The following is a 57,671-nucleotide window of genomic DNA, read 5'->3' as shown; positions in this document are numbered from 1 at the left end:
GTAGGCGCGTCGTCACTGAGTAACGAAATTGCCAGCGGCGCGATTTTCTTCGCCGTCGGCGGTATCGGCTGGCTGCTGGCCGTGACCAACAAGCTCTCCTGCGCGCTGCGTAGCCTGTGGCTGGTGGTGACGATGGTGCTGGGCGTGGTCTTCGTGTGGATGATGGTGCGGGTGTATAACACCATCGATACCGTACCGACCTGGTACAGCATCTGGACGCCGCTGAGCTTCTTCCTGACGCTGTTTATCGGCGGGCCGCTGCTGGGTTACCTGCTGCTGTGTTGGGCAGGAGTGGAAGGCTGGGCGTTGCGGTTACTGCCGGCCGTGAGCCTTGCGGCGCTGGCGATTAGCGTGGTGGTTTCCCTAATGCAAGGGGTTGAACTGGCCACGATTCACAGCTCGATTCAGCAAGCTTCTGCGCTGGTGCCGGACTACGGTTCGCTGATGGCATGGCGTGTCGCCGCGATTGTGTTGGCGCTGGTGTGCTGGATAGTTCCGCAGTTGAAGGGCTATCAGCCTGCGCTGCCGCTTCTCAGCCTGGCATTTGTGCTGGTGCTGGTGGGAGAGCTGATTGGTCGCGGCGTGTTCTACGGTCTGCATATGACCGTGGGCATGGCGGTGGCCAGCTAAGTGAATAAGCTGCCGGGGCGGTCTCGCCCTGGCACTTTTTGTTCATGAATTTTTTCGACTGAACCTCTTCTGCATATTTCTCCTGTTTACTAATAAAAACAATTAAATACATTTCGCTTATCCATTTGTACCGTCCTGCTGAATAAGAAACATCAATCGTCACCTCAGAAAGCGCGTTCTGGTGCAAATCCGGTGGATTGACAATGTTTTTGGCGGTGGCATGATGCGCTCGAAATCTGTCTATCCTCACGGTTTGTAGCCCATGTCCACCTATACCCGCCCAGTGCTGTTATTGCTCTGCGGCCTCTTGTTATTGACGCTGGCGATCGCGGTATTAAACACGCTCGTCCCGCTCTGGCTCGCCCATGAAAACCTGCCGACCTGGCAGGTGGGGATGGTCGGCTCGTCCTATTTTACCGGCAACCTGGTCGGTACGATGCTGACCGGACGCCTCATTAAGCGCCTTGGCTTCAACTTCAGCTACTACATTGCGTCGCTGATTTTCGCCGCAGGCTGCGTGGGGCTGGGCTTTATGGTGGGCTTCTGGAGCTGGATGTTCTGGCGCTTTATCGCGGGCGTCGGCTGCGCGATGATCTGGGTGGTTGTCGAGAGCGCGCTGATGTGCAGCGGCACCTCGCGCAACCGCGGACGGCTGCTGGCGGCTTACATGATGATGTATTACATCGGCACCGTGCTGGGTCAGCTTATCGTTAGTCGACTGCCGACGGATATGGCGACCATTCTGCCGCTGATGACGGGTGTGGTGCTGGCCGGTATTCTGCCGCTGCTGTTTACCCGTATTCTGAATCAGAAGGATGAACAGCAGGACGACAGCGCGCGCGTCTGGCCGATGTTTAAGCTTCGTCAGGCACGCCTTGGCGTCAACGGCTGCATTATCTCCGGTATCGTGCTGGGCTCGCTGTATGGGCTGATGCCGTTGTACCTTAACCATCGCGGCGTCAGCGACTCCGGCATCGGTTTCTGGATGGCGGTGATGGTCAGCGCCGGGATTCTGGGGCAGTGGCCGATTGGACGGCTGGCGGACCGCTATGGTCGTTTGCTGGTGCTGCGCGTTCAGGTGTTTGTGGTCATCATCGGCTGCATGGGCATGCTGAGCCAGGCGATGATGGCGCCCGCGCTGTTTATTCTGGGTGCGGCCGGCTTTACGCTCTATCCGGTGGCGATGGCCTGGGCCTGCGAGAAAGTAGAACACCATCAACTGGTATCAATGAATCAGGCGTTGCTGCTGAGCTATACCATCGGCAGCCTGGTCGGCCCAACGCTGACCGCGATGCTGATGCAAAACTATTCCGATAACCTGCTGTTTATTATGATTGCCGGGGTATCGTTCGTGTATCTCATGATGCTGCTGCGCAAAGCCGGACACCATCCGACGCCGGTGGCTCACGCCTGATTTTCTGGCGCGTTATCGGCCTGATAACGCGCCCTCACGCCTTCGGCACTATACTGAACTCACGTCGCGCTAGCGTAGTGAGGCGGTTCGGGCGAGCCTATAACCTGCTGACTTTAATACCTTTAACCCTATAAAATGTGCGGGGTGTTGGGGTTTTACACTGTTACGTTATCCTTTTCCGCTTAGTGCTCGCATAATCATCCGTCGAAAAATAACGCATTTGCGAATAATAACATTCAAGGAACGGATTTTATGGCAAGCGAGCAAGAGAAACAGCTGCGATGGTACAACATCGCGCTGATGTCTTTTATTACGGTGTGGGGTTTTGGCAACGTCGTCAATAACTACGCCAACCAGGGGCTGGTGGTTGTTTTCTCCTGGCTGTTTATCTTCGCCCTTTATTTCACGCCGTATGCGCTGATTGTAGGTCAGCTCGGTTCTACCTTTAAAGACGGCAAGGGTGGGGTCAGTACCTGGATTAAAAATACCATGGGGCCGGGGCTGGCATATCTGGCGGCCTGGACCTACTGGGTGGTGCATATTCCCTATCTGGCGCAGAAGCCGCAGGCGATTCTGATAGCCCTTGGCTGGGCCATTAAGGGCAACGGCTCGCTGATCACTGAGTACGGCGTTGTCGCGCTCCAGGGCTGCACGCTGGCGCTGTTTGTCTTCTTCATGTGGGTGGCCTCGCGTGGGATGAAATCGCTGAAGCTGGTCGGGTCTATCGCCGGTATCGCGATGTTCGTCATGTCGCTGCTGTACGTGGTGATGGCGGTGACCGCACCGGCCATCACCGAAGTGACCATCGCCACCACCAATATTACCTGGCGCACTTTCATTCCGCATTTTGACTTCACCTATATCACCACCATTTCGATGCTGGTCTTTGCCGTCGGCGGCGCGGAAAAAATCTCGCCATACGTTAACAATACCCGTAATCCCGGAAAAGAGTTTCCGCGTGGGATGATCTTCCTCGCGGTGATGGTGGCGGTGTGCGCCATTCTCGGCTCGCTGGCGATGGGGATGATGTTTGACTCTAACAATATTCCCGATGACCTGATGGCCAACGGTCAGTATTACGCCTTCCAGCGTCTCGGCGAGTACTATCATATGGGCAATAGCCTGATGGTCATTTACGCCATTGCCAACACGTTGGGGCAGGTTGCCGCGCTGGTGTTTTCTATCGATGCGCCGTTGAAAGTACTCTTGAGCGATGCCGATAGTCGCTATATCCCGCAGAAATTGTGCCGCACCAATGCGTCAGGCACGCCGGTTAATGGTTACCTGTTGACGCTGGTGCTGGTGGCGCTGCTGATTATGCTGCCGACGCTGGGCATTGGTGATATGAACAACCTCTACAAATGGCTGCTGAACCTCAACTCGGTGGTGATGCCATTGCGCTATCTGTGGGTGTTTGTGGCGTTTATTGCGGTGATTCGACTGGGGGAAAAATATCACGCCGAGTACGTGTTTATTCGCAATCGCTCGCTGGCGATGACCGTTGGCGTATGGTGCTTCCTGTTTACCGCCTTTGCCTGCCTGACCGGCATTTTCCCGAAAATGACCGCTTTCACGCCGGAGTGGGCTTTCCAACTGTCGCTAAATGTCGCGACGCCGTTTGTACTGGTGGGGCTGGGGCTGATTTTCCCGCTGCTGGCGCGTAAGAATCGCTAAAGCGAACAAAGGGGGGAAAGCCCCCCCTTTACGGTTATAAGCTCGCGGTCAGCGATGCAAACTGTTGCTGGCTAGTGATGGCGGTGAGATTCGCTAAACGATCGTCCTCATCCAGCCAGCAGACCAGACGCTGAATGGTCTGAATATGTTGCTCGCCGTTTGCCGCAGCCAGCACGATAATCAGTCGCACATCCGGATGGCCGGGAAAAGCGACCGATTCGGCGCAACAGAGCAGCGACAGGCGGCTTTTCTGGCTTAATACGCCTTCTTCCGGGCGTGCGTGAGGTAGCGCAAACTCGGGGCTAAGGATATACCAGGGGCCGTTCTGCTCGGTGGCACGAATAATGGCTTGTGCGTAGTGAACACTGATATCTCCTTGCGCTTCAAGCGGTTGACAGGCGAGCTTAACGGCGCTACGCCAATCGATTTTTTGCGAGGTGAATTGACGGGCGGTAAAAAGCGCATTCTCCATGTCGAACTCCTGCTGATAGGGTCGCCCGATACGCTGGGCGACCGATTCCCTGGTTAACTAAGCGCACGATATAGCGCATCGCCAGATATGCCGTATTTGGCTTTTAGCTGCCGGCTGTTACCGGATTCGGTAAATGTATCCTGCGTGCCAAGACGGGTAAGACGAGCGGGGTGTGCCACCTGAGCCAGCGTTTCAGCTATCTGCCCGCCCAGCCCGCCGTTAACCGTGTGATTCTCGAGCGAAGCAATGATCGGGCAGCCTTCAATCAGCGTAAAGAATGCCTGCTGGTTAAACGGCTTCAGCGTCGCGACGTGGATCAGTTTGCCTTTTTTACCGCTGGCGAGGAGCTTTTCATAGCCGTCAGTCGCTTGTTCAAGCACGGTCCCTTCAAAAACGATCGCAAAGTCATTGCCGCTGTTGGCGATGGCGGCAATATCGCTGACGCGCGGAACGACAGATTTATCGCGCACAGGCATCGGTTCGCGCGCTACGCGGATGTAGACCGGCCCGTTGATGTTCACCGCTTGCTCAAATGCCTCCGCCACCTCTTCAGCATCACCTGGCGTCAGGATAGTCAGGCCAGGCAGAACCCGGGTGAGCGCCAGGTCTTCCAGGGCATGATGCGAAGCGCCATCAGGTCCATCATCCATACCGGGGTGGCTGCCAACGAGCTTAATATTGGCTTTGGCGTAGCAGGCTTGCCGTAGCTGAGTCCATGCCGTGCCGGTGATGAACATGGCGAAGTTAACATAAAAGGGAATGTTGCCTTCCAGCGCCTGACCGATGGCGAAGCTCATTGCCGAACCTTCCGCAATCCCCATTTCGAAAAACGCATCCGGATAGACGGCGGCAAACTGGTCGGTCCGTGTCGAGCTGGCTAAATCGCTATCAATGGCGACGATCGGGTAGCCTTTTTGTTTCAGGGCGATCAGCGCCTGACCGATTTCATCGCGTGGTGCTTTCATCATTGCAACTCCTCCATAGCCTGCTGGTACTGTTCAGTGGTGGGGGTTTTAGAATGCCAGTCGCCGTTATTTTCCATGTAGCTTACGCCGCAGCCTTTCGTGGTATGGGCGATGATCGCGACAGGTTTGCCTTTAAGATGGCGTGACAGCAGCAGCGTGTCGGCGACCTGGTGCATGTCATTACCGTTGTGTAGCTCAAGGACGTGCCAGCCAAAATGACGGATCTTATCGGCTAGTGGTTCGAGGTTAATCACCTGGTTAACCGGGTCGTGAGAAGAAAACCCGTTGTAGTCGATAATGGCTACCAGGTTATCCATTTTCATATGTCCCGCCTGCTGCAGCGTTTCCCAGATTTGCCCTTCATGCATTTCACCGTCACCGATGATGGCGAAGACGCGCTGGTTCTCACCGTGCTGTTTTTTGGCCGCCGCCATCCCGAAGGCGATGGATAATCCCTGACCCAACAACCCGGTGGTGGCATCCACCTCGGGAATCGATTTGATGCTGGGGTGGCCCTGTAGGCGTGAGTTAATCTGGCGGAACGAGCTAAATTCACTTCGATTGATAATTCCTTTCTGGTACAGCATGGCATACTGCGCTGCAACGGCATGGCCCTTGCTCATCACCACGCGGGCCCGCGGCGAGACAGAAAAATCCACCTCTTCATCATAGATCCACGTCAGGATATCGATGATGGAGAGGGCGCCTCCCGGATGGCCAATCCCTGATTCATAAATCATGCTTACAATGTCACGGCGAGCGCTCAGCGCATGCGACTTCAGTTGTTCAATAGTCATCGTATTCCCCTCTTATGGCAGCATTTTGCCGATGTAGTACACAACCAGCCCCAGGGCGACAAAATCGGTTTCCGGGAAGCTGGTGCCCGACAGCCCGACGGATTCCATGATGGGATAGATCAGCGCAGGGCCTATGCCGATAAGAATTCCGGTGATAAAACTTCCGGCAATAGCGCCTTTCCAGCCCCCCGAGGCGTTCCCAAATACCGCCGCCGTGGCGCCGATAAAGAAGTACGGAATAGCGACGGGAATAATGACCGTTTGGCCCAGCAGGGCAAGAAACCCCATGACCACAAGTCCGCCGACAAAAGATGAAATGAACCCCAGTACGGTGGCGGTAGGCGCGTAAGGAAAGACGACAGGGCAGTCCAGCGCCGGTTTAGCGTTAGGGATGAATTTCTCTGAGATACCGAGAAAAGCGGGAACAATTTCAGACAACAGCAGCCGGACGCCGGTGATAATAATGTATAGCGATGCCGTGAAGGTGAGCGATTGATACAGCGGGTAAACCAGCCAGTGCATACCGCCTGCGGCTGCGGTGACCGCGGCTTTACCCGCAGCCAGCGCGGCAATGTAGTAAAAAATGCTGACCGAGATCGACACTGAAACAATGTAATCCTTGAAGATCCCGAGCCATCCCGGAAGGTTAAGTTTTTCCGTTGATTGTTTGGGATCGCCGACCTTTGAGCCTATCCACCCCGATGCGGCGTAAGCCAGAGTGACATAGTGCCCCATGGCGATCTCATCATTGCCTGTGATTTTGCGCATCCACGGCTGGGCAATAGCCGGATACAGACAGGCTGCCAGCCCCAGCAGAATCGAACCGACGATAATTGTCGTCATGTCGCTATAGCCTAGCGCTTTCAACGTGACGGTAAGCAGGGCGGAGAGATACAGATTGTGTTGCCCGGTGAGAAAGATGTACTTAAACGGCGTTATACGGGCAAAAAACAGGTTCCAGCCAAAACCCACCACCATAATGAGTGAAACGCACATCGCGAATTTGGTTTGCGCCAGCCCGGTTAGCGCCTCCGCCAGCGGCATGACGCCTTTCAGACCGAACCCATCGCTGAACAAGGTCTGAAAATTACCCAGAGAGGTGACGGCGAGGCCAGCACCGCCGGCAAAAACCAGAAAACCGACGATAGTTTTAAAGGTTCCGGAGAGGACTTTTTCGATAGGCTTGCGTTGGATAAGCAGCCCTATGAGTGCAATAAAACCAACTAAAAGTGGGGTTACGCCCAGAATGTCGAATACAATGAACTTTAGGAGATCCATATTTCCCCCGAGAGGTTAGTTGTTCTGAATGACGCTGATGAGCGCGGATTCCATCTCTTCGCTGTTCATCAAATCGGTGATGCCGATAGCTCGGAACCCGGCCGCTTCAATTTCATCGGTGAGATCGCGCATTGTGATAACAAAATCAATGCCTTGCCATGTAGCAAGGCCGGACAGTACATCGTGTTCAAGATCGATGTCCCAACCGTTTTTATCGATGATTTTTTGGGCTTTTATTTTGAGCATCAACGAGCTGCCCATACCGGTACGACAGACGATAAGACCTTTCATGAGACGTTCTCCTGTTTATAAAAATAATTATTTTTATTTTACGTTTCGTGATAAAAATAATTATTGAAAAACGAACCGAAGAATGTGACTGAATTTGCATTTCATGCAAAAAAGGCGAAAAATGAGCCAGATAGATAACAACTTGTTGATAAACATAAGAAATGAGGCTTCAGGGTTAAGTCCCATTCTGGAAAAAGTAGGGCGTTTTATCACGGAAAATCCTGATTTCGTGATGAGACACACGATTTCTGAGCTTGCTGATTCGATTGATACCAGCGAAGGCAGCATTACGCGCTTTTGTCGGGCCTTTGGCTTTAAAGGGTTTTCAGACTTCAGAACGGCGTTGGCGCTGGAGCGCGGCGCGGCGCGTTCAGAAGGTGAGCCAAATGATGAAACTTCCGCAGTGATGGCCAGTATTCGTGACAGTAATGCTATCGTTGATAGTATTGAGCTGCAGTCGGTTGCGGTGTGGCTCAATCAGCTCACTTATATCGCTATCTATGCGGTGGGGAGCGCCGTACCGGTCGCGCAGTTTTTGCAGATGAAACTGGTGCAAATGGGGAAAAGCGCCAACTTTATCGATCGCTCATATCCTTCGGCTATTTCGCCGCTGGCCGACTGTGAAAAGACGGGGATTATCGTTATCCATACCGAGCAAACATCTACTGATATGATGCAGGCGCTGACGCTGGCAAAGGAACAAGGGATTAAAATCGTCTCGTTGACTCGGGGATCGTTCGCGCCGTTAAATCGACTGTCGGACTGGAATCTGCAGGCGGCTGTCGCCCTGCAAGGCGAGGGGGAATCTGGCTTTGCTGAAATTGCGGGCGCTATGATGGTCGCCGATCGTATTTTAAGTGCGCTGGAGGGACAGGATGAACGCTATAGCCAGTGCCGGAAAGCGCATCAGAAGCGTATTTTCTCGATTGAGAGCGTGACCAACAAGCTGTCGGAATATTTTATGTCGTAGGGAAGCGATCCCGGCGAGCGTTAGCGCCGCCGGGGAAACTATTGGCATTTAGTACATCACTTTGTGACCATATTGCTCAAGAATGCCCTTCACGCGCTCCATGGTTTCTTTCTTCGGCGGCTTCACGCCGTCGAGCTTATACTCTTCGCCCATCGCTACCCATTTGTGTTTGCCCAGTTCGTGGTAAGGCAGCAACTCGATTTTTTCAACGTTGCCCATATCGCGGGTAAATTCGCCCAGGCGGTGCGCTGAGTCGTCATCATCGGACCAACCCGGCACAACCACGTAGCGGATCCAGACATTGATGTCTTTCTTCGACAGGTACTGTGCGAACTCGAGCGTACGGTGGTTAGATACGCCAACCAGGTTCTGGTGAATGTCGTCGTTCATCTGTTTAAGGTCGAGCATCACCAGATCGGTCACTTCCAGCAGTTCATCAATGACCGGATCGTAGCGGCGCACAAAACCGTTAGTGTCGAGACAGGTGTGAATACCTTCTTGCTTACAGGCGCGGAACCAGTCGCGCACAAACTCGGCTTGCAGAATGGCCTCGCCGCCGGACGCGGTGACGCCGCCGCCGGAAGCGTTCATAAAGTGGCGATAGGTGACCACTTCTTTCATCAATTCTTCAACGGTGATCTCTTTGCCACCGTGCGTATCCCATGTGTCACGGTTATGGCAGTAAAGGCAGCGCATCAGGCAGCCCTGGAAGAAGGTAATAAAGCGGATGCCCGGGCCATCAACGGTGCCACAGGATTCAAAGGAGTGAATGCGACCAGTTACAGACATTGCAGTGTTATCTCCAGTTCTTCCCTGCGTCCGGCAGGGTGACGATCATGATTTCAGGCCGTCTTGAGTTTATTTTGCTTGTTAACCTGATTATAGAAGTTAGCAGGCAAAATAGGCTCGGAGAGCGTAGAGCACTTATAAGAAAGGCCCCACTGACGTGGAGCCTTTATTGTACGCTTTTTAAATCGCGATTTCAGTCAAATCCATTACATGGACTGAGTGAAGGTACGAGTGATAACGTCCTGCTGCTGTTCTTTAGTCAGGGAGTTAAAACGTACTGCGTAGCCAGATACGCGGATGGTCAGCTGCGGATATTTTTCCGGGTTTTCCATCGCGTCGAGCAGCATTTCGCGGTTCATAACGTTAACGTTCAGGTGCTGACCGCCTTCGATAGACGCTTCGTGGTGGAAGTAACCATCCATCAGGCCTGCCAGGTTGGTTTTACGAACGTCGTCGTCTTTACCCAGTGCGTTCGGAACGATAGAGAAGGTGTAAGAGATACCATCTTTAGCGTAAGCAAACGGCAGTTTAGCAACGGAGGTCAGAGAGGCAACAGCACCTTTCTGGTCACGGCCGTGCATCGGGTTAGCACCTGGACCGAACGGCGCGCCAGCGCGACGACCGTCTGGGGTGTTACCGGTTTTCTTACCATAAACCACGTTAGAGGTGATGGTCAGAACAGACTGAGTCGGGATAGCGTTACGGTAAGTAGTCAGTTTCTGAATTTTCTTCATGAAACGTTCTACCAGGTCAACCGCCATGTCATCAACGCGCGGGTCGTTGTTACCAAACTGCGGGTATTCGCCTTCGATTTCGAAGTCGATAGCCAGACCGTCTTCGTCACGAATCGGTTTAACTTTCGCATATTTGATTGCAGACAGGGAGTCAGCGGCAACGGACAGACCAGCGATACCACACGCCATGGTGCGGATAACGTCACGGTCGTGCAGCGCCATCAGAGAAGCTTCGTAGCTGTACTTGTCGTGCATGTAGTGGATGACGTTCAGTGCGGTGACGTACTGTTTAGCCAGCCAATCCATGAAGTGATCCATACGGTCGATAACTTCGTCGTAGTTCAGGTATTCGCCTTTCATCGGTTCAGATTTCGGGCCAACCTGCATTTTCAGTTTTTCATCAACGCCGCCGTTGATTGCGTACAGCATGGTTTTCGCCAGGTTTGCACGCGCACCGAAGAACTGCATTTGTTTACCAACGATCATCGGGCTTACGCAGCAAGCGATAGCGTAGTCATCGTTGTTGAAGTCCGGACGCATCAGGTCATCGTTCTCGTACTGCAGAGAAGAGGTATCGATGGACACTTTCGCGGCGAATTTTTTGAACGCCAGCGGCAGTTTTTCGGACCACAGGATGGTGATGTTCGGTTCCGGAGACGGACCCATGGTGTACAGGGTGTTCAGGAAACGGAAGCTGTTTTTGGTGACCAGGGTACGGCCGTCAACGCCCATACCACCGACGGATTCAGTTGCCCAAATCGGGTCGCCGGAGAACAGTTCATCATACTCAGGGGTACGCAGGAAGCGAACCATACGCAGTTTCATGACCAGGTGGTCAATCATTTCCTGAGCTTCAAGTTCTGTGATTTTGCCTGCTTTCAGGTCACGTTCGATGTAGATATCCAGGAAGCTGGAGGTACGACCGAAGGACATTGCAGCGCCGTTCTGGGATTTAACAGCGGCCAGGTAGCCGAAGTAAGTCCACTGGATAGCTTCCTGAGCGTTGGTAGCCGGACCAGAGATGTCGTAGCCGTATTTAGCAGCCATCTCTTTGATCTGACCCAGCGCACGGTGCTGTTCAGAGATTTCTTCACGCAGACGGATAGTCGCTTCCAGGTTCACACCGTTTTCCAGATCGGACTGGAGAGAGGAGAACTGAGCGAATTTGTCTTTCATCAGGTAGTCGATACCGTAAACGGCGATACGACGATAGTCACCGATGATACGACCACGGCCGTATGCGTCTGGCAGACCGGTCAGAACACCGGATTTACGGCAGCGCAGGATGTCCGGAGTATAAACGTCGAACACGCCCTGGTTGTGAGTTTTACGGTATTCGGTGAAGATTTTTTTGATAGTCGGATCCAGCTCGCGGTTGTACGCTTTGCAGGAACCTTCGATCATTTTGATGCCGCCGAACGGGATAAGCGCACGCTTCAGCGGAGCTTCAGTCTGCAGACCAACAATTTTTTCCAGCGCTTTGTTGATGTAACCAGCGTCGTGGGAAGTGATGGTGGAAGCTACGGCGGTGTCAAAGTCAACTGGCGCGTGAGTGCGGTTTTCCAGTTTAACGCCTTCCATAACGTTGTCCCACAGTGCTGTGGTCGCGTCAGTTGCGCCAGCCAGGAAGGACTCGTCACCCTCATACGGAGTGTAGTTTTTCTGGATGAAGTCACGTACGTTTACTTCATTCTGCCAGTCACCTTTCGCAAAACCTTCCCAGGCTGTGGCTAACTTTTCATTAAGTTCGGACATGTAACACCTACCTATCTTAAGTGGACTTTTTATTTACTGCCTGGAGCAACAGTCAATTAATGACGGTCGCCGCCACGCAGGTAAATGACCCAGTATGTCAACCCAACCAGCAAGCCGCCGCCGATGATGTTCCCGATGGTTACCGGAATCAGGTTATCGGTGATGAAGTGCATCACGGTCAGGTGAGAGAAACTGTCCGGAGTCGAACCGATAGCGGTCCAGAATTCCGGGCTAGCAAAGTTGCGTATTACGATACCCATCGGGATCATAAACATGTTTGCGATACTGTGCTCAAAACCGCTGGCGACGAACATGGCAACCGGTAAAACCATAATCATGGCTTTATCCATCAGGCTGCGGCCAGAGTAGCTCATCCAGACTGCCAGGCAGACCATCAGGTTTGCGAGGATGCCGAGAGCGACGGCTTCGATAAATGTATGGTGCATTTTGTGGTCAGCGGTTTGCAGGACGTTTAGCCCCCAGCCGCCGTTGGCCGTCATATATTCGCCGGACAGCCACATGAGCAGGACGAAGAGCAGGCACCCAACCAGGTTACCAACATAGACGTTCAGCCAGTTTTTCGCCAGCTGACCCCAGGTAATTCGGCCGCTGGCTTTCGCCACAACGATCAGGACGGTCGACGTAAAAAGGTCAGCGCCACAAATAACGCAAAGGATTAAGCCTAGTGAGAAGCAGATACCACCAATCAGCTTGGCGATGCCGAACGGCATGCCCGCCGTACCCGTGGTTGCGGTAATGTAAAAAACAAAAGCAATCGAGATAAAGACGCCCGCAGTAATCGCCAGATAAAAGGTTTTCAGCGGATGTTTGGTTGCTTTATAGACGCCTGCTTCTTCGGCAACTTTGGCCATCGCAGCAGGAAGGAGTAGATCAAAAGGGTTGTCAGCTTTCACACTAACTCTCTCTTTTTATTTAATCGGCGACGAGATACTAACAAAGCATTATAGATGAGAATTTGATATAGATCATATCTCACCTGGCTAATAGGCCTGAAGAACGCGTGGTTTTTCATCAATCCCTTGCTAACTATATGAATATAAAAATGAAAATAAATTTTAAGATTTACACAATCAGTTGAATTTTTTCTTTACCCTTAATTTTGTTGGTTAATTAAAATGGAGTAATGATCAAGAAATTTAACAATAAAAGTAAGCTACCAATTATAGTATTTACTTATATTTAACTTTATTTTCACAGAATCGCGAAGCGAAACGTTGAAATAAAAAAAGGGCCAACAAGTGGCCCCGTAATATAGCCCAGGTCGTCCGTTAAGCCTACTTTTTCTATGGAGAAGTGCTTACTTCGCCCAGAAAGCAGCTTTCGCGCGCTGCAGTTTTTCGTAGGCCTGTAATAGCGACTGGTGGGCCGGGAAGGCTTCCAGGGAACCGTCGACCGGTTGCAGGCCATAGAATGCCTCTTCACCGCTCAGGGCCGCGCTGGCGGCTTCAACCGCATCGGCGCCGTACATGCGAACAAACGCGTTCAGGTACTGCAGAGGCTCGCGCTCTTCTTCCTGGGACAGCAGCAGCAGCGTTTGCAGGCAACGATAGTAGTTGGCGCGCTCGGCGCTGAACACCGAAGCGTTGAACTCCATGGTCCATTCCGTCCAGATCAGCGCTTGCTCAAGATCGCCGCCTGCGAGCGCCAGCATCGCCTTCAGCTCACCAATACGCAGGGTGTACCAGCCGTTGTTCGGACCGGTCGCCAGGCCCAGCAGTTCGCGCACGCGGGTAAAGTCGTCCAGCCCTTCATCGTCGAGCTGTTCGATCAGGTTCAGGTACTCTTCTTTTTCCCACTCGCTGCCTGGCAAGGAGAGAAGGGTTTCGCGCAGATGGCTACCCATATTGTTGTTTGCCAGCCACAGATCTTCCGCCGGATAGATATCGGACATCCCTGGCACGATGATACGGCACGCGTAGACGCCAAGGTGCTCGTAGTCGGCGATGTACACTTCTTTATCTTCTTCTTTGAAGATAGCCATCAGCGTGGCGAACTCTTCTTCGGTCGTGCCGGAGAAGTTCCAGTCGGCGAACGGATAGTCGGCGTCCTGCTTGAACATATCCCATGAGATCAAACCGCTGGAGTCAATGAAGTGGGTTTCCAGGTTGGTATGTTCAGCCACTTCTTCGTCATCGAAGGTTGGCGGGGTGAACACGTCGAGATCTTTCAGGCCACGGCCCTGTAGCAGCTCGGTCACCGTACGCTCCAGCGCGACGCCGAAGTCCGGATGCGCACCGAAGGAGGCAAAGCAGGTACCGTTTGCCGGGTTGAACAGCACTACGCAAATCACCGGGTATTTTCCACCCAGAGAGCCGTCGTAGGCGAAGATCGGGAAACCTTCCGCTTCCAGCGTTTTGATGGATTCCACCACGCCCGGATAGCGCGCCAGCACCTCGGCAGGGATTTCCGGCAGGCTGATGCTTTCCGCAATAATGCGGTTTTTCACGTGGCGTTCAAACACTTCCGACAAACCCTGAACGCGGGCTTCGTTACGGGTGTTGCCCGCAGACATGCCGTTGGAGACATACAGGTTTGCAACGATGTTCATCGGAATATAGATAGTTTCGCCGTCGGACTGACGGGTAAACGGCAGACCGCACACGCCGCGATCGTCGTTGCCGGACTGCAGATCGACCAGCATGCTGGCAGTCAGTTGATCGTCAGGATCGTAGAAAGCGCGCAGACGGGCATCGAGCAGGCCTTCCGGCACCTCGTCGTCATCGGTCAGCGGGAACCATTTTTCGTTCGGATAGTGCACGAACGGGCCGTTGGCGATTTTGTCGCCCAGCCAGAAGTCGGCGAAGAAATAGTTGGTTGACAGACGTTCGAAGTACTCGCCCAGCGCGGAGGCCAGCGCCGCCTTTTTGGTCGCGCCTTTGCCGTTGGTAAAGCACAGAGAGCATGCCTTATCACGAATATGCACCGACCAGACGTTAGGAACCGGGTTCAGCCAGGAAGCTTCTTCAATATCGAAGCCCAGATCGAGCAGCTTTTGCTGGAAGCGAGCGATGGAATCTTCCAGTGCGGCATCTTTGCCGGGAATATAGGTTTGCGTCATAGCAATCTCTTTTGTCGTACGGAAAGCGCGCAATGATACGGGTTTTGCGTGACGGGTGCTATCTTCGGCGAAAATAAAAGGGGCAGCTATGCTTACTGACGATAACCTCCTGTTAAGGCGTCGAAAAATGAAAGCATTTGATCTTCAACGGATGGCATTTGATAAAGCTCCTCCTGAATTTTTAGGCGAAGTGGCGCTAAGGTGCCTCTTTACCTTCGTACTGGTTTTCTTATTTCTCAAAATCACTGGCCGTCGCGGCGTTCGACAAATGTCGCTCTTCGAAGTGCTAATTATCCTGACGCTGGGGTCGGCCGCCGGAGACGTGGCTTTTTATGATGATGTCCCGCTGGTACCGGTATTCGCCGTTTTTGTCACGCTCGCGCTGTTGTATCGGCTGGCGATGTGGCTGATGTCGAAAAGCGAGAAAGTGCAGGATCTACTCGAAGGCAAAGCGATTGTCATCGTGAAAGAAGGCCAACTGGCCTGGGAGAACGTGCGGCGAGCGAATCTGACCGAGCTGGATTTTTTTATGGCGCTGCGTCTTAACAGTATTGAGCAACTTGGGCAGGTCCGCCTGGCGATTATGGAAACCGACGGGCAGATTAGCGTGTTTTATTATCCCGACGATGAGGTCAAACCGGGCCTGTGTATCTTACCCGATAGCCTGACCCAGCGATTTAAAGCGGTGCCTGAGCCGGGAGAATACGCGTGCGTCCGCTGCAGCTATGTTGTCGATTTACAGGCGGGGGAGCGCCAATTATGTCCGCGCTGCGCAAATCCGGCATGGACGAAGGTGAGCAGGGCGAAACGCATTGCCTGACAGCGATTTTGTCGGTTTTGTACCGGCAAGACGGCAGAATCTATTGTGTGATGAACGGCGCATTTCGGCGGCAGAAAGTTTTAGACATTGCGGCGCGTGTCACTGAATGATAAAACCAATAGCCACAGGAATAACTTATGCCCACGCGTTGATGACGCGCGAGGCATGCGGTCAGACAACATTGCAATGTGGTGAGGGTTATGGCTCAGGTCTTTAATTTCAGTTCAGGTCCGGCGATGCTTCCGGCAGAAGTTCTTAAACTGGCGCAGAAAGAACTTTGCGACTGGAACGGGTTAGGTACGTCGGTAATGGAAGTCAGCCACCGTGGTAAAGAGTTTATCCACGTGGCAGAGGAAGCAGAAAAAGATTTCCGCGACCTGCTTAATATCCCTTCCAACTACAAAGTACTGTTCTGCCACGGCGGTGGACGCGGTCAGTTTGCCGGCGTTCCGCTGAATATTCTGGGCGATAAAACCACCGCCGACTACGTCGATGCGGGCTACTGGGCGGCAAGTGCGGTAAAAGAAGCCAAAAAATACTGCACCCCGAACGTTATCGACGCGAAAATTACCGTCGACGGCAAGCGTGCCGTTAAACCGATGAGCGACTGGCAGCTCTCTGACAACGCGGCCTATCTGCACTACTGCCCGAACGAAACCATCGACGGCATCGCGATTGAAGAGACGCCGAACTTTGGTAAAGACGTGATTGTTGCCGCCGATTTTTCATCAACGATTCTCTCTCGCCCGATTGACGTCAGCCGCTACGGCGTAATCTATGCCGGCGCGCAGAAAAACATCGGCCCGGCGGGCTTAACGCTGGTCATCGTGCGTGAAGATCTGCTGGGCAAAGCTCACGTGGCTTGCCCGTCGATTCTCGACTACACCGTGCTGAACGACAACGACTCCATGTTCAACACGCCGCCGACCTTCGCCTGGTATCTGGCGGGTCTGGTCTTCAAATGGCTGAAAGAGCAGGGCGGCGTTGCGGCCATGGACCGCATCAATCAGAAGAAGGCCGATCTTCTGTATAACACCATTGATGGTAGTGATTTCTACCGTAACGACGTGGCCAGCGCCAACCGTTCACGCATGAACGTGCCGTTCCAGCTGGCCGACAGCGCGCTGGACAAAGTGTTCCTTGAAGAGTCCTTTGCCGCCGGCCTGCACGCGCTGAAAGGCCACCGCGTGGTGGGCGGGATGCGCGCATCCATCTATAACGCTATGCCGCTGGCTGGCGTACAGGCGTTAACGGAGTTCATGCAGGACTTCGAACGTCGCCACGGTTAATTTTATTTTTTTGTTCATCCCCACAGCATCTGTCTGTGGGGTTTTTACTTCTGCTTTTGAGAGTTGAGTTTCATGGAATCCCTGACGTTACAACCTATCGCGCGCGTAGACGGCACGATTAATCTGCCTGGTTCTAAAAGCGTGTCGAACCGTGCGCTGCTGCTGGCGGCGCTGGCGCGTGGCACCACCGTCCTGACAAACCTGCTGGACAGCGATGATGTTCGCCACATGCTGAACGCGTTGAAAGCGCTGGGAATTCACTACACCCTGTCTGCCGATCGTACCCGCTGCGAAGTGACCGGAAACGGCGGCCCGCTGCAGGCTTCCGGCGAGCTGGAACTGTTCCTGGGTAATGCGGGTACCGCCATGCGTCCGCTGGCTGCCGCGCTGTGCCTCGGCGCAAACAATATCGTGCTGACCGGCGAACCGCGCATGAAGGAGCGCCCGATTGGTCACCTGGTCGATGCCCTGCGTCAGGGCGGCGCGCAGATTGAGTATCTGGAGCAGGAAAACTACCCGCCGCTACGCCTGAAAGGTGGTTTCAATGGCGGCAGCGTGGAGGTTGACGGCAGCGTTTCCAGTCAGTTTCTGACCGCGCTGCTGATGACTGCGCCGCTGGCGCCGCAGGACACCACCATTAGCATCAAGGGCGACCTGGTCTCCAAACCGTATATTGATATCACCTTGCACCTGATGAAAACCTTCGGTGTTGAAGTTGAAAATCAGAATTACCAGCGCTTCGTCGTAAACGGTAATCAGCAGTATGTTTCTCCTGGGCATTATCTGGTGGAAGGCGACGCCTCTTCGGCTTCTTACTTCCTCGCTGCCGGGGCGATTAAAGGAGGCACCGTGAAGGTGACCGGTATTGGCCGCCACAGCGTACAGGGCGATATTCGCTTTGCTGACGTGCTGGAGAAAATGGGCGCAACCATCACCTGGGGCGACGACTATATTGCCTGCACGCACGGCGAGCTGAACGCGATTGATATGGATATGAACCATATCCCTGACGCGGCGATGACGATTGCCACCGCGGCGCTGTTTGCCAAAGGCACGACGACGCTGCGTAACATCTATAACTGGCGCGTGAAAGAGACTGACCGCCTGTTCGCGATGGCGACCGAACTGCGTAAAGTGGGCGCTGAAGTAGAAGAGGGTGAAGACTACATTCGTGTGACACCGCCTGCGACGCTGAATTTTGCGGAAATCGGTACCTATAACGATCACCGTATGGCGATGTGTTTCTCGCTGGTGGCGCTGTCGGATACCCCAGTCACCATCCTTGACCCGAAATGTACGGCGAAAACTTTCCCGGACTATTTCGAGCAGTTGGCGCGCATTAGCACGCCGGCCTAGTTCTTTCTCGCATGCAAAAACGCTGACCAGATGTCGGCGTTTTTTTTCGGACTTTTTGCGGCAAAAATTAAATCATCGTCACTTTCCGGGCTAGCTCACGCCTGGCCCACTATACTTGTCTATTCTCCTGCTATTGATAGGGCTAATTCTGGAATTCGCAGACAAAGGTAACCGTCTGACGCAGAGATGCGTATAATGCGCGGCGTTTACGTTATGTATGCCTTTTATTAAGGAGAGAGAGATGACGGCAATTGCTCCGGTAATTACCATTGACGGCCCAAGCGGCGCAGGTAAAGGCACGCTGTGCAAAGCGATGGCAGAAGCATTGCAATGGCATTTGCTGGACTCCGGCGCTATCTATCGCGTGCTGGCGCTTGCGGCGCTGCATCACCATGTTGATGTGAACTCTGAAGATGCACTGGTCCCGCTTGCGGCTCATCTGGACGTACGTTTTGTCTCTACTGATGGGGCGCTGGAAGTTATCCTCGAAGGGGAAGACGTTAGCGGCGAAATTCGCACTCAGGAAGTGGCTAACGCCGCCTCACAGGTGGCTGCCTTCCCGCGCGTACGTGAGGCGCTGCTGCGCCGTCAGCGCGCTTTCCGCGAAGCGCCAGGGCTGATTGCCGACGGCCGTGACATGGGCACCGTGGTGTTCCCGGACGCGCCGGTCAAAATCTTCCTCGATGCCTCATCGGAAGAACGTGCACAACGCCGCATGCTACAGTTGCAGGAAAAGGGCTTTAGTGTTAACTTTGAGCGCCTTTTGGCAGAGATAAAGGAGCGAGACGACCGCGATCGTAATCGTGCCGTTGCGCCGCTGGTTCCTGCCGCCGATGCTTTAGTGTTGGATTCCACCACCTTAAGCATTGAGCAAGTAATTGAAAAAGCGTTAGACTATGCGCGCCAGAAATTGGCAATCGCGTAAGACGCGACCGAATTTGCAGTACCCCCGTTGCAAAGGATTGACAGCGGGTATGTGAAACAACCCCATCCGACAAGGTGTCAGGTGGACGTTAATATTAACCTGAAGATTAAACATGACTGAATCTTTTGCTCAACTGTTTGAAGAATCCTTAAAAGAAATCGAAACCCGCCCGGGTTCCATCGTTCGTGGTGTTGTTGTTGCTATCGACAAAGACGTAGTACTGGTTGACGCCGGTCTGAAATCTGAGTCTGCCATTCCGGCTGAGCAGTTCAAAAACGCCCAGGGCGAACTGGAAATCCAGGTTGGTGACGAAGTTGACGTTGCTCTGGATGCAGTAGAAGACGGCTTCGGTGAAACCCTGCTGTCCCGTGAGAAAGCTAAACGTCACGAAGCTTGGATCACGCTGGAAAAAGCTTACGAAGAAGCTGAAACTGTAGTTGGTGTTATCAACGGCAAAGTTAAAGGTGGCTTCACTGTTGAGCTGAACGGTATTCGTGCGTTCCTGCCGGGTTCCCTGGTAGACGTTCGTCCGGTGCGCGATACTCTGCACCTGGAAGGCAAAGAGCTTGAGTTCAAAGTAATCAAGCTGGACCAGAAGCGTAACAACGTTGTTGTTTCTCGTCGTGCCGTTATCGAATCCGAAAACAGCGCAGAGCGCGATCAGCTGCTGGAAAACCTGCAGGAAGGCATGGAAGTTAAAGGTATCGTTAAGAACCTCACTGACTACGGTGCATTCGTTGATCTGGGCGGCGTTGACGGCCTGCTGCACATCACCGATATGGCCTGGAAACGCGTTAAGCATCCGAGCGAAATCGTGAACGTTGGCGACGAAATCAACGTTAAAGTGCTGAAATTCGACCGCGAGCGTACTCGTGTATCTCTGGGCCTGAAACAGCTGGGCGAAGATCCATGGGTAGCTATCGCTAAGCGTTATCCGGAAGGTACCAAACTGACCGGTCGCGTGACCAACCTGACCGACTACGGCTGCTTCGTTGAAATCGAAGAAGGCGTTGAAGGCCTGGTTCACGTTTCCGAAATGGATTGGACCAACAAAAACATCCACCCGTCCAAAGTTGTTAACGTTGGCGACGTAGTGGAAGTGATGGTTCTGGATATCGACGAAGAACGTCGTCGTATCTCCCTGGGTCTGAAGCAGTGCAAATCTAACCCATGGCAGCAGTTCGCAGAAACCCACAACAAGGGCGACCGCGTTGAAGGTAAAATCAAGTCTATCACTGACTTCGGTATCTTCATCGGCCTGGACGGCGGCATCGACGGCCTGGTTCACCTGTCTGACATCTCTTGGAACGTTGCAGGCGAAGAAGCAGTTCGTGAATACAAAAAAGGCGACGAAATCGCAGCAGTTGTTCTGCAGGTTGACGCAGAGCGTGAGCGTATCTCCCTGGGCGTTAAACAGCTCGCAGAAGATCCGTTCAACAACTGGGTTGCTCTGAACAAGAAAGGCGCAATCGTAAACGGTAAAGTGACTGCAGTTGACGCTAAAGGCGCAACCGTAGAACTGGCTGACGGCGTTGAGGGTTACCTGCGCGCTTCTGAAGCTTCCCGTGACCGCGTTGAAGATGCGACTCTGGTTCTGAGCGTTGGCGACGACGTTGAAGCTAAATTCACCGGCGTTGATCGCAAAAACCGCGCAATTAGCCTGTCTGTTCGTGCGAAAGACGAAGCTGACGAGAAAGATGCAATCGCTACTGTTAACAACAAACAGGAAGACGGCAACTTCTCCAACGCTATGGCTGAAGCATTCAAAGCAGCTAAAGGCGAGTAATCTTGCGCATTCGGGTTTAACAACCTGAATTGTGATGAGTTTACTTGACAGATTGCAGGTTTCGGCCTGTAATCTAGCACAAAGGGCGGCTACGGCCGCCCTTGTTTAATAAGCTGTTAGCTAATTTTCCTTGAAAGGAAACCGGAGGAATCATGACCAAGTCAGAATTGATTGAAAGACTTGCCAGCCAGCAATCCCATATCCCTGCCAAAGCAGTGGAAGATGCGGTGAAAGAGATGCTGGAGCATATGGCCTCAACCCTGGCCCAGGGCGAGCGCATTGAAATCCGCGGTTTCGGCAGCTTCTCTCTGCACTATCGAGCACCACGTACCGGGCGTAACCCGAAAACTGGCGACAAAGTGGAACTGGAAGGCAAGTATGTGCCACACTTCAAGCCGGGCAAAGAACTGCGCGACCGCGCCAATATTTACGATTGAGTTTTGACCGCTAACCGGCGGTAAACTTGGTTGAGAAAAAAGCACCTGCGGGTGCTTTTTTCGTTTTTACAAATCCACTCTGGAATACCCCTCGCAGTTTCTTCGCAACGGCTGCACGCGCCGCATATTCACCTGACGCCGCTTCGCACGCTTTACGATCCGCTCACGACAATTCCCTCATCTCGCGCAACACTACCGATAACAAGGAGGTGTCAATGCGTTTGCCGCAGCTGGCTGGCTATATGCTGGCCGGAATCTTACCGCTGAGCGTGCTGCCAGAACTACCCGCGCTTTGGTGTATTAAGCTTGCCATTGTTGGGCTGATTCTCCTCAGCGCGTGTGGACGGTTGGGGCGCTCCGCTTCATTGGTGGGGCTTATGTTCTGTTGGGGCGTTCTGGCGGCGTGGCAGGTGCAGTGGCCTGCATTGACGCTACCGGGGAAAAACCGACAGGTTGAGTTGACGATAACGCAAACCGACGGGCAGACGACACATCAGGGCACGATCACCCGGCTGGAAGGTCAGCGCCTGTTCCCGGGCATCGCTATTACCCTCTACGGTAGCTATCTGCCACAGCCGCCGTGCGTTGGTCAGCGTTGGCAGATGACGATTCGTGCCCGGCCCGTCCACGGCCAGTTAAACGCAGGGGGCTTCGACTCTCAGCGCTACGCGTTATCACAGCATCGTATCTTAACCGGGAGAATCATCTCCGCAGGAATACTGGAGAGCACCTGCAGCCTGCGTGCCCGCTACCTGACATCGCTGCAAACGTCTCTCGCAACCTATCCCTGGCATGATGTCATGCTGGCGCTTGGGATGGGGGAGCGGCTCTCGGTCGCGCCGGAGATTAAATCGCTAATGCAGCAAACCGGGACTTCACACCTGATGGCGATTTCCGGGCTGCATATTGCGCTCGGCGCTTCCCTGGGGTGGCTGTTGGTGCGTGCCGTGCAGTTTTTTCTTCCCGTCTGGCTGATTAACTGGCGTTTGCCGCTCCTGGTGTCACTGACGAGCGGATTCGCCTACGCAGCGCTGACGGGAATGCAGCCGCCCGCGATGCGAACGGTGGTGGCTGCCACCGTCTGCTGTCTGCTCCGTTTACACGCCAGGCGCTGGGCTGGCTGGGAAGTCTGGCTTTGCTGTCTGGCTACCATTCTGTTTCTCGACCCGCTGGCAGTGCTGTCCGATAGCCTGTGGTTGTCGGCAGCTGCGGTCGGCGCGCTCATTTTTTGGTACCAATGGGTACCGTTGCCCGCGTGGGCATATCCACGATGGTTTCGCCCGCTCGCGAGTCTGATCCATCTACAGATGGGTTTGATGCTGCTGTTAACCCCGCTGCAAGTCATGTTGTTTCACGGTATCAGCGTAACCTCGCTGCTGGCGAATCTGGTGGCGGTACCGGTGGTGACGTTTATCGCTGTGCCGCTGATTCTGCTGGCGATGTTTCTGCATCTGTGCGGCCCAATAACGCTGGAAACAATGACATGGTACGGCGCCGACCGGGTGATGGCGCTGGTGTTTGGTTACTTACGCCTGCTGCCAACCGGATGGTGGAACATTGGCAGCGCATGGCTGGGAATTTCGCTGCTGCCGTGGGGAGCGTTGATTCTCTGGCGCTTGCACGGTTGGTTGCGCTTTCCGGCGCTAGGGTTGTCGTTAAGCATCCTGTTGGCCTTCCCATTGTGGCGTAAAACGCCAGAAGACCAGTGGCGGGTCACCATGCTTGATGTCGGGCAGGGGTTAGCGATGGTGATTACGCGGGGTGACAAAGCGTTGCTCTACGATACCGGGCTAGCCTGGCCGGGCGGTGACAGCGGCGAACAGCTCATTGCGCCCTGGCTGCGCTGGCACGGGCTTACGCCTCAGGGCATTATTCTGAGCCACGATCATCTGGATCATCGCGGCGGTCTGCGCTCGCTACGACAGAGCTGGCCGGGAATGTGGGTCAGAAGCCCGCTGGGCTGGGCCGGTCATCAACCCTGCGCACGCGGGGAAGCCTGGCAGTGGCAGGGGTTAACCTTTCGTGCGCTCTGGCCGCTGCCGGGGAAGGCACAGAAGGGTAATAACGGTTCCTGCGTCGTGAGGGTAGATGATGGCAAAAACAGCATCCTGCTGACGGGAGATATTGAATTATCGGCAGAAATGGCCATGATTAGCCGTTTCTGGCAGCCATTTGCGTCTACAATTATCCAGGTCCCACATCACGGTAGCTCGACGTCTTCGGGGATGGCGCTGATACAACGGGTGGGCGGCGAGGCGGCTTTGGCATCCGCATCCCGCTATAACGCATGGCACCTGCCTTCCACGAAGGTCAGGGCGCGCTATCTGCAGCGACAGTATGCCTGGTTCGATACACCGCATCAGGGGCAAATTACACTCACTTTTAGTGCCAATGGCTGGAAGATTGAAGGCTTACGAGATCAACTTTTACCTCGTTGGTATCATCAGTGGTTTGGCGAGACTCGCGATAACGGGTAGAATATGCGGCTATTTCAACACAAGCTGGTTTTTTGAATGCAGAACGACAAAGATCTCTCCACGTGGCAGACCTTCCGCCGACTCTGGCCAACTATTGCGCCGTTTAAAGCAGGGCTGATCGTGGCGGGCGTGGCGTTAATCCTTAACGCAGCCAGCGATACCTTTATGCTATCGCTTCTTAAACCGTTACTGGATGATGGTTTTGGTAAAACAGACCGCTCAGTGCTGCTGTGGATGCCGCTGGTCGTTATTGGCCTGATGATCCTGCGTGGGATCACGAGCTATATTTCTAGCTACTGTATTTCCTGGGTTTCCGGCAAGGTCGTGATGACCATGCGTCGTCGGCTGTTCAGCCACATGATGGGAATGCCCGTTTCCTTCTTCGATAAGCAGTCCACCGGAACGCTGTTGTCGCGTATTACCTATGACTCTGAGCAGGTGGCGTCCTCCTCCTCCAGCGCATTGATTACCGTAGTGCGCGAAGGGGCTTCCATCATTGGCCTGTTCATCATGATGTTCTACTACAGCTGGCAGCTGTCGGTGATTCTCATTGTGCTGGCGCCTATCGTGTCGATGGCGATCCGCGTGGTGTCTAAACGCTTCCGTAGCATCAGTAAAAACATGCAGAACACCATGGGGCAGGTGACCACCAGCGCAGAACAGATGCTAAAAGGGCATAAAGAAGTGCTGATGTTCGGCGGCCAGGAAGTGGAAACCAAGCGTTTTGATAAGGTCAGCAACAAGATGCGTCTGCAGGGGATGAAGCTGGTCTCCGCGTCGTCTATCTCTGACCCTATCATTCAGCTGATTGCCTCTCTGGCGCTGGCGTTTGTTCTGTATGCCGCCAGTTTCCCAAGCGTTATGGAAACGTTGACCGCGGGTACCATTACCGTCGTCTTCTCGTCCATGATTGCGCTGATGCGTCCGCTAAAATCGTTAACTAACGTCAACGCACAGTTCCAGCGCGGGATGGCGGCCTGTCAGACGCTGTTTGCCATTCTGGATAGCGAGCAGGAAAAAGACGAAGGTAAACTGAATATCGAACGTGCTAAAGGCAGCGTTGAGTTCCGTAACGTTACCTTCACCTATCCAGGCCGCGAAACCCCGGCGCTGCAAAACATCAACCTGGCGATTCCAGAAGGGAAAACGGTGGCGTTGGTGGGGCGTTCTGGCTCTGGTAAATCTACTATCGCCAGCCTGCTAACTCGTTTCTACGATATTGACGAAGGCGAAATTCTGCTCGATGGGCACGATCTGCGCGAGTACAAACTGGCCTCTCTCCGTAATCAGGTCGCGCTGGTTTCGCAGAACGTCCACCTGTTTAACGACACGGTAGCCAATAACATCGCCTATGCGCGTACCGACGAATTCAGCCGCGAGCAGGTTGAAGAGGCGGCACGGATGGCATACGCGATGGACTTTATCAATAAAATGGATAACGGTCTCGATACGGTGATTGGTGAAAACGGCGTACTGCTTTCGGGCGGCCAGCGCCAGCGTATTGCTATCGCCCGTGCGCTGCTGCGTAACAGCCCAATCCTGATCCTCGATGAAGCCACCTCGGCGCTGGATACCGAATCTGAGCGTGCGATTCAGGCGGCGTTGGATGAACTGCAGAAAAACCGCACCTCGCTGGTGATTGCGCACCGTCTGTCCACTATCGAACAGGCTGACGAAATCATTGTGGTTGAAGACGGACGTATCGTTGAGCGGGGCAGCCATAGCGATCTGCTCGAACAGCGCGGCGTCTACGCACAGCTGCACAAAATGCAGTTTGGCGAATGATAGCGAAGATCTGGTCAGGCGAATCGCCGCTCTGGCGGCTGCTGCTGCCGCTCTCCTGGCTGTACGGCCTGGTGAGCGGCGTGATTCGCCTGTGCTATCAGCTAGGGCTGAAGAAATCCTGGCGCGCGCCGTGTCCGGTCGTGGTTGTGGGGAACCTGACGGCGGGCGGCAACGGTAAAACGCCGGTGGTTATCTGGTTAGTGGAACAGCTTCAACGGCAGGGCGTGCGTGTTGGCGTGGTTTCTCGCGGCTACGGTGGCAAAGCGGACAGCTATCCGCTGCTGCTGAATGCCGATACCACCACCGCGCAGGCCGGCGACGAACCGGTGCTGATTTTCCAGCGTACCGGCGTGCCCGTCGCCGTTTCCCCAGTGAGGGTCGATGCGGTGAAGGCGCTGTTAGCCGCCCACGATCTTCAGCTGATCGTCACCGATGACGGTTTGCAGCACTACCGACTGGCCCGCGATAAAGAGATCGTCGTGATCGATGGCGTGCGCCGCTTTGGTAATGGCTGGTGGCTACCGGCCGGGCCGATGCGTGAACGCGCTTCACGCCTGGAAACGGTCGATGCCCGGATCGTCAACGGCGGCGAAGCGCTGCCGGGAGAAATTCCGATGACGTTACGTCCGGGAGACGCCGTCAATCTGCTGACCGGTGAGCGGCAGCCCGTTTCCACACTACAAAACGTAGTGGCGATGGCCGGTATTGGTCACCCGCCGCGCTTTTTTGCCACGCTGAATGATTGCGGTTTGCAGCCTGTACGTACGGTGGCGCTGGCCGATCATCAGGCGTTGAGCGAAGCTGACGTCCAGGAGCTGGTCTTGCCGGGGCAGGCGCTCATCATGACCGAAAAAGATGCGGTGAAATGTCGCCGCTTCGCGCAGAAAAACTGGTGGTATCTGCCGGTGGACGCCGTACTTTCCGGCGATCGCGCGCAGACGCTGCTGCAGGAATTGATTACCCTCGCACGGCGCTAAACCGCGTCGGCGATAGCAGGGGAACGGCATGGCAGAACTGCAACTCACCCTTCGCGTCGCGCGGAATCTGCATCTGGCGGCACAGGGCCTTCTTACCCGTCCACGTCGTCAGCCCCAGACGACGGATATTCTCCGTACCATTCAGCAAATGTCTTTGCTGCAAATCGATACCATCAACGTGGTGGCCCGCAGCCCGTATCTGGTGCTCTTCAGCCGTCTTGGTGCCTATCCTTCCTCGTGGCTCGATGATGCGCTCGCGCGCGGTGAGCTGATGGAGTACTGGGCGCATGAAGCGTGTTTCCTGCCGCGCAGCGATTTTGCGCTGGTGCGCCATCGTATGCTGGCGCCGCATAACATGGGCTGGAAATATCACCAAAGCTGGATGGATGAGCACGCTACCGAGATTGCGGCCCTGAAAGCGCATATCGCTGAGAATGGCCCGGTGCGCTCCGCCGATTTTGCTCACCCGCGTAAGGGGCAGAGCGGCTGGTGGGAATGGAAACCGCACAAGCGGCACCTTGAGGGGCTGTTTACCGCGGGCGAAGTGATGGTGGTAGAACGCCGAAACTTCCACCGCGTTTACGATCTGACGGAACGCGTCATGCCGCAGTGGGACGATCGCCGTGATGCGCTCGCGCAGCCGCAGGCCGAAGCCCTGATGCTGGAAAACAGCGCCCGCAGCCTGGGTATTTTTCGTCCTCAATGGCTGGCGGACTATTATCGGCTGCGCCAGCCGGATCTCCGCGCGCTGTTGGCACAGTGGCAAGAACAAGGGCAGGTGGTACCGGTAAACGTTGAACAGCTTGGCGAGATGTGGGTTCACCACAGTCTGCAATCCGAGTTGGTGCGGGCGGCGGAAGGTAAGCTCAATGCTACCCACAGTGCGGTGTTGTCACCCTTCGATCCGGTGGTTTGGGATCGTAAACGTGCTGAACAGTTTTTCAACTTTACCTATCGTCTGGAGTGCTACACGCCTGCGCCGAAACGGCAGTACGGCTATTTCGTCCTACCGTTGCTGCACCGCGGCGAGTTAGTTGGCCGTATGGACAGCAAAATGCACCGTAGCGACGGCGTGCTGGAGATTTTCGCTCTGTACCTGGAAGAGGGGGTACGGGTCAGCCAGCATCTGGAAAAAGGCTTGATGCAGGCCATCAACGACTTTGCTCGCTGGCAAGGCGCGACGCGCGTGACCTTCGGCGCGGTGGCGGAAAAACTCTTTCTCCATCAACGACACGGTTGGGAGATTGACGCCGACCGGTAGCGCTCTATGATATGCTGCACTGGTTTTCGATACGGCCCATCAGGAGGAACCATGGATCACCGTCTACTTGAAATTATTGCCTGCCCGGTTTGCAACGGCAAACTCTACTACAGCCAGGACAAGCAAGAACTGATTTGCAAACTTGATAATCTGGCGTTTCCCCTGCGTGACGGTATCCCCGTATTGCTGGAAAACGAAGCCCGCGTTTTAGCCGCTGAAGAGAACAGACCATGAGTTTCGTTGTGATTATTCCGGCGCGTTTTGCCTCTACGCGCCTGCCGGGTAAGCCGTTGCAGGATATCAACGGTAAGCCAATGATTGTGCATGTGCTGGAGCGCGCGCGTGAATCCGGGGCTGAACGTATCATTGTGGCTACCGACCATCCTGAGGTGGCGAAAGCCGTTGAAGCGGCGGGCGGCGAAGTGTGCATGACCCGTGCCGATCATCAGTCGGGCACCGAACGTCTGGCGGAAGTGGTGGAAAAATGCGCCTTCAGCGATGACACCGTTATCGTTAACGTGCAGGGCGACGAGCCGATGATCCCGGCGGTTATTATCCGCCAGGTAGCGGAAAACCTGGCCGCGAGCCAATCCGGTATGGCGACTCTCGCGGTACCGATTCACGATGCGGAAGAAGCGTTTAACCCTAATGCGGTAAAAGTGGTCATGGATAAAGACGGCTACGCGCTGTATTTCTCCCGTGCGACCATTCCGTGGGATCGTGACCGCTTTGCCAAAAGCCGCGAAGAAATTGGCGACACCCTGCTGCGGCACATCGGTATCTACGGTTACCGCGCCGGGTTTATTCGTCGCTACGTCAACTGGGCGCCAAGTCCGCTGGAACACATTGAGATGCTCGAGCAGCTCCGCGTGCTGTGGTACGGTGAAAAAATCCACGTTGCTGTCGCCAAAGAAGTGCCGGGGACGGGCGTTGATACGCCAGAAGATCTGGCCCGCGTCCGCGCCGAACTGAAGTAATCCTGCCGCCCCCTGGTTCTCAGGGGGCGTCTTCCTGCCGAGTATTTCTGACTTTCTGTTTCAATTTTGATCTTGTCTGGTGAAATTCACTTTTCATATGCTCATTATGAAAGCAATGGCTTTTATGGGGGTAATCTGTCATGGAACAGCTACGGGTAGAACTTAGCCATCTGTTGGGTGAATCGCTCAGCCGTGTGGAGTGCATCAATGAGCAGACGGATACCGCATTGTGGTCGCTGTATGATGCCGAAGGCAATCCCATGCCGCTGCTGGCGCGCAGCTTTACGTCCCCCGGCCTGGCTCGCCAACTGGCGTGGAAATTCTCAACGCTGGCGCGTCACGGCACCGTGCGGATGCCGGTAGTGTATGGCGTGATGACCCACGAAGAGCACCCTGGGCCGGATGTCCTGCTGCTGGAGCGACTGCGGGGCGTTTCTGCTGAAGCGCCCACCCGTAATCAGCAACGTTGGGATGCGCTAAAAGATCAGATTGTGGAAGCGCTGCTGGCGTGGCATCGAGTCGATAGTGCGGGCTGCGTAGGTTTTGTGGATAGCACTCAGGAAAACAGCTGGCCGCAATGGTATCGACAGCGAATTGAAGTGCTGTGGGGCACGCTGAATCTGTATCAGAACACTGGGCTGACCATGCAGGATAAGCGGCTGCTGTTCCGCACCCGCGAATGTCTGGACGCGCTGTTTGAGGGCTTTAGCGATAACTGCGTGTTGGTACATGGGCATCTTACTTTGCGCAGCATGCTGAAAGATTCGCGCAGCGATCAACTGCTGGCGATGGTTAGCCCGGGGCCGATTCTGTGGGCGCCGCGGGAATACGAGCTGTTTCGCCTGCATGAAAGCCCGCAGGCGGAACAGCTGTTATGGCACTACCTCCAGCGCGCGCCGGTCGCCGAAGCGTTTCTTTGGCGGCGCTGGCTGTACCTCCTGTGGGATGAGGTCGAGAAGCTGGTCAACACGGGGAAATTTACCCGCGCCAATTTTGACCTGGCCTCGAAATCACTGCTCCCCTGGCTCTCCTGAATCGCCTTTCAGCCATTGCCAGATGCGCCCCAGCGTTTCATAGCCTACCCGGTCGCTGTGCATCAGCCATACCGGGGAAGGGATAATGCGCTCCCACGGATTAAGCGGCGAGGCAATGGCCAGCTGGTTCGCCGGAGCGGGCAGTGGATGAAGCCCAACATGCTGGAAGAAAATCATCGCACGCGGCAGGTGCGAAGCCGACGTTACCAGCAGGAATGGGGCATCGCCGATGGCGGCTTTCACCGCGCTTGCCTCTTCTTCAGTATCTTTTGGGGTATCCAGCACGATAATCTCGCTGCGCGGTACGCCAAGGCTTTCCGCGACCCGCGCACCCGCTTCGGCGGTACTGACCGGGTTGGTCAATGCCCGGGCGCCGGTGAAGATCAGCTTCGATCCCGGATTGGCCTGCCACAGACGAATCCCTTCCGCCAGACGCGGCAGACTGTTGCTTATCAAGTTTGAGCTGGGCGCCCACTGTGGGTTCCACGTATAGCCGCCGCCAAGTACCACTACATACTGCGCAGAGTGTTCGCCGCGCCAGGTGGGGTACTTATCCTCAATGGGTTTTAGCAGGCCATCCGCAACGGGCTGCAGACTTAGCAGCAGTAAAAAAAGCCAGCCGGCGGTGATGGCGCATTTGCCCAGCTTCTGGAAGCGGGTAAACCACACCAGGACTATTCCCAAACCGATCAATAAAAGCAGTAAAGGTAGCGGCAGCATCATGCCGCCGATAAACTTTTTCAGCATAAAAAGCATTCTATTGAGTACCTTTTTTAACCATCTGACGCATGAATGCAGGGATATTACACCAGATAGCTTCATTCTCGCCGTGGGTGTGACAAAATAGACCCTTTGTGGCTGGTGATGGAAGGACGTCCCGTGCAGGATCGCAATTTCGATGACATTGCGGAAAAGTTTTCGCGCAATATTTATGGCACCACCAAAGGCCAGCTGCGCCAGGCTATTCTGTGGCAGGATCTGGACGCGCTGCTGTCGACCATGGGATCGCAGCCGCTGCGCATTCTGGACGCCGGCGGCGGTGAAGGCCAGACGGCGATCAAAATGGCGGAGCGCGGTCATCATGTGACGCTGTGCGATCTTTCTGCCGAGATGATCGCCCGCGCAAGTCAGGCTGCCAGCGACAAAGGTGTGAGCCACAACATGCATTTCATACAATGCGCGGTGCAGGACGTGGCCGGGCATTTGGAAAGCCCGGTTGATCTGATATTGTTTCACGCTGTACTGGAGTGGGTAGCCGAACCGCAGGAGGCGTTAAAAACGCTGTGGTCGGTGCTGCGTCCAGGCGGCGCATTCTCATTAATGTTCTACAATGCAAACGGCCTGTTGATGCATAACATGGTGGCGGGCAACTTTGATTATGTTGCTCTTGGCATGCCGAAAAAGAAAAAGCGTACGCTGTCGCCGAACTACCCGCGCGACCCGCAGCAGGTCTATGGCTGGCTGGAAGAGATTGGCTGGCAAATTAACGGGAAAACCGGCGTGCGAGTGTTTCATGACTATCTGCGCGACAAGCATAAGCAACAGGATTGCTATGACATCCTGCTGGAGCTGGAAACGCGCTATTGCCGTCAGGAACCTTATATCAGCCTGGGGCGCTATATTCATGTCACCGCGCTTAAGCCGCAGACAGAAACAAGGATAAACGATGAGTGAATTTTCCCAGACAGTCCCCGAACTGGTTGCCTGGGCCAGAAAAAATGATTTCGCCATTTCGCTCCCCGTCGATAGGCTCTCATTTTTGCTGGCCATTGCAACGCTGAACGGCGAGCGGCTGGAAGGTGAAATGACGGAAGGCGAGCTGGTGGATGCGTTCCGTCACGTCAGTGATGCGTTTGAGCAAACCAGTGAAACCATCGGTACGCGCGCCAACAACGCGATTAACGATCTGGTTCGCCAACGTCTGCTGAACCGCTTTACCAGCGAAATCACGGAAGGAAACGCCATCTATCGTCTGACGCCGCTGGGCATTGGCATTACCGACTACTATATTCGTCAGCGCGAGTTTTCGACGCTGCGCCTGTCAATGCAGCTGTCGATTGTGGCCAGCGAGCTGAAAAGAGCCGCTGATTCGGCGGAAGAGGGCGGCGATGAGTTTCACTGGCACCGTAACGTCTACGCGCCGCTGAAATATTCGGTGGCGGAGATTTTCGACAGCATCGACCTGACGCAGCGCATCATGGATGAGCAGCAACAGTCGGTCAAAGATGACATCGCGCAGTTGCTGAATAAAGACTGGCGCGCGGCGATCTCCAGCTGTGAGCTTTTGCTGTCCGAAACATCCGGCACGCTGCGCGAATTGCAGGATACGCTGGACGCGGCGGGCGATAAGCTGCAGGCGAACCTGCTGCGCATTCAGGATGCGACGCTGAGCCATAACGATCTGCATTTTGTCGACCGCCTGGTGTTCGACCTGCAAAGTAAGCTCGACCGTATCGTTAGCTGGGGCCAGCAGGCAATTGACCTGTGGATCGGCTACGACCGTCACGTGCATAAGTTTATCCGTACCGCTATCGATATGGATAAAAACCGCGTCTTTGCTCAACGCCTGCGCCAGTCGGTGCAGTCGTACTTTGATGCGCCGTGGGCGCTCACCTATGCCAGCGCCGACCGTTTGCTGGACATGCGTGATGAAGAGATGACGCTGCGCGATGAAGAGGTCACCGGCGAACTTCCGCCAGATTTAGAGTACGAAGAATTTAACGAAATCCGCGAACAGCTTGCCGCGCTGATCGAAGAACAGTTGGCTATCTATAAAACCAAACAGCTGCCGCTGGACCTCGGTCTGGTGGTGAAAGAGTATCTGGCTCAATATCCGCGAGCGCGCCACTTCGACGTTGCGCGTATTGTGGTTGACCAGGCGGTTCGTTTGGGCGTAGCGCAAGCAGATTTCACCGGACTGCCGGCCAAATGGCAGGCAATTAATGATTACGGAGCCAAGGTACAGGCGCATGTCATTGACAAATATTGAACAAGTGATGCCGGTTAAACTGGCACAGGCCCTGGCCAACCCCCTTTTTCCTGCGCTGGATAGCGCGCTGCGTGCGGGCCGCCACATCGGCCTGGACGAGCTCGACAACCACGCTTTTTTGATGGATTTCCAGGAGTACCTGGAAGAGTTTTACGCCCGCTACAACGTTGAACTGATCCGCGCGCCGGAAGGGTTCTTCTATCTGCGTCCGCGCTCTACCACGCTGATTCCGCGTTCGGTTCTCTCCGAACTGGACATGATGGTCGGCAAAATCCTTTGCTACCTCTACCTCAGCCCGGAACGCCTGGCAAATGAAGGCATCTTCACCCAGCAGGAGCTGTACGATGAGCTGCTGGCGCTGGCCGATGAAGCCAAGCTGTTGAAGCTGGTTAATAACCGTTCCACCGGCTCTGACCTTGACCGTCAGAAGTTACAGGAAAAGGTGCGCTCTTCGCTCAACCGCCTGCGCCGCTTGGGTATGGTGTGGTTTATGGGCCATGACAGCAGCAAATTCCGCATCACCGAATCGGTTTTCCGCTTCGGCGCCGACGTACGTTCCGGCGATGACGCGCGCGAAGCGCAGCTGCGCATGATTCGCGACGGTGAAGCCATGGCGATTGAAAACCATCTGCAGCTCAATGACGAGAACGACGACCATCAGCAGGATAGCGGGGAGGAAGAATAATGATCGAACGTGGTAAATTTCGTTCGCTAACGCTGATTAACTGGAACGGGTTCTTTGCCCGTACTTTCGATCTGGATGAGCTGGTCACCACGCTGTCAGGTGGTAACGGTGCCGGTAAATCGACCACCATGGCGGCCTTCGTCACGGCGCTGATCCCCGACTTAACGCTGCTGCACTTCCGTAACACCACCGAAGCGGGGGCCACCAGCGGTTCACGCGATAAAGGTCTGCACGGTAAGCTGAAAGCGGGTGTCTGCTATTCGGTACTCGACGTGATGAACTCGCGTCACCAGCGCGTGGTGGTTGGCGTGCGTCTGCAACAGGTGGCGGGGCGCGATCGTAAAGTCGACATTAAGCCATTCGCCATTCAGGGGCTGCCAACCTCGATTCAGCCGACCCAACTGCTGACCGAAACGCTGAACGAGCGCCAGGCGCGCGTGCTGACGTTGCAGGAGCTGAAAGATAAGCTCGATACCATCGAAGGCGTTCAGTTCAAGCAGTTCAACTCGATTACCGACTACCACGCGCTGATGTTCGATCTGGGCATCGTCGCGCGTCGTCTGCGATCTGCCGCTGACCGTAGCAAATTCTATCGCCTGATTGAAGCCTCGCTGTACGGCGGTATTTCCAGCGCGATTACCCGCTCGCTGCGCGACTACCTGCTGCCGGAAAACAGCGGCGTGCGCAAAGCGTTCCAGGACATGGAAGCGGCGCTGCGCGAAAACCGGATGACGCTGGAAGCGATTCGCGTCACCCAGTCTGACCGCGACCTGTTCAAGCACCTGATCTCCGAAGCCACCGACTACGTGGCCGCCGACTACATGCGCCATGCCAACGAGCGCCGCGTGCATCTGGATAAAGCGCTGGAGTATCGCCGCGAACTGTTCACCTCCCGCTCGCAGCTGGCGGCGGAACAGTACAAGCACGTCGATATGGCGCGCGAGCTACAGGAACACAACGGCGCGGAAGGCGATCTCGAAGCCGATCACCAGGCCGCCAGCGACCACCTGAATCTGGTGCAGACCGCGCTGCGCCAGCAGGAAAAAATTGAGCGCTATGAAGCGGATTTAGACGAGCTGCAAATTCGCCTCGAAGAGCAGAATGAAGTGGTGGCGGAAGCCGCCGAACAGCAGGAAGAGAACGAAGCGCGCGCCGAAGCCGCCGAACTGGAAGTGGATGAGCTGAAAAGCCAGCTCGCCGACTACCAGCAGGCGCTGGACGTCCAGCAAACGCGCGCCATTCAGTACACCCAGGCGCTACAGGCGCTGGAGCGCGCGAAAGCGCTGTGCCACCTGCCGGATTTAACGCCGGACAGCGCGGCGGAATGGCTGGAAACCTTCCAGGCCAAAGAGCAGGAAGCCACGGAAAAACTGCTGTCGCTCGAGCAGAAAATGAGCGTTGCCGAGACGGCACACAGCCAGTTTGAGCAAGCCTATCAGCTGGTGGCGTCAATTAACGGCCCGCTGGCGCGTAACGAAGCCTGGGACGCGGCGCGTGAACTGTTGCGTGACGGCGTAAACCAGCGTCACCTGGCGGAGCAGGCGCAGCCGCTGCGCAGCCGTCTGAATGAACTGGAACAGCGTCTGCGCGAACAGCAGGAAGCCGAGCGTCTGCTGGCCGATTTCTGCAAGCGTCAGGGCAAACAGTACGATATTGACGATCTTGAAAACCTGCACCGCGAGCTGGAAGCACGCATTGCCGCGCTGAGCGACAGCGTGACTGACGCTCGCGAGCAGCGTATGCAACTGCGTCAGGAGCAGGAACAGCTGCAATCGCGTATCTCGGCGCTGATGCACCGCGCGCCGGTCTGGCTGGCGGCGCAGAACAGCCTGAGCCAGCTGTGCGAGCAGAGCGGCGAACAGTTTGAGTCCAGCCAGGACGTTACCGAATACCTTCAGCAACTGCTGGAGCGCGAGCGCGAAGCGATCGTCGAACGCGACGAAGTCGGCGCGCGTAAACGTGCCGTCGATGATGAAATTGAGCGCTTAAGCCAGCCGGGCGGTTCCGAAGACCCGCGCCTGAACGCGCTGGCCGAACGTTTTGGCGGCGTACTGCTGTCGGAAATCTACGATGACGTCAGCCTTGACGACGCGCCGTACTTCTCCGCGCTGTACGGCCCGTCGCGTCACGCCATCGTGGTGCCGGATCTGTCGCAGATCGCCGAGTATCTGGAAGGGCTGGAAGATTGCCCGGAAGATCTCTATCTGATTGAGGGGGATCCGCAATCCTTCGATGACAGCGTGTTCAACGTCGACGAGCTGGAAAAAGCGGTGGTGGTGAAGACCGCCGATCGCCAGTGGCGCTACTCGCGCTTCCCGGCGGTGCCGCTGTTTGGCCGCGCCGCGCGCGAAAGCCGCATTGAGAGCCTGCACGCCGAGCGTGAAGTGCTGTCTGAACGTTTTGCGACCCTGTCGTTCGACGTCCAGAAAACCCAGCGTCTGCATCAGGCGTTCAGCCGCTTTATCGGCAGTCATCTGTCGGTGGCGTTTGACGACGATCCGGAAGCGGAAATTCGCAAACTGAACACCCGTCGCAACGAGCTGGAGCGCGCGCTCAGCAGTCACGAAAGTGATAACCAGCAGCAGCAGGCGCAGTACGAACAGGCGAAAGAGGGCGTTGCGCTGCTCAACCGCCTCCTGCCGCGCCTGAGCCTGCTGGCCGATGAAACGCTGGCCGACCGCGTGGATGAAATCCAGGAGCGCCTGGACGAAGCGCAGGAAGCCGCACGCTTTATCCAGCAGCATGGCAACCAGCTGGCGAAGCTTGAGCCGATTGTCTCTGTACTGCAGAGCGACCCGGAGCAGTTTGAACAGCTGAAAGAGGATTACGCCTGGTCGCAGCAGGTGCAGCGCGAAGCGCGTCAGCAGGCGTTTGCCCTGACTGAAGTCGTGCAGCGTCGCGCCCACTTCGGCTACTCTGACTCAGCGGAAATGCTGAGCGGCAACAGCGACCTCAACGAAAAACTGCGTGAACGTCTGGCGCAGGCGGAAAGCGAGCGGAGCCGCGCGCGTGAAGCCATGCGTACCCACGCCGCGCAGGTGAGTCAGTACAGCCAGGTATTGGCGTCGCTGAAAAGCTCCTACGACACCAAGAAAGAGCTGCTTAACGATCTCTATAAAGAGCTGAAAGATATTGGCGTACGTGCCGATGCGGGCGCAGAAGAGCGCGCGCGCATTCGCCGTGACGAGCTGCACGCGCAGCTGAGCAACAACCGCGCGCGCCGCAACCAGCTGGAAAAAGCGCTGACCTTCTGCGAAGCGGAGATGGATAACCTGACCCGTAAGCTGCGCAAGCTGGAACGTGATTACCTCGAAATGCGCGAGCAGGTGGTGAGTGCGAAAGCGGGATGGTGCGCGGTGATGCGCCTGGTGAAAGACAATAACGTCGAACGTCGTCTGCACCGCCGCGAGCTGGCCTATCTCTCCGCTGACGATCTGCGTTCAATGTCGGATAAAGCGCTGGGCGCACTGCGTCTGGCGGTTGCGGATAATGAACATCTGCGTGACGTGCTGCGTATGTCGGAAGATCCGAAGCGTCCTGAACGTAAGATTCAGTTCTTCGTGGCGGTATATCAACATCTGCGCGAACGTATCCGTCAGGATATTATCCGCACCGACGACCCGGTAGAAGCCATCGAACAGATGGAAATTGAACTGAGCCGTCTGACCGAAGAGCTGACCAACCGTGAGCAGAAGCTGGCGATCAGCTCCCGCAGCGTGGCGAATATCATTCGCAAAACCATTCAGCGCGAGCAGAACCGTATTCGTCAGTTGAACCAGGGCCTGCAAAGCGTGTCGTTTGGCCAGGTGAACAGCGTGCGCCTGAACGTCAACGTACGCGAGACGCACTCGATGCTGCTGGACGTGCTCTCTGAGCAGCATGAACAGCATCAGGATCTGTTCAACAGCAACCGTCTGACCTTCTCAGAAGCGCTGGCGAAACTGTACCAGCGCCTGAATCCGCAAATCGATATGGGCCAGCGTACGCCGCAGACTATTGGTGAAGAGCTGCTCGACTATCGTAGCTACCTGGAGATGGAAGTTGAGGTTAACCGTGGTTCTGACGGCTGGCTGCGCGCGGAGTCCGGCGCGCTGTCGACCGGTGAGGCGATCGGTACCGGGATGTCGATTCTGGTGATGGTGGTGCAGAGCTGGGAAGATGAAGCTCGGCGTCTGCGCGGTAAAGATTTGTCACCGTGCCGTCTACTGTTCCTTGATGAAGCGGCGCGTCTGGATGCCCGTTCCATCGCCACGCTGTTTGAGCTGTGCGAGCGTCTGGAGATGCAGCTTATCATCGCGGCACCGGAAAACATTAGCCCGGAGAAAGGCACAACCTACAAGCTGGTGCGTAAAGTGGTGCACAACCACGAACACGTACATGTGGTGGGGCTGCGCGGTTTTGCCGCTCAACTGCCGGAAACCTTGCCGGGGACCGCGGATGCATCGTAGCGGAGCATGCCGCCTGTAGGCCGGATGGCGCTGGCCCACAGGCGGGTAGGTATCCGAATACAAAAAAGGCGACAGCAATGTCGCCTTTTTTGTTATCTGCTTTTCATCGCTAGCGCGTTATTATCTTTAGACTTCTTTACATTTGAACGGGCAAAATAGTTTTTGTCTTTATATACTGAAGGTAAGCCCACGTTAGGGTCTTTGTATAGATAACAGGGGGCAAGGGATGTTGCTGAAAAAAGAAAATGGTCGTCGGTTGTCAGCCGTGAGTTTATGTCTGGCGATGACGTTTGCTCCACTGTTTACCGCTTCTGCGGGCGAACCAGAGCTGGTGCCTTCTGACGGTACCGCGACGCCAGCGGAACAATCGCCGGTGCTTCTGCATCCAGGGGCGCAATCGCCAGCAATGGCGAGTCTTGTCGGTACACAACCGCTGGCTGACGGCTCGGCGGCGAAGAGCCGTGCCGATATTCTTGCTACGCTACCTTCCGGATATCAGCCCGTCTACCTTAATCCGCTGGCGACATTGTATGCCGCCCGTGAGATGAAACCCATGTGGGAAAACCGTGATGCGGTACGCGCCTTCCAGCAGCAGCTGGCGGAAGTGGCGATCGCCGGTTTTCAGCCGCAGTTCACCCGGTGGGTTGAACTGCTCACCGACCCGGCTGTCAGCGGGATGGCGCGTGATGTCGTGCTTTCCGATGCCCTGATGGGCTATCTGCACTTTGTCAGCGGGATTCCGGTTCAGGGTAACCGCTGGCTGTATAGCGATAAGCCGTACACGCTGGCAACACCGCCGTTGTCGGTGATAAACCAATGGCAGTTAGCGCTGGATAACGGCTCGCTGCCGCAGTTTATTGCCGCCCTGGCGCCACAGCATCCGCAGTATAGTGCGATGCATCAGGCGCTACTGGCGTTGACGGGCGACAATCGCCCGTGGCCAAAGTTGACCTCGACGGTTTCATTGCGTCCAGGGCAGTGGAGCAGCGATGTGCCTGCGCTACGTGAAATCCTGCAACGTAACGGTGTGCTGGATAACAGCCCGGCGATACCGCTGCCGGGCGACAACGTCGGCAAGACGAAAAAGGGGGGAAAAAGCGGCCCAGCGGCCTATGACCGCCAACTGGTGGACGCGGTGAAACGTTTCCAGGCGGCGCAGGGGCTTGGCGCGGACGGTGTGATTGGCACATCGACGCGCGACTGGCTGAACGTCTCTTCTGCCCAGCGTGCGGGCGTGCTGGCGCTAAATATTCAGCGTTTGCGCCTGCTGCCGGGGAAAGTCTCTACCGGGATTATGGTGAATATCCCGGCCTACTCGTTGGTTTACTATCTCAACGGCAGCGAAGCGCTGGCCTCGCGGGTTATCGTGGGACGCCCCGATCGTAAAACGCCAATGATGAGCAGCGCGCTGAATAACGTGGTGGTCAACCCACCGTGGAACGTGCCGCCGACGCTGGCACGTAATGATATTCTCCCGAAGCTGCGTAATGATCCAGGTTATCTGGAGCGGCATAACTACACCGTATTACGCGGCTGGAACAGTAAAGAAGCTATCGATCCATGGCGGGTCGATTGGTCAACAATCACGCCGTCGAATTTACCGTTCCGTTTCCAGCAGGCACCGGGTGAACATAACTCGCTGGGGCGCTATAAGTTTAATATGCCAAGTTCCGACGCCATTTATCTGCATGATACGCCTAATCATAATCTGTTCCAGAAAGATGCGCGGGCATTAAGTTCCGGCTGCGTGCGGGTAAATAAAGCCTCCGATCTGGCGAATATGCTGTTACAGGATGCGGGCTGGAATGATGCGCGAATTTCCGATGCCCTTAAACAAGGGAATACACGCTATGTGAATATCCGGCAGAATATTCCGGTTAATCTCTATTATCTCACTGCCTTTGTCGGCGCTGACGGACAGACACAATATCGAACAGATATTTACAATTATGATGTCACTGCGCGATCGGGTGCACAGATTTTGCCAAAAGCGGAACAATTGATCAGATAAATGAAGTAGTTCAGGTAATGTAGTTGTCGAATAAAAAGCGCAGATGCCAGCCCCGCAGGTCCAGGGCTGGCGGCTTTGCGTGGCAGGCCGCCTTGACGCTGGCTTTGATGCCCGGTAAGGTGCTTAACGTGCGCCAGAAGTGCATATTTTTCGATCACATTACTGACTGTAGACCTGATTATCATGGACAAATTTGACGCTAATCGCCGCAAGCTGCTGGCGTTAGGTGGTGTTGCGCTCGGCGCGGCCGCCATCTTGCCCACGCCTGCGCTTGCCACCCTCTCGACCCCACGTCCGCGTATTTTAACGCTGAATAACCTGCATACAGGTGAGTTGATAAAAGCCGAGTTTTTTGACGGCCGAGGCTATATTCAGGATGAATTAGCAAAACTAAACCATTTTTTCCGTGACTATCGCGCGAATAAAATAAAAAGCATCGATCCTTCTTTGTTCGATCAGCTTTATCGCCTTCAGGGACTATTAGGAACAAATAAGCCTGTGCAATTGATCTCTGGATATCGTTCCGTTGATACCAATAATGAGCTAAGAGCGCACAGCAGTGGGGTAGCGAAAAAAAGCTATCACACGAAAGGTCAGGCAATGGATTTTCATATTGAAGGCGTTTCATTAAGTAATATACGCAAAGCTGCGTTATCTATGCGCGCAGGTGGTGTAGGATATTACCCACGTAGCAACTTTGTGCATATTGATACCGGGCCGGTCCGGCACTGGTAGCTCTACGCCAACCGTTCAGGCACACTGAAGTGTCTGAACGGTGACGAGTCCAAACAGGAGCAACATGAATTATCGTATTATTCCGGTGACTGCGTTCGCGCAAAACTGTTCATTGATCTGGTGCGAGCAAACGAAACTGGCGGCGTTGGTCGATCCGGGCGGCGATGCCGAAACCATCAAGCAGCAGGTTGCAGAAGCGGGCGTGACGTTGCAGCAAATTTTGCTGACTCATGGTCATCTCGATCATGTGGGGGCGGCGGCTGAACTGGCGCAGCACTACGGGGTGCCGATTATCGGGCCGGAAAAAGAAGATGAATTCTGGTTGCAGGGGTTGCCCGCGCAAAGCCGGATGTTTGGCCTTGAGGACTGCCAGCCGTTGACGCCGGACCGCTGGCTGAACGAAGGGGATACGGTGAGCGTCGGCAACGTGAAGCTGCAGGTGCTGCACTGTCCGGGGCATACGCCGGGGCATGTCGTCTTCTTTGATGACCAGGCGCGTTTGCTGATCTCGGGTGACGTGCTGTTTAAAGGTGGCGTAGGGCGCAGTGACTTCCCACGTGGCGATCACACGCAGTTGATTGATGCGATTAAGCGCAAGCTGCTGCCGTTAGGCGATGACGTGAAGTTTATTGCGGGCCATGGCCCAATGTCGACGCTGGGTTATGAGCGTCTGCATAATCCATTCCTGCAGGATGAACTGCCAGTGTGGTAATCTCAGAATAATAAAAAGGCCGCGAATGCGGCCTTTTTTGTCCCTGAAGGGAAGCTTCTGTTACAGGACGGCGACGATGGCTTCGCACAGCGGCGCCATGTTGTCCGGCGTCATGCCCGCCACGTTGATACGGCCAGAAGCGACGGCATAAATACCGAACTCTTCACGCAGGCGCAGTACCTGCTCTTTGGTCAGACCGCTGAACGAGAACATACCGTTCTGCTTCGTGATGAAGGTGAAATCACGGCTCGCGCCTTTCTCCTGCAACGTATTAACGAACAGCAGACGCATGCGCTGAATGCGCTGACGCATATCGGTCAGCTCTTGTTCCCAGATGGCGCGCAGCGCGTCGTTGCTGAGAATGGTCGCAACAACGGCAGCGCCGTGTGCCGGCGGGTTAGAGTAGTTCGCGCGAATCACGGCTTTCAGCTGGCTGAAGGCGCGATCGGCGGTGTCGGCATCGGCTGTGACCAGGGTGCAGGCGCCAACGCGTTCGTTGTACAGGCCGAAGTTTTTCGAGTAGGAGCTCGCCACAATCAGCTCTTTGTGCAGCGCGGCAAATGCGCGCAGGCCTTCGGCATCTTCTTCCAGACCGCGAGCAAAGCCCTGGTAGGCGAAGTCAAACAGCGGCAGCCAACCTTTTTCAATCGACAGATTTGCCAGCTGTTGCCACTGCTCCAGCGTCGGGTCGATACCGGTTGGGTTATGGCAGCAGCCATGGAACAGCACCACGTCACCCGCCTGGGCTTCATTCAGGCTCGCCAGCAGGCCGTCGAAGTTGAGGGCATGCTTTTCCGCATCGTAGTAATCATATTCGCGTACTTCCAGGCCCGCAGCGCCAAAGACGCTCTTGTGGTTCGGCCAGCTTGGGTTGCTGACCCAAACGCGCTTCACGTCAGTGTTTTTTGCGAGGAAATCCGCCGCTACGCGCAGTGCGCCTGTGCCGCCTGGGGTCTGAGCGGTGCGCGCGCGTTTGTCACTAATGATGCTGTTGCCTTTGCCAAACAGCAGCTCCTGCGTGCAGCGACCAAACTCAGGAATACCATCAATACCGAGATAGTTTTTGGTGGTCTCATTCTCCAGCAGATACTGCTCAGCTTTTTTAACGCTGGTCAGCACCGGCGTCTTGCCGGTCTCATCTTTATAAACACCAATCCCGAGATTGATTTTTCCCGGGCGTTCGTCGGCGCGAAACAGATCGGCCAGGCCCAGAATTGGGTCGGCAGGGGCGGCTGTAATGTTCTCAAACATGACGAGGTTCCATTAATAAGTTCGGGGGAAATCCGCTATCAGGTTAACGGTAGATTTACAAAATGCCAACCGTTAGAGACTAAAAGCGCGAAGCTTTTCAAAAGTTACGATCTTCCTCTTTAGAACGCAAAAAAGCAGGACCGAAGTCCTGCTCTTGAGGCATATAGCAGTGAGGGTCTGCTGATTAGAACTGGTAAACGATACCAACAGCAGCCTGATCGTCGGTTCCCTGCTTGGTGGCAGCAGAGTACGCGTTGTCGTCCAGCAGGTTGAACTTGTACGCCGCGTAGACGTTCATGTTCTTGTTGAAGTAGTACCAGGTGCCCAGTTCGATGTATTTAACCAGGTCAGCATCGCCGCCTTTGAAGTCGCCACGGCCAATCAGGTCTTTACCTTTGGACTGTACGTAGCCCAGGGACGGACGCAGACCGAAGTCGAACTGATACTGAACAACAGCTTCGAAGTTCTGAGTTTTGTTTGCGAAGTTGTTGTCCGGCTCGCGGGTCATGTTCAGCGTTTCAGCGTACATTACCGCAGCGTAGATGTTGTTTGCGTCGTATTTCGCAGCAGTAGACCAAGCTTCTGCTTTGCTGCCGCCAGCGCTCGCCCAAGTGTGAGTGGTGCCATTGAAGGTAGAGCTGCCCGGGTTAACCTGGTCGTTGGTACGGTCTGCAACTTCATAACCTGCTGCCAGCGCGATGCCGTTGCCGAAATCATACTGTACAGAGGTGCTGAAGCCGTCGCCGTTCGCTTTCGCGCCGTTGCCGCCGTAGCCAAGGCTTTCCAGCGCGCCGGTTTTGTCGTTGTAGGTCGCTGCAACCGGGTTGCTACGATCGTTTTTACCCTGGTACTGCAGCGCGAAGCTCAGGCCTTCAACCAGACCGAAGAAATCGCTGTTACGGTAGGTCAGCAGGCCAGAAGAACGACCGTTCATGAAGTTGTCGGTAGCAGCCCAGGAATCGCCGCCCCACTCAACCAGCATATCGGTGTAAGCTGCGACGTCGTAGATAGCGCCGTAGTTACGACCGTAGTCCAGAGAACCCGCGTCGCCAAATTTCAGACCGGCGAACGCCAGACGGGTTTTAGTCCCCTGGGAGCCTTCCGCATTGGAGGCATCCATGTTGTATTCCCACTGACCGTAGCCCACCAGCTGATCGTTGATCTGGGTTTCGCCTTTGAAGCCGATACGGGCATAGGTGGTGTCTTCGTTGCTGGTGTCGCCGTTGGTGGTCCAAATGTGTTCACCAACTGCTTTACCGTAGAAGTCCAGTTTGTTGGCATTCTTGTTGTAGATTTCTGCAGCATTTGCTGCACCAGCTACCAGCAGGGCAGGGATTACCACTGCCAGGATATTACGCTTCATCATTATTTATTACCCTCATTAGGTTTTTTTTATAGACACTCGCCACTGCCGCCAATTACTTCCGTCAATAAAAATTTACGGAACTATTGATGATAGTTTGGTGTCTTTATGTGTCTGAGAGGCATCTTTCCATTCAAAACATACTTTCGCCACACTGAAAATGCTACAAACATCGAGAATAAGTAAGCAAAAGAAATAATGTGTAACTAAATATTAATTTTGAGGAACTTTGTGAACTAACTCAAAATTCTGAGGTGTGCGCGGATTATTTGACCTTTCCTTTATCTATCAATATGAATTTCTTATCTTTTATTTGTATAATGCTTTTTCTTATCGCACAGAGCGGATGTGTGATCATTTCGTTATGATATTTTTTAGCCATCCAGATAGCTGTTGTTTTGGATAAAAAATGTGCTATGGCTTAGGTGATTTCCTGACTGCAATAAAAAATTGAGTGTTTTTTGTACGAAGTTATTGCCGGGAAATGTGATGTAACAAACTGCGCGGCGTAGAGGCTTGAAGTTTAGGTTTGTTAAAATTAATAAAGATTTCTTTACATGTGCAGGTAAAAAAAGGCCAGCGCGAGCGGCTGGCCTTGAGGATAATACGGCTTTAGAAGCTGGCGTTGCGTGGCGTTCTCGGGAACGGAATCACGTCGCGCACGTTCTGTACGCCAGTGACGTAGGCGATCAGACGTTCGAAGCCCAGACCGAAACCTGAATGCGGCACGGTACCGTAGCGACGCAGGTCGCGATACCACCAGTAGTCTTCTTTGTTCAGACCCATTTCAGCCATACGGGCGTCAAGCACGTCCAGACGCTCTTCACGCTGAGAACCGCCGATGATCTCGCCAATGCCAGGTGCCAGTACGTCCATTGCGGCAACGGTTTTGCCATCGTCGTTAAGACGCATATAGAAGGCTTTGATCTCCTTCGGATAGTTTTTCACGACCACCGGTGCTTTGAAGTGCTCTTCCGCCAGATAACGTTCATGCTCAGAGGAAAGGTCTACGCCCCAGTACACCGGGTTTTCAAACTGTTTGCCACAGTTTTCCAGGATGGTGACCGCGTCGGTGTAGTCAACCTGCGCGAAGTCGGCGGAAACGAAACGTTGCAGACGATCGATAGCGTCTTTATCTACGCGCTCGGCGAAGAACTTCATGTCGTCCGCGCGTTCTTCGAGAACGGCTTTAAAGACGTACTTCAGCATGGCTTCTGCCAGACGGGCGTTATCTTCCAGATCGGCAAATGCCACTTCCGGCTCCAGCATCCAGAACTCCGCCAGGTGACGGCTGGTGTTGGAGTTTTCTGCGCGGAAGGTAGGGCCGAAGGTGTAGATCTTCGACAGAGCGCAGGCATAGGTTTCACCGTTCAACTGACCGGAAACGGTCAGGAAGGCTTCTTTGCCAAAGAAATCTTTGTCGTAATCCACTTTGCCCTGATCGTTACGCGGCAGGTTTTCCATATCCAGCGTAGACACGCGGAACATTTCGCCTGCGCCTTCAGTATCGGAAGCGGTAATCAGCGGGGTGGAAACCCAGAAGAAGCCCTGCTCGTCGAAGAAACGGTGCAGCGCCTGCGCCAGCGTGTGGCGAACGCGGGCGACCGCGCCAATCAGGTTGGTGCGCGGACGCATATGCGCCACTTCACGCAGATACTCGATGCTGTGGCGTTTCGCCGCCATCGGGTAGGTATCCGGATCTTCAACCCAGCCGGTCACTTCCACGTTAGAGGCCTGAATTTCAAAGCTCTGGCCCTGACCCTGAGACGCCACAACTTTACCGGTGACGATCACCGAGCAGCCGGTGGTCAGACGCAGGACTTCGTCATTGTAATTGGGCAGAGAATTATTAATAACGGCCTGTACAGGATCAAAGCAGGAACCGTCATAGACGGCCAGGAAGGAAAAGCCAGCTTTTGAATCTCGGCGGGTACGTACCCAGCCGCGCACGGTGACTTCGCTGTCAACGGCTACGCGGCCCTGGAGTACGTCGGCTACAGGCACAACGCTCATAATAGTCTCTCTATTCGTAGTCCAATAAAAAAATCGTTTTTCCCCGGAACGGCGGGGGGATATCTATGTTACCTGTCATCTTCCATCAGACAAGTAGAATTCGCACAAGGAAGGGGTGTTTTAAGAAATAAATAAAGAAGAAGGGAGCCGCCCGGGCTCCCTTTGGTGATTAACTGGCCTTTTTGATCTGCGGGAGATCAAATGCTTTACGTAATGCGCGAACAAATGCTTTATCGTGACAAATGGTTTTCCCAGGGCTGTCGGAGAGTTTTGCCACCGGTTTGCCGTTGCACTCAACCAGCTTGATAACGATATTGAGCGGTTTAACCTGTGGGATATCGCAGGTCAAACGCGTGCCAATACCAAAGCTGAGATTGATGCGCGGTGAGAAGTGGCGATACAGCTCAATGGCTTTCGGCAGATCGAGATTGTCGGAAAACACCAGCACTTTCTCGCGTGGGTCGATACCGAGCTTTTGATAATGTTTGATCGCCTTCTCGCCCCATTCAAACGGGTCGCCGGAGTCGTGGCGCAAACCCTGATAACGCGTGGCGAATTCCGGGCCGAAGTCACGCAGGAAGGCGTCCATGGTAATGCAGTCGGTCAGGGCGATGCCGAGCCGATCGGGATATTCTTCCAGCCAGGCGGCCAGCGCCGCACGCTGGCTGGTCGCCAGATCCGGGCTGATTTGCTGATGCGCCTGGAACCACTCGTGTGCCTGGGTACCCATTGGCGTCAGAGTCAGGCGACGCGCCAGATCGTAGTTGCTGGTGCCCACAAACCATGGCTCCTGACGGAGACGGCTGACGATGGCTTCCTGGACTTCGCGGGAGAAGCGGCGGCGGGTGCCAAAGTCCATCAGTTTGAAAGCGGACATATCAAGGTCGGCCGTCAGCTGATTAAAGCCGGCCAGCTTATGTTCCAGCATTTCCAGCGCCTGCGGGACGCCGTTTTCCGGAGAACGATAGCGGTGAACCAGCTCGCTAATCACTGCCAGCAGCGGCACTTCCCACATGATCACTTCACGCCACGGGCCTTCAAGGCGGATATTCAGCTTACCGTTCTCGTTGGTGACGGTAACCTGTTGTGGATCGTAGCGGAAATCACGCAGCCAGTTCAGGTAGTCCTGCTTAAAGAAAGGCAGACCGGACAGCCAGTGGTATTCATCATCACGCAGCGTGAGTGAACGCATGGCTTCGACTTGTTCGCGAATGGCGTCAGCATAAATGCCCAGCAGATCGTCACCACGGCAGCGGAATTCCGCCGCGACGTTAACGTCGTAGTAGTGGTGGAAAACGGCCTGCTGCATATGCAGTTTGTAGGCATCTGTATCCAGCAACGAGTGCAGAACAGGAGAAGCGAATTGTGTCATGGTGCGCAGTAGCATCCTCTCACAGGAGCGTTTAGTACAATAAACAACAGGGGAGAATGGCTGGAGTATACCTTGTTTAACGATTTATTGAACCCCGATCACACCATATGGCACGAAGCGCCACTCCGGCGTTTTGTGCGGCATGTTGCGTAAATGTATCTATTTTCCCTATTTGACTGGAAAAGATGAAGATTCTGCATAGCGCGTTTAACACAACAGGAATAGACTGGAGGTGACATTTACAAAAGATGCTAAAGGTTTTTTATGACACAACAGCCCCAAGCCAAGTACCGCCACGACTACCGTGCGCCGGACTACCTGATCAGTGATATCGACCTGGCCTTTGACCTGGATGCCGCAAAAACCGTTGTGACCGCGGAAAGCCAGGTTTCCCGTCACGCAGCGTCTGATGTGCCGCTACGTCTGAACGGTGAGGACCTCACGCTGGTCTCCATTCATGTTAACGGTGCGCCGTGGGCCGACTATAAAGAAGAAGAGAACCATCTGGTTATCTCCGGCCTGCCTGAGCGTTTTACGCTGAAGATTGTCAATGAAATCAGCCCGGCGGCGAATACTGCGCTGGAAGGGCTCTATCAGTCCGGTGAAGCGCTGTGTACCCAATGCGAGGCCGAAGGCTTCCGCCATATTACCTGGTATCTCGACCGCCCGGACGTGCTGGCGCGCTTTACCACCAAAATTACCGCCGATAAGAGCAAATATCCGTTCCTGCTGTCCAACGGCAACCGTATTGCCGAAGGTGAGCTGGATAACGGGCGTCACTGGGTACAGTGGCAGGATCCGTTCCCGAAACCCTGCTATCTGTTTGCGCTGGTGGCGGGCGATTTCGACGTGCTGCGCGATACCTTCAAAACCCGCTCCGGGCGCGAAGTGGCGCTGGAACTGTTCGTTGACCGCGGCAACCTTGATCGCGCGCCGTGGGCAATGACCTCGCTGAAAAACTCCATGAAGTGGGATGAAGAGCGCTTTGGCCTCGAATACGATCTCGACATCTATATGATCGTTGCCGTCGACTTCTTTAATATGGGCGCGATGGAGAATAAAGGGCTGAACGTCTTTAACTCCAAATACGTGCTGGCGCGTACCGATACCGCGACGGATAAAGATTATCTCGATATTGAACGCGTGATTGGTCATGAGTATTTCCATAACTGGACCGGCAACCGCGTGACCTGCCGCGACTGGTTCCAGTTAAGCCTGAAAGAAGGCCTGACCGTGTTCCGCGATCAGGAGTTCAGCTCCGACCTGGGCTCCCGCGCGGTTAACCGCATCAGCAACGTACGTACCATGCGCGGCCTGCAGTTTGCTGAAGACGCCAGCCCAATGGCGCACCCGATCCGTCCGGACAAAGTTATTGAAATGAATAACTTCTATACCCTGACGGTGTATGAGAAAGGGGCAGAAGTTATCCGTATGCTGCACACGCTGCTGGGCGAAGAGAACTTCCAGAAGGGGATGCAGCTGTACTTTGAGCGTCACGACGGCAGCGCGGCTACCTGCGACGACTTCGTGCAGGCGATGGAAGATGCTTCCAACATCGACCTCTCTCATTTCCGCCGCTGGTATAGCCAGGCCGGTACGCCGATTGTCAGCGTGCACGACGACTACAATCCGGAAACCGAGCAGTACACCTTAACCATCCGCCAGCGCACACCAGCCACGGCCGAGCAGGAGGAGAAATACCCGCTGCACATTCCGTTCGATATCGAACTGTACGATAACGAAGGTAAGGTGATCCCGCTGCAGAAAGATGGTCATCCGGTGCACCACGTGCTAAACGTGACCCAGGCCGAGCAGACGTTTGTGTTCGATAACGTTTACTTCCAGCCGGTGCCGTCGCTGCTGCGTGAATTCTCCGCGCCGGTGAAGCTGGAATATAAATGGAGCGATCAGCAACTCACCTTCCTGATGCGCCATGCGCGTAATGATTTCTCTCGCTGGGACGCCGCGCAAAGCCTGTTGGCGACCTATATTAAGCTGAACGTGGCTCGTCATCAGCAGGGGCAACCGCTGTCGCTACCGGTTCACGTGGCCGACGCGTTCCGCGCCATTCTGCTGGATGAGAAGATTGATCCGGCGCTGGCCGCGGAAATTCTGACCCTGCCATCCGCCAGCGAAATCGCGGAACTGTTTGAGATTATTGACCCGATTGCCATTGCCGCAGTGCGCGAAGCGCTGACCCGCACGCTGGCTACCGAGCTGGCGGACGAGTGTCTGGCAGTCTACAACGCCAATAAACTCGACAGCTATCGCGTAGAGCATGCGGACATCGGCAAGCGCGCGCTGCGTAACACCTGCCTGCGCTATCTGGCGTTTGGCGATCGCGATCTGGGTAACAAGCTGGTGAGCGAGCAATACCATCACGCGGACAACATGACCGACGCGCTGGCCGCGCTGTCTGCAGCCGTCGCAGCCGAACTGCCTTGCCGTGATGCGCTGATGCAGGAGTATGATGACAAGTGGCATCATGATGGTCTGGTAATGGATAAGTGGCTGATTCTGCAAGCGACCAGCCCGGCAGATGACGTGCTGGCGACGGTGCGCAAGCTGTTGAACCATCGCTCATTCAGCATGAATAACCCGAACCGTATTCGCTCGCTGATTGGTGCCTTTGCCGGCAGCAACCCGGCTGCGTTCCACGCAGAAGACGGCAGCGGCTACCAGTTCCTGGTCGAAATGTTGACCGAACTGAACAGCAAAAACCCGCAGGTGGCCTCGCGTCTGATTGAGCCGCTGATCCGCCTGAAACGCTATGATGCAAAACGTCAGGCGCTGATGCGTTCTGCGCTGGAGCAGTTGAAAGGGCTGGAGAATCTCTCCGGGGATCTGTACGAGAAGATTGCGAAAGCATTAGCCTGACTGTCACCCGGACGAGGCGTTAACGCTGACTCCGGGGCACACGATGCGGGTTCCCCGGCGTTGTTTCGCTTGGCCGGGCAACCTTAATACAAACAAAAACGCCGCTGGTTTTTCCCTGCGGCGTTTTTTTTATCAAACATGTGCGGTCTGTCGAGCTGCGCTTAACGTGGGAACCTGGATGTCTCGCCGGTGTAGCGCCTGCCAGAAGGTCTCCAGCGCGCTGTCCAGACGGGTGTGCAGATTTGGGCTGAACTGCGGCTTATGCTGATAATCGGTGACCTGGCTGTCATCGGCAAACACCCCCTGCAAAATCTCCTGTGCTTTCAGCGCATTGAGAACCGGCTTAAGGGCATAATCGACCGCCAACATATGGGCAACGGTGCCGCCGGTCGCCAGCGGTAAAACCACTTTTCCTTCCAGCGCGCGCTCCGGCAGGAGATCGAGCAGCGCCTTTAACGCGCCGGCAAAAGAGGCCTTATAGACTGGCGTGGCGATGATTAAACCGTCTGCATGAGCCAGCTGTTCGGTCAGCGTTTGCAGTGCTGGGCTGTCGAAACGCGCGTGGAAGAGATCCTCCGGCGCAAAATTCTGCAAATGCCAGTGGAATACTTCAACATCCGCCGCGGAAAGTTTCTCACGTGCGTACTCCAGCAGAGCGCTGGAACGAGAGGGGAAACGCGGGCTTCCGGCTAAAGTAATGACGCGCATACTCACTCCTTATAACTAAAAATACACATTAATTTAAAATTGATAACATTTGTCTCAGTGTCTCAAAGGTCGTCAGGTGCGCGAAATACTTTTTCCAACGTAGGATTACCAGAAAATGCATATGGCGGGGGAGGTATATAAAGGAGAGAAGGAAAACGATTGCGCTTTTTTTGCCGCAGGTCAATTCCCTTTCTGTGCGAGATCGCACATAATACGCCCCCGGTTTGCACACCGGGAATCCAGGAGAGTTCATGTACTATCCCTTCGTTCGTAAAGCACTTTTTCAGCTCGATCCAGAGCGCGCTCATGAATTAACGTTTCAACAATTACGCCGTGTCACCGGTACGCCGCTGGAAGCCCTTGTGCGTCAGAAAGTACCGGAAAAGCCGGTTACCTGCATGGGGCTGACGTTCAAAAATCCCCTGGGTTTGGCTGCGGGTCTGGATAAAGACGGGGAATGTATTGATGCCCTGGGCGCCATGGGATTTGGCTCGATCGAGATCGGCACCGTTACGCCGCGCCCGCAGCCGGGTAACGATAAGCCGCGCCTGTTCCGCCTCGTTGACGCCGAAGGGTTGATTAACCGTATGGGCTTCAATAACCACGGCGTTGACAACCTGGTCGAAAACGTTAAAAAAGCGCATTTCGACGGTATTCTGGGGATTAATATCGGTAAGAATAAAGATACCCCTGTTGAGCATGGCAAAGATGACTATCTGATTTGTATGGAAAAAATCTATGCCTACGCCGGTTATATTGCGATTAATATCTCATCGCCAAATACCCCAGGCCTGCGCACGCTGCAATATGGAGATGCACTCGACGATCTCCTTTCTGGTATTAAAAATAAACAATCTGAGCTGCAGGAAAAACACCATAAATATGTTCCTGTGGCGGTGAAGATCGCGCCGGATCTTTCTCATGAAGAGTTGATCCAGGTGGCCGACAGTTTAATCCGACATAATATTGATGGGGTCATTGCCACCAATACGACATTGGATCGTTCGCTGGTTCAAGGGATGAAACATTGTGATGAAACCGGTGGTTTAAGCGGTCGTCCATTACAATTAAAAAGTACCGAAATTATTCGTATGCTGTCGGCTGAATTAAAAGGCCAACTGCCTATTATTGGCGTCGGCGGTATCGATTCGGTGATGGCGGCCCGCGAGAAGATGGCGGCCGGTGCATCGCTGGTGCAGATTTATTCCGGTTTTATTTTTAAAGGCCCGCCGCTGATTAAAGAAATCGTCACCCACATCTAGTCTTTTTCTCGGTAATGTGATCCAGGGCTTTATTTCCGGCCCTGGTTGCTTTATATTTCCTCATTGTTGCTTATTTAAACATATTGGTCTTTTATTATTTAGGGCGACAATTAACGCAATGGAAGAACAAACGCTGCACGGGATGCAAAAATGATGGGGGAGAAAAATGCGAATTAAACCTGATGATAACTGGCGCTGGTATTATGATGAAGAGCACGATCGTATGATGCTCGATTTAGCCAACGGCATGTTGTTTCGCTCGCGTTTTGCTCGCCGCATGTTAACCCCCGATGCGTTTGAACCCACCGGATTTTGCGTGGATGACGCCGCGCTCTATTTCTCCTTTGAAGAAAAATGTCGCGATCTGCTGCTGTCTAAAGAGCATCGCGCCGAGCTAATTCTTAACGCCCTGGTGGCGATTCGTTTCCTGAAGCCCCAAATGCCGAAAAGCTGGCACTTCCGCGCCCATGATAATGGCTGGGTACCGGTGACCGGCGATGCGGCCAGCGTCTGGCTGAGCGATGACGATAGTCAGGTTAATTTACTGGTCGTTGAGCCGGGTGAAAACGCTGCACTCTGTCTGCTGGCGCAGCCTGGGCTGGTATTGGCCGGGCGCACGATGCAACTCGGCGACCCGATCAAAATTATGAACGACAGGCTGCAACCCCAGCCAGGGCTGGACGGTTACAGCCTGGAGCAGGCGGTTTAACGGCTCAGTTTTAGCGCCGTTTTGGGAACACAGCTACAGCTCAAAATGGTGCCGTCGGTGCCTACCGCACTTTTCTTCAACGGACTCACTTCTCCTTCGATCAGCGTCACGCGGCAGCTGCCGCACAGGCCCGCGCGGCAGGAGTAGGGTACGCGAATACCCTGCTGCTCAAGCTGTTCCAGTAAAATTTGCTGATTATTTCCGCTGAAGGTTTTCCCTTCCCACGCAATATCCACCAACGCATTTTGCTGAGCCTGAGGCGCGACGGTATCGTCGGTTTGCCCGGCGGTATAGACTTTTGCTGGCCCGGTGGTGAGGATTTCCACTTCATCACCCACGCGCACCACGCCGCTGTTACGGGCAATCAAATTCTGACCGAAATCGACGTCGCCGGTGGCCGGATCGGTACGGAACGACTGTAAGGTCCTTAGCGGCTCTCCGGCGGGGTGCTTTTGCCCTTTTTCCGGGCTGATGGTGGTAAAAATACAGCGGCTGCACGGTTTCACCACGTCAAAAACGACATCGCCAATGCGAACGGTTTTCCAGCTATCTTCAGCCCAGGCTTCAACGCCGGTCACCACCAGGTTCGGGCGGAACTGTTCCATTCGCACGCCGGCTTTGCAGCGTTGTTGCAGGTCGCGTAACGAAGCTTCGTTAACCAACAGGAACGGAAAACCATCGGCGAAGGAGAGCGGCACCGCATCGTGGCGTTTAACGCGACGCGTGAGATCATCACCAAGCCAGCGCAGCTGAACGTCGCGTTTAAAGAACGGCGAAAGCCACTGATTAATGGCATCCGGCGCGATACGCGAGGTAAACTGATTGCCCCATACTTCGGTCGGCGAAGGCTGGCCGCTGAAATCGGCGAAGCGCACCAGCGCGCTGCTGCCGTCGGGCGCGGTAAGGTGTAACCCATCACGCAGGACCGACGGGGTAAAGCGCACCATTGCCGGGAATTGTCGGGCGGTAATAAAGGTGCCATCGGGTTCGGTGATCATAAAAATGCGGTCAAATGCCAGCCCGCTAATATCAGCAAAGGCGTGCGTAAGCCCAATTCCCCGCATCGATTTCACCGGATGTATAAAAAGTCGCGATAACGTAGCCACAACACTGTCCCTGAGTCGAAAATAAGCCTTTAACTTTATGACATGGGGCGCAGATTGGCTATAATGCGCAACAATTTTCTGCGAGTAAAAGTGACGATATGAATTCTCTGTTTGCCAGTACGGCCCGTGGGCTGGAAGAGCTGTTAAAAACTGAACTGGAAGGCCTGGGCGCCCAAGAGTGCCAGATTGCCCAGGGCGGCGTCCATTTCCAGGGCGACACGCAGCTTCTGTACAAAAGCCTGATGTGGAGCCGCCTGGCGTCGCGCATCATGATGCCGCTGGGAGAATGTAGCGTCTGGAGCGATCTCGATCTTTATTTGGGCGTACAGGCTATCGACTGGACGTCGATCTTTACCCCTGATGCGACCTTTGCGGTCAGCTTTGGTGGCCTGAACGATAGCATTCGTAACAGTCAGTACGGTGCATTGAAGGTAAAAGATGCGATTGTCGATGCTTTTACGCGTAAAAACCTGCCGCGTCCGAATGTCGATCGTGACAATCCCGATCTGCGTATTAACGTGCGTCTCAACAAAGAGACGGCCTATATTTCTCTCGATCTGAGCGGCGAAGGTCTGCATCTGCGCGGCTATCGCGATCGCACCGGTATGGCGCCGATCAAAGAGAACCTGGCGGCGGCTATCGTGATGCGTTCTGGCTGGGTGCCGGGGACGCCGCTGCTCGATCCGATGTGCGGTTCCGGTACGCTGCTGATTGAAGCGGCAATGTGGGCCACCGATCGCGCGCCAGGGCTGCATCGCGGCCACTGGGGCTTTAGCGGTTGGGCACAGCACGACGACGCGGTCTGGAAAGAAGTGAAGGCCGACGCGCAGACCCGCGCACGTGCCGGGCTGGCGGCGTATGAATCCCACTTCTACGGTTCCGACGTGGACAGCCGCGTGGTTGAACTGGCGCGCAGCAACGCCCGCCGCGCCGGGATTGGCGAGCTGATTACCTTTGAAGTGAAAGACGTGGCGCAGCTGAGCAATCCGTTGCCGAAGGGGCCATACGGCACCGTTATCAGCAACCCGCCGTACGGCGAACGTCTGGAAAGCGAACCGGCGCTGATTGCGATGCACAGCCTGCTGGGCCGCAATATGAAAAACCAGTTTGGCGGCTGGAACCTGTCGCTGTTCAGCGCCTCTCCGGAATTGCTGAGCTGCCTGCAGCTGCGCGCCGAACGTCAATTTAAGGCGAAAAACGGCCCGCTGGACTGCGTGCAGAAAAACTATCATCTGACCGAATCTACCGGTGAAAAACCGGCGTCACTGGCGGAAGACTATGCCAACCGTCTGCGTAAAAACCTGAAAAAGTTTGAAAAGTGGGCGAAACAGGAGGGGATCGAATGCTATCGCCTGTACGATGCCGACCTGCCGGAATACAACGTGGCCGTTGACCGCTATGCCGATTGGGTGGTGGTGCAGGAGTATGCGCCGCCGAAAACCGTCGACGCGAACAAAGCGCGTCAGCGTCTGTTTGATATCATCGCCGCCACCATTGCGGTGCTGGGGATCGCGCCGAACAAGCTGGTACTGAAAACCCGTGAGCGCCAGAAAGGCAAGAACCAGTATCAGAAGATGAACGAGAAGGGCGACTTCATGCAGGTGAGCGAATATAACGCGCGTCTGTGGGTCAACCTGACCGACTATCTGGATACCGGCCTGTTCCTCGATCACCGTATTGCCCGTCGGATGCTCGGCGAGATGAGCAAAGGCAAAGACTTCCTCAACCTGTTCTCCTACACCGGTAGCGCCAGCGTGCATGCTGGTCTCGGCGGGGCACGCTCAACCACCACCGTCGATATGTCGCGTACCTATCTGGAGTGGGCGGAACGCAACCTGCGCCTGAACGGCCTGACCGGCCGCGCGCATCGCCTGATGCAGGCGGACGTGCTGGCGTGGCTGCGTGATACCGACGAACAGTTTGACGTGATCTTTATCGATCCACCGACTTTTTCTAACTCCAAGCGCATGGAAGATGCGTTTGACGTCCAGCGCGATCACCTGCGTTTGATGAAGGATCTAAAGCGTCTGCTGCGTAAAGGCGGCACTATCATGTTCTCCAACAACAAACGCGGCTTCCGTATGGACCACGACGGCCTGGCAGAGCTGGGACTGAAAGCACAAGATATTACCCAAAAAACGCAGTCGCAGGATTTCGCCCGTAACCGTCAGATCCACAACTGCTGGCTGATTACCGTAGCCTGAAAGGAATAAAGAATGTCATTGATTAGTATGCATGGCGCCTGGCTGTCGTTCAGCGATGCGCCGCTTCTCGACAACGCCGAACTGCACATTGAAGATAATGAGCGTGTTTGTCTGGTCGGCCGTAACGGCGCGGGCAAATCCACGCTGATGAAAATCCTCAACCGTGAGCAGGGTCTTGACGATGGGCGTATTGTCTACGAACAAGACCTGGTCGTGGCGCGCCTGCAGCAGGACCCGCCGCGTAACGTGCAGGGCAGCGTATATGATTTCGTTGCCGAAGGTATTGAAGAACAGGCGGAGTATCTCAAGCGCTATCACGATATCTCGCACCTGGTGATCACCGATCCGAGCGATAAAAATTTGCAGGAGCTGGCGAAGGTTCAGGAACAGTTGGATCACCACGGCCTGTGGCAACTCGAAAACCGCATCAACGAAGTGCTGGCGCAGCTGGGGCTGGAGCCGGACATGGAGCTGGCATCGCTGTCCGGCGGCTGGCTGCGTAAAGCGGCGCTGGGCCGCGCGCTGGTTAGCGCGCCGCGCGTGCTGCTGCTCGATGAACCGACGAACCACCTGGATATCGAAACCATCGACTGGCTGGAAGGTTTCCTGAAAACCTTTAAAGGCACGATTATCTTCATTTCGCACGACCGTTCGTTTATCCGCAATATGGCGACGCGTATCGTCGATCTCGATCGCGGTAAGCTGGTGACCTATCCGGGTAACTACGATCAGTACCTGATCGAGAAAGAAGAAGCGCTGCGCGTTGAAGAGCTGCAAAATGCCGAGTTCGATCGTAAGCTGGCGCAGGAAGAGGTGTGGATTCGCCAGGGCATTAAAGCGCGCCGTACCCGTAACGAAGGCCGCGTTCGCGCGTTGAAAGCGATGCGTAACGAACGCAGCGCCCGCCGCGAAGTCATGGGCAGTGCGAAGATGCAGGTGGAAGAGGCATCACGCTCCGGCAAAATCGTCTTTGAAATGGAAGACGTCAACTACCAGGTTGATGGCAAAGTGCTGGTGAAAGATTTCTCCGCTCAGGTACAGCGCGGCGATAAAATTGCGCTGATTGGGGCGAACGGTTGCGGTAAAACCACGCTGCTGAAGCTGATGCTGGGCCAGCTGCAGGCGGATAGCGGTCGTATTCACGTGGGTACCAAGCTGGAAGTCGCCTACTTCGATCAGCACCGTGCCGAGCTGGATCCGGACCGGACGGTGATGGATAACCTGGCGGAAGGTAAGCAGGAGGTGATGGTCAAC

General features: G+C 54.9%; 46 protein-coding genes (2 of these 46 cut by a window edge). 29 read left to right on the top strand and 17 right to left on the bottom strand.

The features are described from left to right. From ABTW00_RS15330 to ABTW00_RS15320, 3 genes are all read left to right on the top strand, one after another. Window positions 1-630, top strand: partial view of a dimethyl sulfoxide reductase anchor subunit family protein gene (locus tag ABTW00_RS15330; RefSeq protein ID WP_433636250.1) — the 3' portion only. It extends 234 nt beyond the left edge of the window; 630 of the gene's 864 nt are visible here — the last part of the coding sequence; its start codon lies beyond the left edge, outside the window; its stop codon occupies window positions 628-630. A 262-nt stretch (window positions 631-892) separates the two neighbouring features. After that, on the top strand, window positions 893-2,044 hold the full coding sequence (locus ABTW00_RS15325) for an MFS transporter (protein WP_065355674.1): 1,152 nt from the start codon (window positions 893-895) through the stop codon (window positions 2,042-2,044). Between the two features lie 252 nt (window positions 2,045-2,296). Then, window positions 2,297-3,718 (top strand): APC family permease, encoded by a 1,422-nt coding sequence (locus ABTW00_RS15320; RefSeq protein WP_271446959.1) that lies wholly within the window; start codon window positions 2,297-2,299, stop codon window positions 3,716-3,718. Window positions 3,719-3,752: 34 nt separating this feature from the next. On the opposite strand, the gene ABTW00_RS15315 is transcribed toward ABTW00_RS15320, so the two are convergent. From ABTW00_RS15315 to ABTW00_RS15295, 5 genes are read right to left on the bottom strand one after another with little or no spacing between them, the layout of a single operon-like run. Further along, the gene (locus ABTW00_RS15315) at window positions 3,753-4,190 is read right to left on the bottom strand and encodes a PTS sugar transporter subunit IIA (protein WP_433636247.1); all 438 of its coding nucleotides are present in this window, start codon (window positions 4,188-4,190) and stop codon (window positions 3,753-3,755) included. A 53-nt stretch (window positions 4,191-4,243) separates the two neighbouring features. Continuing rightward, complete coding sequence (locus ABTW00_RS15310; RefSeq protein ID WP_433641058.1) at window positions 4,244-5,155, bottom strand: transketolase family protein; 912 nt, start codon at window positions 5,153-5,155, stop codon at window positions 4,244-4,246. Then, window positions 5,155-5,952: a transketolase gene (locus ABTW00_RS15305; protein ID WP_433636245.1), complete on the bottom strand. Its 798-nt coding sequence runs from the start codon at window positions 5,950-5,952 to the stop codon at window positions 5,155-5,157. Before ABTW00_RS15305 ends, ABTW00_RS15310 begins: the two co-directional genes overlap by 1 nt. A gap of 12 nt (window positions 5,953-5,964) precedes the next feature. After that, on the bottom strand, window positions 5,965-7,230 hold the full coding sequence (locus tag ABTW00_RS15300; RefSeq protein ID WP_064548768.1) for a PTS ascorbate transporter subunit IIC: 1,266 nt from the start codon (window positions 7,228-7,230) through the stop codon (window positions 5,965-5,967). 15 nt (window positions 7,231-7,245) lie between these two features. Then, window positions 7,246-7,521: a PTS sugar transporter subunit IIB gene (locus tag ABTW00_RS15295; RefSeq protein WP_064548769.1), complete on the bottom strand. Its 276-nt coding sequence runs from the start codon at window positions 7,519-7,521 to the stop codon at window positions 7,246-7,248. A 121-nt stretch (window positions 7,522-7,642) separates the two neighbouring features. Here ABTW00_RS15295 and ABTW00_RS15290 point away from each other — a divergent pair, with 121 nt between their 5' ends. After that, complete coding sequence (locus tag ABTW00_RS15290) at window positions 7,643-8,491, top strand: MurR/RpiR family transcriptional regulator (RefSeq protein WP_065355678.1); 849 nt, start codon at window positions 7,643-7,645, stop codon at window positions 8,489-8,491. 48 nt (window positions 8,492-8,539) lie between these two features. On the opposite strand, the gene pflA is transcribed toward ABTW00_RS15290, so the two are convergent. The 4 genes from pflA to ycaO all read right to left on the bottom strand — a co-directional run bounded on the left by pflA (window position 8,540) and on the right by ycaO (window position 14,848). Continuing rightward, entirely contained in the window at window positions 8,540-9,280 is a 741-nt protein-coding gene (pflA, locus tag ABTW00_RS15285; protein WP_064548773.1) for a pyruvate formate lyase 1-activating protein, read from the bottom strand. A gap of 206 nt (window positions 9,281-9,486) precedes the next feature. Then, window positions 9,487-11,769 (bottom strand): formate C-acetyltransferase, encoded by a 2,283-nt coding sequence (pflB, locus tag ABTW00_RS15280; RefSeq protein ID WP_064548775.1) that lies wholly within the window; start codon window positions 11,767-11,769, stop codon window positions 9,487-9,489. A gap of 56 nt (window positions 11,770-11,825) precedes the next feature. Further along, a complete protein-coding gene (focA, locus tag ABTW00_RS15275; protein ID WP_065355679.1) occupies window positions 11,826-12,683 on the bottom strand; it encodes a formate transporter FocA in 858 nt (285 codons plus the stop codon). A 404-nt stretch (window positions 12,684-13,087) separates the two neighbouring features. After that, window positions 13,088-14,848, bottom strand: a complete 1,761-nt coding sequence (ycaO, locus tag ABTW00_RS15270) for a 30S ribosomal protein S12 methylthiotransferase accessory factor YcaO (protein WP_433636244.1) — start codon at window positions 14,846-14,848, stop codon at window positions 13,088-13,090. A gap of 127 nt (window positions 14,849-14,975) precedes the next feature. On the opposite strand from ycaO, the gene ABTW00_RS15265 reads away from it, so the two are divergent. From ABTW00_RS15265 to ABTW00_RS15205, 13 genes are all read left to right on the top strand, one after another. Then, on the top strand, window positions 14,976-15,668 hold the full coding sequence (locus ABTW00_RS15265) for a DUF421 domain-containing protein (RefSeq protein WP_065355681.1): 693 nt from the start codon (window positions 14,976-14,978) through the stop codon (window positions 15,666-15,668). 200 nt (window positions 15,669-15,868) lie between these two features. Beyond that, window positions 15,869-16,957, top strand: coding sequence for a 3-phosphoserine/phosphohydroxythreonine transaminase (gene serC / locus ABTW00_RS15260; RefSeq protein ID WP_433636243.1), 1,089 nt, complete (start codon window positions 15,869-15,871; stop codon window positions 16,955-16,957). A gap of 72 nt (window positions 16,958-17,029) precedes the next feature. After that, window positions 17,030-18,313, top strand: coding sequence for a 3-phosphoshikimate 1-carboxyvinyltransferase (gene aroA / locus ABTW00_RS15255; protein ID WP_433636241.1), 1,284 nt, complete (start codon window positions 17,030-17,032; stop codon window positions 18,311-18,313). A 241-nt stretch (window positions 18,314-18,554) separates the two neighbouring features. After that, window positions 18,555-19,238, top strand: coding sequence for a (d)CMP kinase (gene cmk / locus ABTW00_RS15250; RefSeq protein ID WP_064548793.1), 684 nt, complete (start codon window positions 18,555-18,557; stop codon window positions 19,236-19,238). A 112-nt stretch (window positions 19,239-19,350) separates the two neighbouring features. Then, window positions 19,351-21,024 (top strand): 30S ribosomal protein S1, encoded by a 1,674-nt coding sequence (rpsA, locus tag ABTW00_RS15245; protein ID WP_064548795.1) that lies wholly within the window; start codon window positions 19,351-19,353, stop codon window positions 21,022-21,024. Between the two features lie 152 nt (window positions 21,025-21,176). After that, complete coding sequence (gene ihfB / locus ABTW00_RS15240) at window positions 21,177-21,461, top strand: integration host factor subunit beta (RefSeq protein WP_015965094.1); 285 nt, start codon at window positions 21,177-21,179, stop codon at window positions 21,459-21,461. 215 nt (window positions 21,462-21,676) lie between these two features. Beyond that, window positions 21,677-23,938 (top strand): ComEC family protein, encoded by a 2,262-nt coding sequence (locus ABTW00_RS15235; RefSeq protein ID WP_433636239.1) that lies wholly within the window; start codon window positions 21,677-21,679, stop codon window positions 23,936-23,938. Between the two features lie 36 nt (window positions 23,939-23,974). Further along, a complete protein-coding gene (gene msbA, locus ABTW00_RS15230) occupies window positions 23,975-25,723 on the top strand; it encodes a lipid A ABC transporter ATP-binding protein/permease MsbA (protein WP_433636238.1) in 1,749 nt (582 codons plus the stop codon). Then, window positions 25,720-26,700 (top strand): tetraacyldisaccharide 4'-kinase, encoded by a 981-nt coding sequence (lpxK, locus tag ABTW00_RS15225; RefSeq protein WP_065355684.1) that lies wholly within the window; start codon window positions 25,720-25,722, stop codon window positions 26,698-26,700. The genes msbA and lpxK overlap by 4 nt, the downstream gene beginning before the upstream one ends. Window positions 26,701-26,728: 28 nt before the next feature. After that, the gene (locus ABTW00_RS15220; protein WP_433636237.1) at window positions 26,729-27,961 is read left to right on the top strand and encodes a winged helix-turn-helix domain-containing protein; all 1,233 of its coding nucleotides are present in this window, start codon (window positions 26,729-26,731) and stop codon (window positions 27,959-27,961) included. Window positions 27,962-28,012: 51 nt separating this feature from the next. Continuing rightward, the gene (gene ycaR / locus ABTW00_RS15215) at window positions 28,013-28,195 is read left to right on the top strand and encodes a protein YcaR (protein WP_035892430.1); all 183 of its coding nucleotides are present in this window, start codon (window positions 28,013-28,015) and stop codon (window positions 28,193-28,195) included. After that, a complete protein-coding gene (gene kdsB / locus ABTW00_RS15210) occupies window positions 28,192-28,938 on the top strand; it encodes a 3-deoxy-manno-octulosonate cytidylyltransferase (RefSeq protein WP_064548805.1) in 747 nt (248 codons plus the stop codon). Before ycaR ends, kdsB begins: the two co-directional genes overlap by 4 nt. 140 nt (window positions 28,939-29,078) lie before the next feature. After that, the gene (locus ABTW00_RS15205; RefSeq protein WP_433636235.1) at window positions 29,079-29,972 is read left to right on the top strand and encodes a YcbJ family phosphotransferase; all 894 of its coding nucleotides are present in this window, start codon (window positions 29,079-29,081) and stop codon (window positions 29,970-29,972) included. Here the strand turns inward: ABTW00_RS15205 and elyC are convergent. Beyond that, window positions 29,949-30,728: an envelope biogenesis factor ElyC gene (gene elyC / locus ABTW00_RS15200; RefSeq protein ID WP_433636234.1), complete on the bottom strand. Its 780-nt coding sequence runs from the start codon at window positions 30,726-30,728 to the stop codon at window positions 29,949-29,951. The two genes, ABTW00_RS15205 and elyC, sit on opposite strands and share 24 nt — an antisense overlap. A gap of 123 nt (window positions 30,729-30,851) precedes the next feature. Between elyC and cmoM the strand changes: the two genes are divergently transcribed. The 5 genes from cmoM to ldtD all read left to right on the top strand — a co-directional run bounded on the left by cmoM (window position 30,852) and on the right by ldtD (window position 40,105). Continuing rightward, window positions 30,852-31,646 (top strand): tRNA uridine 5-oxyacetic acid(34) methyltransferase CmoM, encoded by a 795-nt coding sequence (cmoM, locus tag ABTW00_RS15195; protein ID WP_433636232.1) that lies wholly within the window; start codon window positions 30,852-30,854, stop codon window positions 31,644-31,646. Continuing rightward, window positions 31,639-32,961 (top strand): chromosome partition protein MukF, encoded by a 1,323-nt coding sequence (gene mukF, locus ABTW00_RS15190; RefSeq protein ID WP_064548812.1) that lies wholly within the window; start codon window positions 31,639-31,641, stop codon window positions 32,959-32,961. The genes cmoM and mukF overlap by 8 nt, the downstream gene beginning before the upstream one ends. Further along, complete coding sequence (gene mukE, locus ABTW00_RS15185) at window positions 32,942-33,646, top strand: chromosome partition protein MukE (protein WP_064548815.1); 705 nt, start codon at window positions 32,942-32,944, stop codon at window positions 33,644-33,646. The genes mukF and mukE overlap by 20 nt, the downstream gene beginning before the upstream one ends. Next, the gene (mukB, locus tag ABTW00_RS15180) at window positions 33,646-38,094 is read left to right on the top strand and encodes a chromosome partition protein MukB (protein ID WP_064548817.1); all 4,449 of its coding nucleotides are present in this window, start codon (window positions 33,646-33,648) and stop codon (window positions 38,092-38,094) included. The genes mukE and mukB overlap by 1 nt, the downstream gene beginning before the upstream one ends. Window positions 38,095-38,320: 226 nt before the next feature. Continuing rightward, window positions 38,321-40,105 (top strand): L,D-transpeptidase, encoded by a 1,785-nt coding sequence (gene ldtD, locus ABTW00_RS15175; RefSeq protein WP_433636229.1) that lies wholly within the window; start codon window positions 38,321-38,323, stop codon window positions 40,103-40,105. A gap of 10 nt (window positions 40,106-40,115) precedes the next feature. Here the strand turns inward: ldtD and ABTW00_RS15170 are convergent, their stop codons facing one another. Then, window positions 40,116-40,250 (bottom strand): hypothetical protein, encoded by a 135-nt coding sequence (locus ABTW00_RS15170; RefSeq protein ID WP_280686459.1) that lies wholly within the window; start codon window positions 40,248-40,250, stop codon window positions 40,116-40,118. 38 nt (window positions 40,251-40,288) lie between these two features. On the opposite strand from ABTW00_RS15170, the gene ABTW00_RS15165 reads away from it, so the two are divergent. Both ABTW00_RS15165 and ABTW00_RS15160 read left to right on the top strand, forming a co-directional pair. After that, complete coding sequence (locus tag ABTW00_RS15165) at window positions 40,289-40,840, top strand: YcbK family protein (protein WP_064548821.1); 552 nt, start codon at window positions 40,289-40,291, stop codon at window positions 40,838-40,840. A 64-nt stretch (window positions 40,841-40,904) separates the two neighbouring features. Then, window positions 40,905-41,552 (top strand): MBL fold metallo-hydrolase, encoded by a 648-nt coding sequence (locus ABTW00_RS15160; protein WP_433636228.1) that lies wholly within the window; start codon window positions 40,905-40,907, stop codon window positions 41,550-41,552. A 60-nt stretch (window positions 41,553-41,612) separates the two neighbouring features. Here the strand turns inward: ABTW00_RS15160 and ABTW00_RS15155 are convergent, their stop codons facing one another. From ABTW00_RS15155 to pncB, 4 genes are all read right to left on the bottom strand, one after another. After that, the gene (locus ABTW00_RS15155; protein ID WP_271446946.1) at window positions 41,613-42,803 is read right to left on the bottom strand and encodes an amino acid aminotransferase; all 1,191 of its coding nucleotides are present in this window, start codon (window positions 42,801-42,803) and stop codon (window positions 41,613-41,615) included. Window positions 42,804-42,987: 184 nt separating this feature from the next. After that, window positions 42,988-44,169, bottom strand: a complete 1,182-nt coding sequence (locus ABTW00_RS15150) for a porin (protein ID WP_433636226.1) — start codon at window positions 44,167-44,169, stop codon at window positions 42,988-42,990. A 609-nt stretch (window positions 44,170-44,778) separates the two neighbouring features. Further along, entirely contained in the window at window positions 44,779-46,179 is a 1,401-nt protein-coding gene (asnS, locus tag ABTW00_RS15145) for an asparagine--tRNA ligase (RefSeq protein ID WP_065355693.1), read from the bottom strand. A gap of 169 nt (window positions 46,180-46,348) precedes the next feature. Then, window positions 46,349-47,551, bottom strand: coding sequence for a nicotinate phosphoribosyltransferase (gene pncB, locus ABTW00_RS15140; RefSeq protein WP_433636225.1), 1,203 nt, complete (start codon window positions 47,549-47,551; stop codon window positions 46,349-46,351). Between the two features lie 264 nt (window positions 47,552-47,815). On the opposite strand from pncB, the gene pepN reads away from it, so the two are divergent. Then, entirely contained in the window at window positions 47,816-50,428 is a 2,613-nt protein-coding gene (pepN, locus tag ABTW00_RS15135; protein WP_433636223.1) for an aminopeptidase N, read from the top strand. A gap of 132 nt (window positions 50,429-50,560) precedes the next feature. On the opposite strand, the gene ssuE is transcribed toward pepN, so the two are convergent. Continuing rightward, window positions 50,561-51,136 carry an NADPH-dependent FMN reductase gene (gene ssuE / locus ABTW00_RS15130; RefSeq protein ID WP_064548835.1) on the bottom strand — a complete coding sequence of 192 codons (576 nt, stop codon included), beginning with the start codon at window positions 51,134-51,136 and terminating at the stop codon, window positions 50,561-50,563. Window positions 51,137-51,387: 251 nt separating this feature from the next. Between ssuE and pyrD the strand changes: the two genes are divergently transcribed. Both pyrD and zapC read left to right on the top strand, forming a co-directional pair. Beyond that, a complete protein-coding gene (gene pyrD, locus ABTW00_RS15125; protein WP_064548837.1) occupies window positions 51,388-52,398 on the top strand; it encodes a quinone-dependent dihydroorotate dehydrogenase in 1,011 nt (336 codons plus the stop codon). Between the two features lie 166 nt (window positions 52,399-52,564). Continuing rightward, window positions 52,565-53,107 carry a cell division protein ZapC gene (gene zapC / locus ABTW00_RS15120; protein WP_064548840.1) on the top strand — a complete coding sequence of 181 codons (543 nt, stop codon included), beginning with the start codon at window positions 52,565-52,567 and terminating at the stop codon, window positions 53,105-53,107. On the opposite strand, the gene ABTW00_RS15115 is transcribed toward zapC, so the two are convergent. Then, entirely contained in the window at window positions 53,104-54,213 is a 1,110-nt protein-coding gene (locus tag ABTW00_RS15115; protein ID WP_064548842.1) for a YcbX family protein, read from the bottom strand. The genes zapC and ABTW00_RS15115 overlap by 4 nt on opposite strands. Before the next feature lie 98 nt (window positions 54,214-54,311). Here ABTW00_RS15115 and rlmKL point away from each other — a divergent pair, with 98 nt between their 5' ends. Both rlmKL and ABTW00_RS15105 read left to right on the top strand, forming a co-directional pair. Beyond that, window positions 54,312-56,417: a bifunctional 23S rRNA (guanine(2069)-N(7))-methyltransferase RlmK/23S rRNA (guanine(2445)-N(2))-methyltransferase RlmL gene (rlmKL, locus tag ABTW00_RS15110; protein ID WP_433636220.1), complete on the top strand. Its 2,106-nt coding sequence runs from the start codon at window positions 54,312-54,314 to the stop codon at window positions 56,415-56,417. A gap of 12 nt (window positions 56,418-56,429) precedes the next feature. Beyond that, on the top strand, window positions 56,430-57,671 hold the 5' portion of the coding sequence (locus ABTW00_RS15105; RefSeq protein WP_433636219.1) for an ABC transporter ATP-binding protein. The gene runs 666 nt beyond the window's last position; the window shows 1,242 of its 1,908 coding nt (coding positions 1-1,242); it begins with the start codon at window positions 56,430-56,432; its stop codon lies beyond the right edge, outside the window.

It is taken from the genome of Kluyvera georgiana, assembly GCF_050990895.1.
GTDB lineage: Bacteria > Pseudomonadota > Gammaproteobacteria > Enterobacterales > Enterobacteriaceae > Kluyvera > Kluyvera georgiana.
The sequence above is the reverse complement of the archived record's forward strand: the minus strand, read 5'-3'. Positions and strand labels throughout refer to the sequence as shown.

Bases quoted from the DNA above. Each gene is read 5' to 3' on its own strand.
- ssuE (WP_064548835.1), bottom strand. From the start codon at position 51,136: ATGCGCGTCATTACTTTAGCCGGAAGCCCGCGTTTCCCCTCTCGTTCC.
- asnS (WP_065355693.1), bottom strand. From the start codon at position 46,179: ATGAGCGTTGTGCCTGTAGCCGACGTACTCCAGGGCCGCGTAGCCGTT.
- pepN (WP_433636223.1), top strand. From the start codon at position 47,816: ATGACACAACAGCCCCAAGCCAAGTACCGCCACGACTACCGTGCGCCG.
- rlmKL (WP_433636220.1), top strand. From the start codon at position 54,312: ATGAATTCTCTGTTTGCCAGTACGGCCCGTGGGCTGGAAGAGCTGTTA.
- ABTW00_RS15150 (WP_433636226.1), bottom strand. From the start codon at position 44,169: ATGATGAAGCGTAATATCCTGGCAGTGGTAATCCCTGCCCTGCTGGTA.
- mukE (WP_064548815.1), top strand. From the start codon at position 32,942: ATGTCATTGACAAATATTGAACAAGTGATGCCGGTTAAACTGGCACAG.
- ABTW00_RS15300 (WP_064548768.1), bottom strand. From the start codon at position 7,230: ATGGATCTCCTAAAGTTCATTGTATTCGACATTCTGGGCGTAACCCCA.
- ABTW00_RS15290 (WP_065355678.1), top strand. From the start codon at position 7,643: ATGAGCCAGATAGATAACAACTTGTTGATAAACATAAGAAATGAGGCT.
- ycaO (WP_433636244.1), bottom strand. From the start codon at position 14,848: ATGACGCAAACCTATATTCCCGGCAAAGATGCCGCACTGGAAGATTCC.
- pyrD (WP_064548837.1), top strand. From the start codon at position 51,388: ATGTACTATCCCTTCGTTCGTAAAGCACTTTTTCAGCTCGATCCAGAG.
- lpxK (WP_065355684.1), top strand. From the start codon at position 25,720: ATGATAGCGAAGATCTGGTCAGGCGAATCGCCGCTCTGGCGGCTGCTG.
- ABTW00_RS15235 (WP_433636239.1), top strand. From the start codon at position 21,677: ATGCGTTTGCCGCAGCTGGCTGGCTATATGCTGGCCGGAATCTTACCG.
- ABTW00_RS15160 (WP_433636228.1), top strand. From the start codon at position 40,905: ATGAATTATCGTATTATTCCGGTGACTGCGTTCGCGCAAAACTGTTCA.
- cmk (WP_064548793.1), top strand. From the start codon at position 18,555: ATGACGGCAATTGCTCCGGTAATTACCATTGACGGCCCAAGCGGCGCA.
- zapC (WP_064548840.1), top strand. From the start codon at position 52,565: ATGCGAATTAAACCTGATGATAACTGGCGCTGGTATTATGATGAAGAG.
- ABTW00_RS15315 (WP_433636247.1), bottom strand. From the start codon at position 4,190: ATGGAGAATGCGCTTTTTACCGCCCGTCAATTCACCTCGCAAAAAATC.
- ABTW00_RS15320 (WP_271446959.1), top strand. From the start codon at position 2,297: ATGGCAAGCGAGCAAGAGAAACAGCTGCGATGGTACAACATCGCGCTG.
- ABTW00_RS15165 (WP_064548821.1), top strand. From the start codon at position 40,289: ATGGACAAATTTGACGCTAATCGCCGCAAGCTGCTGGCGTTAGGTGGT.
- ABTW00_RS15310 (WP_433641058.1), bottom strand. From the start codon at position 5,155: ATGAAAGCACCACGCGATGAAATCGGTCAGGCGCTGATCGCCCTGAAA.
- ABTW00_RS15220 (WP_433636237.1), top strand. From the start codon at position 26,729: ATGGCAGAACTGCAACTCACCCTTCGCGTCGCGCGGAATCTGCATCTG.
- aroA (WP_433636241.1), top strand. From the start codon at position 17,030: ATGGAATCCCTGACGTTACAACCTATCGCGCGCGTAGACGGCACGATT.
- mukF (WP_064548812.1), top strand. From the start codon at position 31,639: ATGAGTGAATTTTCCCAGACAGTCCCCGAACTGGTTGCCTGGGCCAGA.
- rpsA (WP_064548795.1), top strand. From the start codon at position 19,351: ATGACTGAATCTTTTGCTCAACTGTTTGAAGAATCCTTAAAAGAAATC.
- ABTW00_RS15170 (WP_280686459.1), bottom strand. From the start codon at position 40,250: ATGCACTTCTGGCGCACGTTAAGCACCTTACCGGGCATCAAAGCCAGC.
- mukB (WP_064548817.1), top strand. From the start codon at position 33,646: ATGATCGAACGTGGTAAATTTCGTTCGCTAACGCTGATTAACTGGAAC.
- ABTW00_RS15295 (WP_064548769.1), bottom strand. From the start codon at position 7,521: ATGAAAGGTCTTATCGTCTGTCGTACCGGTATGGGCAGCTCGTTGATG.
- msbA (WP_433636238.1), top strand. From the start codon at position 23,975: ATGCAGAACGACAAAGATCTCTCCACGTGGCAGACCTTCCGCCGACTC.
- ldtD (WP_433636229.1), top strand. From the start codon at position 38,321: ATGTTGCTGAAAAAAGAAAATGGTCGTCGGTTGTCAGCCGTGAGTTTA.
- kdsB (WP_064548805.1), top strand. From the start codon at position 28,192: ATGAGTTTCGTTGTGATTATTCCGGCGCGTTTTGCCTCTACGCGCCTG.
- ycaR (WP_035892430.1), top strand. From the start codon at position 28,013: ATGGATCACCGTCTACTTGAAATTATTGCCTGCCCGGTTTGCAACGGC.
- pflB (WP_064548775.1), bottom strand. From the start codon at position 11,769: ATGTCCGAACTTAATGAAAAGTTAGCCACAGCCTGGGAAGGTTTTGCG.
- pncB (WP_433636225.1), bottom strand. From the start codon at position 47,551: ATGACACAATTCGCTTCTCCTGTTCTGCACTCGTTGCTGGATACAGAT.
- elyC (WP_433636234.1), bottom strand. From the start codon at position 30,728: ATGCTTTTTATGCTGAAAAAGTTTATCGGCGGCATGATGCTGCCGCTA.
- serC (WP_433636243.1), top strand. From the start codon at position 15,869: ATGGCTCAGGTCTTTAATTTCAGTTCAGGTCCGGCGATGCTTCCGGCA.
- pflA (WP_064548773.1), bottom strand. From the start codon at position 9,280: ATGTCTGTAACTGGTCGCATTCACTCCTTTGAATCCTGTGGCACCGTT.
- ABTW00_RS15205 (WP_433636235.1), top strand. From the start codon at position 29,079: ATGGAACAGCTACGGGTAGAACTTAGCCATCTGTTGGGTGAATCGCTC.
- ABTW00_RS15265 (WP_065355681.1), top strand. From the start codon at position 14,976: ATGAAAGCATTTGATCTTCAACGGATGGCATTTGATAAAGCTCCTCCT.
- ABTW00_RS15325 (WP_065355674.1), top strand. From the start codon at position 893: ATGTCCACCTATACCCGCCCAGTGCTGTTATTGCTCTGCGGCCTCTTG.
- ABTW00_RS15155 (WP_271446946.1), bottom strand. From the start codon at position 42,803: ATGTTTGAGAACATTACAGCCGCCCCTGCCGACCCAATTCTGGGCCTG.
- ABTW00_RS15305 (WP_433636245.1), bottom strand. From the start codon at position 5,952: ATGACTATTGAACAACTGAAGTCGCATGCGCTGAGCGCTCGCCGTGAC.
- ihfB (WP_015965094.1), top strand. From the start codon at position 21,177: ATGACCAAGTCAGAATTGATTGAAAGACTTGCCAGCCAGCAATCCCAT.